Genomic DNA, 41,143 nt, shown 5'->3' on the forward strand with positions numbered 1-41,143 from the left:
GCTGGCCGCCCTGCACGGCAGCTCGCCCGACGTGGGCATCGCCGGCTACAGCCTCGGCGGCGGCATCGGCTGGTACGCCCGGCAGCTCGGCCTCGCGGCCAACAGCCTGACGGCCGTCGAGCTCGTCACCGCCGACGGCGAGCACGTGCGCGCCGACGCGACCGAGAACGTCGAGCTCTTCTGGGCGCTGCGCGGCGGTGGCGGCAGCTTCGGCGTCGTCACGGCGCTCGAGTTCCGGCTCTACCCGATCGAGACGGCGTATGCCGGCATGCTCGTCTGGGACCGCTGCGAGGCCGAGCGCGTGCTGCGTCGCTGGGCCGACTGGGCGCCCGAGGCGCCGGATGTCGTCACGACGGCGTTCCGGTTCCTCGACGTGCCCCCGCTGCCGGCTGTCCCCGAGCCGCTGCGCGGCCGGTCGCTCGTCGTCATCGACGGCGCCGTCCTCGGCTCGGACGACGAGGCGCGCTCGATCCTCGGGCTGCTGCGCGGCCTGCGCCCGGAGATCGACACGTTCGGCCGCGTGCCCGCCCGGTCGTTGACCCGGCTCCACCTGGACCCGGAGGGCCCGACGCCCGCCGTCTCGGACGGCACGCTGCTCGGCGAGCTCGGCGACGTCACCATCGACACGCTCCTCGAGCAGGTCGGTCCCGGGTCGAGCTCGTCGCTCCTGTCGACCGAGCTGCGCCAGCTCGGTGGTGCCCTCGGCCGGGCCCCCGAGGGCCACGGTGCCCTCGCGACGATCGACGCGGCATACGCCGTCTTCGCCGTTGCCATCGCGGCGACGCCGGAGCTGGCGGTGCGGGGGCAGCACGACGCCCACCGGCTCACCGGCTCGCTCGAGCCGTGGTCGACCGGCCGCAGCTACCTCAACTTCGCCGAGAACGCCGTCGACCCGCGCACGGGCTACGACGAGCTGACCTGGGTGCAGCTGAAGGGCATCCGGTCGGCGTACGACCCGGACGACCGGTTCCTGGCCAACCACCGCGTGCCGCGCCTCTTCGAGGACGGCAAGGTCACGGACTGAGCCACGGACTTACCACCACGGGCCGCGCGCCCGCCCGGACAGGGGGCTGTCGGGCGGGCGCGCTCGTGCGTCAGCGCTCGTCCCTCAGGTCGCGGACGTGTGGTCCGGAAGCGACACGAGGACGAAGGCCTCGACGGGCTCGTCCTTGCCCTTGAGCTCCAGCGGGCCGAGCGGCTCCGTGACCGCCCCCGGCAGGCCCTCGAGCGTGCTGGCGGTGACGGCCACGCGCCCGACGGGCGCCTGGCCCTCGATGCGGGAGGCGACGTTGACGGCGTCACCGATGACCGTGGCCGTGCGTCCGCCCTCGCTGCCGAGCACGCTGACCACCACCTCACCGGTGTTGACGCCCACCCGGAACCGCGGCCAACCGGGGTGCGCGTCGGCGATCCGGGACGTCTCGACCTGCAGGTCCAGGCCGGCCAGCGCGGCGCGGCGCGCATGGTCCGGCTGGTCACCCAACCGGTTGAAGGTCGCCATGATGGCGTCGCCGATGAGCCGGTCGACGGTCCCCCCGTGGCTCTTGACCACCGCCGGGATCGCCACGGTGAAGTACGCGTTGAGCATCTCGGTCACGACGGCCGCGTCGTGCGTCTCCGAGAAGGTGGTGAAGCCCTTGAGGTCGGCGAAGAGGATCGACATCTCGCGACGACCGGCGAGGGTGTCGGCGGTGTAGAGGCCGGCCCACCGCTCCTCGTGCCACGACTGCTGGGCGCCCCAGGCCACGAGGGCGAAGGCAGCGAGCAGGAGCAGGTGCCACTCCCACCACGACAGGTGCCAGTTCGGGGCGACCGCGACGGCCACCATCGCCTCGGCCAGCAGCGCCATGGCGGAGGCCATCGCCGCCGGCAGCAGGCCACCGCGCCGCCACCAGAGCCGCGCGTACGTCACCGTCGTCACCGCGTAGAGGACGACGGCGACCACCGCCGCGGCGACCAGCGGTCCGGAGCCCCGCTCCGGACCCACACCGACGTCGAACGGCGGCAGGCGGAGCAGCGAGGCGACGCCCCAGGCGGCCATGACGACGAGGAGCGCCGACCGCAGCCGGCGCGCCCGGCGCATCTCGGCCGCCGCCTCGTCCGCGGCGACCTCACGGACCGACGCGACGGCGAACAGCGAGCCGAGCGCGATGCCAGTCGGAGTCGACACGTTGAACCCGACGGACGGGCTGTCGAGGAGCACGTGCGGCGTGGCGAGGGCATGCAGGCCCAGGAAACCCGCGGCCGAGAGGAAGGCGAGCGAGACGTACATGACGCGGACGTCCCCGCGCCGGACCGCCGCTGCCCCCGTGCCGTATGCCGTCACCGCGCTGAGCAGCGCGGCGCCGAAGACGATCCAGAAGTGGGTCGTGTCGTGCTGCCACTGCCGGTCGAGGCCGCTCGAGGCCCGGAGCACCACGAGACCGGCGAGCGGCAGCACGAGCACGGCGGCTCCCACCGCGAGGCGCCCCCTGGCCCCCGACCGGGCGTGGCTGACCGGCGGCGCCGGGGTGCGCTCGGCTGGTTCGGCGGGAGGTTGCTCAGCCACGGCGACCGGCGGCTCCCGTGCTCGACGTGCTCGACGCGCTCGGCGCGTTCTCCGCTCCCGCGCCGTCCGGGGGCTCCGGAGGGCGCGACGGTTCCGAGCGGCCCGACGGTTCCGAGCGGCGTCCGGCGTCGAGGAGGGCGAGGTACTGGTGGACCTCGGACAGCACGACCGACCCCTCACCGACGGCCGAGGCGACCCGCTTGACCGACCCGGCCCGCACGTCGCCGACCGCGAACAGGCCGGGCACCGACGTCTCGTGGGCGCCCGGGGGCCGCTCGAGGGCCCAGGAGCCGGTCTCGCGAAGGTCGGCGCCGGTGACGAGGAACCCCCACCGGTCGCGGACGACGGCCGCCGGGAGCCACGAGGTGTGCGGCTCGGCCCCGATCATGACGAAGAGGCCGTCGGCCGGCAGCGCGCGCCGCTCGCCCGTCGTCCGGTCGGCGATGACCACCTCGGACAGCCACCCGTCGCCACCCCCGCCGACCACGTCGGCGTTGCCGACGACGGAGATGGTGTCGGAGGCCTCGATCTCGTCGATGAGGTAGCGCGACATCGTCGCGGACAGGTCGGGGGTGCGGATGACGATGGTCACGTCCGCGGCATACCGCCGCAGGTGCAGGGCCGCCTGCCCGGCCGAGTTGCCGCCGCCGACGATGACGGTGTGCGCGCCGGTCAGGCCGTGCGCGACCGAGACGTTCGCCCCGTAGTAGACGCCGGAGCCGGTCAGGGCCTCCAGCGAGGGAACGCCGAGCCGGCGGTAGGCCACGCCGGTGGCGAGCAGCACGGCGCGGGCGCGTACCTGCCCGACGTCGGAGACCGTCACGACGAAGCCGTCGCCCTGCCCGAGCGGCTCGATCGCGGTGACCCGACGGGTCAGGACGAACCTCGCCCCGAAGACCCACGCCTGCTGGAAGCCCCGCTGGGCCAGTTCGGCGCCGGAGAGCCCCCGCGAGAAGCCGAGGTAGTTGCGGATGAGCGAGCTCGTGCCGGCCTGCCCACCGAGCGCCAGCTCCTCGACGCAGAGCACCGACAGGCCCTCGGAGGAGCCGTAGACGGCGGCCGCCAGGCCGGCGGGTCCGGCGCCGACGACGACCAGGTCGACCTCGCGCACCTCGGCCCCGTCCGGTCCGGTGAGGTCGGTGCCGATGCCCCACGCCTGGCAGATCTCGACGTCGGTCGGGTCGAGCAGCACCCGTCCGCCGAGCGCGGCGAGCCAGATGACGAGGGGCCCGTCCCGGTCGGTGGGTGCCGGCGCCGCCACCGACTCGAGGACCGCCACCGCCTCCGGCGTCCCGCGGTCGAGGTAGGCGTGCGGTATGCCGTTGCGCGTCAGCAGGGTGCGGACGGCGTGCCCGCGGGGGTCGCGGGCCGCGCCGACGACCACGACCTCGCGCCGCCGGTTCTCGACCGTGCGCGACCAGGCCTGGACGAACTCCGAGACCGTGCGGCAGAACAGCTCGTCCGGGGAGGTCCACGGCTCCAGCACGTAGTAGTCGATGTCGCCCATCGACATGCCGCGCAGGATGGCCTCCGCGGTGCGGCCGTCGGCCCACGCGCCCCAGGGCACGAGGAAGGCCCGGGCGGCGTCCGGGTGCAGGGTGCGCACCGAGCGGAGCAGCTCGGCACCGGTGAGCCCCGGCAGCCACGGGTCGGCAAGGACCAGCGCGACGGGGTCGCGGCGGGTCGCGGCGAGCTCGAGCTGCTGCAGGGCGACGGTGCTGTCGGACTCACCGCGGACCCGGAAGTCGGCGCCGAACCGACGCGCCAGCTCCGCCTCCGTACGGGCGAGGGCGTCCAGGTCGGGATCGACGACGAGCAGGAGAGGGCGGGTCATGGTCACTCCTCGCAGTGGGGTGCGGAAGCACATCGGTACGACCACCCCTCCCGTCGACGGTAGGCCGGTCGACCGCTCGCCGGGTGCCGAACGGTCGAACCGGCCGCCCCTCGGTCAAGATGGAGCCATGGCACACCTCGGCTCCTCCTCCTACGACGTCGACCGCATCCGCTGGCACTTCCCGGCACTGCGGGAGGGCGCGGCGCACTTCGACGGCCCCGGCGGGTCCCAGGTCCCCGACACGGTCGCGACGGCCGTCGTCGAGACGCTGACCTCGGCAATCTCCAACCGCGGCGCCGTGACCCCGGCCGAGCGCCGGGCCGACCGCGTCGTCGTCGAGGCGCGCGCGGCCATGGCCGACCTGCTGAACGTCGACCCTGCCGGGATCGTCTTCGGGCGCTCGGCCACCGAGCTCACCTTCCACCTCGCCCGCACGCTCGCCAAGGACTGGGCGCCCGGCGACGAGGTCGTCGTCAGCCGCCTCGACCACGACGCCAACGTCCGACCCTGGGTGCTGGCCGCCGAGGCGACCGGCGCCATGGTCCGCTGGGTCGACTTCGACCCGGCGACCGGTGAGCTCCCACCGGACGCCGTAGAGGCGGTCGTTGGCGAGCGCACCCGGCTCGTGGCCGTCACCGCCGCGTCCAACCTCATCGGCACCCGCCCGGACATCCCGGCCATCGCCGACGTCGTTCACGCCGCCGGGGCGCTGCTGTGGGTCGACGGCGTGCACGCGACCGCGCACGTGCTCACCGACGTGCCGGCGAGCGGCGCCGACTTCTGGGTCTGCTCGCCCTACAAGTTCCTCGGACCGCACCACGGCGTGCTCGCAGCCTCACCGTCGCTCCTCGAGACGCTGCACCCGGACAAGCTGCTGCCCTCCTCCGACGCGGTCCCCGAGCGGTTCGAGCTGGGCACCCTGCCCTACGAGCTGCTCGCCGGCACGACCGCCGCGGTCGACTTCCTCGCCGACCTGGCCCTCACCGACCCGACCCATCCCCGGCGCGAGCGCCTCGTCACCTCCTTCGCGGCGCTCGAGGAGCACGAGGACGCCCTGCTGGCCACGCTGGAGGAGCGGCTGCGCGCGATCCCCGGCCTGACGGCATACTCCAACGCGAAGCGGCGCACCCCGACGCTGCTCGTGACCGTGGAGGGCCACGACCCGCAGGAGCTGCGGGCGGGACTGGCCGAGCGGGGCGTCAACGCGCCCGCCGGCCACTTCTACGCGTGGGAGTGCAGCCACCACCTCGGCCTCGGCGCCACCGGTGGCCTGCGGATGGGGCTCGCGCCCTACACGAACGCCGACGACATCGAGCGTCTGGCGAGCGGGCTCGAGGAGATCTGCGGGGTGCGCCGGTGAGCCGCCCGGTGCCGCTCCCGGCGGGGCCGGGGCAGGAGTCCGTGTGGGACTACCCCCGCCCGCCGGCCGTCGACCCCAGTGACGAGCTCGTCGAGGTCCACCTCGGCGGCGAGGTCGTGGCGCGCACCCGGTCCTCGCTGCGCGTCCTCGAGACCAGCCACCCACCGACCTACTACCTGCCGCTCGACGCCTTCGTCGACGGGGCGCTCGTGCCCGTCGAGGGCAGCACGGTGTGCGAGTGGAAGGGACGCGCCGCGTACTTCGACGTCGTCGGCGGTGGGCGGCGCGCCACCCGGGCGGCGTGGACCTACCCCGACCCGGTGCCGACGTATGCCGTCCTGGCCGGTCACGTCGCCGTCATGCCGGGGCTCGTGGACGCGTGCTTCGTCGACGGTGAGCGGGTGCGGCCGCAGGACGGCGGCTTCTACGGCGGGTGGATCACCGATCGGGTCGTCGGGCCCTTCAAGGGCGGCCCCGGCTCCTGGGGCTGGTGAGCGGCTCCGCAAACCTCACCCCGCGAGGGGGACGATCAGCGGGTTCGTCCGGAGCAGGGTGAAGGCGTGGGCACACGGCCGACCGGCCGGTGGCGAGCGCAGAGGAGCATGACATGGCCGCCTTCACAGTGTGGAAGTTCGACGACCCGGACGGAGCCGCCCAGGCCGAGCACGTGCTCAAGCAGTGCGAGGCCGAGGGGATCATCAAGATCATCGACCACGCGGTCGTGACGTGGCCCGAGGGCCAGGACCGGCCCAAGACCACCCACGGCAACGAGGAGAAGTGGCGGGGCACCGGCTGGGGGGCCCTGTGGGGAGTGCTGGCCGGTGCGCTCTTCCTCGTCCCCGTCGTCGGCGGCGTCGTCGGCGCCTCGATCGGCGCGATCAGCAAGATGACCCAGGACGCCGGGATCAGCAAGGAGCAGCTGACGACGATCCGCAAGGAGGTCACGCCGGGCACCTCGGCCCTCTTCGTGGTCACCGAGCAGGGCGACCTCGACCGGGTCGGCGAGCGCTTCCACTGGATGCACAGCAAGCTCATCGCGACCAACCTCACGGAGGGCGAGCGCGAGATCCTCATGGAGACCTTCGGCGGTCGGTGACCGCCGTCAGGTGGGCAGCTGCTGGATGCGCGCGTCGGCGAGCCTGCCGTCGTGCAGGTCGAGCACGGCATACGTGCCGGCCGGCTGGCGGCGGCGGTCCGTGGGTGAGCCGGGGTTGAGGATGCGCACGCCGTCGCCCGTCTCGTCGAGCGGGATGTGCGAGTGACCGAAGACGACGAGGTCGGCGGTCGGGAAGCGGCGCCGAAGCCGTGCCGTGCGCCCTTCGCGCTGCCCGCTGTCGTGGATCATGCCGACGCGGACGCCCTCGAGGGTCAGCTCGAGCGTCTCGGGCGCGCCCCACTCGGCGACCTCGGGCACGTCGTTGTTGCCCATGACCGCGTGCACCGGCGCGAAGGTCGCGAGGAGCTCGAGCACGTCGGGCGTGCAGACGTCTCCGGCGTGCAGGACGACGTCCGCGGCCTCGAGCTGCGGCAGCAGCGCCGGCGGGCAGCCCTTCCAGCGCCGCGGGCTGTGGGTGTCCGACAGCACGAGCACCCTCATGGGCGGCCCTCGTCGACCGCGTCGCCCTGCGGCGGCCCGGGCCACGGCGGCAGCAGCGGGCGCAGGTCGTCCAGCTCCGCGCGACTGACGAACGACGGGTTGGCCATGAACGGCTGGCGCTGCACCTCCAAGGCGTCGATCCCGGCCGCGCGCAGCTCGTCGTCGGTCACCGGCTCGTCGAGCAGCCGCACGTCCACCTCGACGCGGGCGCGGACGGCGTGCGAGGCCGACGCGCTGCGCCACCGCCCCTGCTCCGTCTCTGCCCACGGCTCCACCTCGGACGTCGCGTGCCCGAGCCCCCAGATGCCGCGCTGCAGGCCCTGCCTGCTGCCGCCCGACACCCAGAAGAGCACCGGGTCTCCGGCCGCGACGAGCCGCGCGCGGTAGCCGGGCTGCACGGCCCACGACGTGAGCCGGTCCTGCCCAGAGGCGAGAAGGCCGGGCAGGTCCCACAGGGCGGGGTTGCACTTGAGCAGCCAGGCGCCGAGACGTCCCCGCTCGACGGCTCGCTGCTTGGCCACGCCGGTCCTCCTGCTCGCTGGTGTCGTTCGCGCTCGTACGTCTCCCTACCCGTATGCGTCCACAAGGCTCAGCCGGAGCGGCGCCGAGTGGGTTCGGGCGACGCCACCCGAAGGCCGCTCGCCGGCGCGATGATGGGGTGAACAGGCCTCGCGCTGGGGTGGCTGTGGTCGGCGGCCGTCGCACCACCGGCGTCAGGGCAGGAGCGACGAGGAGGCACGCCATGCGCATCGCAGTGCTCGGCACGGGAGGGATCGGCGGCTACTTCGGCGGGCGGCTCGCGGCGTCCGGGCACGACGTCACGTTCCTGGCGCGCGGCCCCCACCTGGAGGCCATCCGCGACCATGGGCTGGTCGTCACCAGCGTGGCCGGCGACTTCACGGTCCGGCCCGCGCAGGTCACCGACGACCTCGCCTCGATCGGCCAGGTCGACGCGGTGCTGCTGGCGGTCAAGACGTGGCAGCTGCCGCCGGTGCTCGAGAAGCTGCCCGCCCTCGTCGGGCCGCACACGGGCGTCATCACGGTGCAGAACGGGGTCGAGGCACCCGACCAGACGGCGGCCGCAGTGGGACGCTCGGCCGTGCTCCCCGGCATCGCCAAGATCTTCGCCTACATCGAGGCACCCGGCCGGGTGACCCACGCCGGTGGGCCCGCCTCACTCGTCTTCGACGAGTGGGCGCCGGCGTCCGGTGCCAGCGCGGGCGTCCCGTCCGAGCGGGTGGCACGGCTCCGGGAGGCGGTGACGGCGTCGGGGGCGGCGTCTCCCGGCCCGGACGACATCTGGGCCGAGCTCTGGTCGAAGATGCTCTTCGTCGTCCCCTTCGGCAGCCTCGGCGCCGCGCTCGACGCGACGATCGGGCAGCTGCGTTCCAAGCCGTCGAGCCGGATCCTGCTCGAGGACGCGATGCGCGAGGTCGAGGCGCTGGCCCGGGCACGCGGCATACGGCTGCCTCCGCGGGTGGTCGAGGGCACGATGGCCTTCGTCGACGACCAGCCGGCCGACGCGACCACCTCGCTCCAGCGCGACCTCCTCGAGGGCCGGCCGTCCGAGCTCGACGCGTGGACGGGCGCGGTCGTCCGGCTCGCCGGCGAGGTCGGCGTCGACGTGCCGCTGCACCGGCTGCTGCTCGAGGTGCTGACCTCCCGCCACCCCGTCCCACCGCCTGGCTGAGGCCTCCACGGGGGACGCGCGCGGCACAGGCGGGTCGGCTAGGTTCTGCGTCCGTGCAGTGGTTCGAGGCGGTCCGCGACCGCGTGGTCCCGGCAGCCGGCGACGTCGCGCTCACGTCGCCGCGGCTGGTGCTGGTCCTCGCCGTCGCGCTGGTGCTCGTGGCCGTCCGGCCGTTGTGGCGGGTCGTGCGCCTCACGGTCACCCTCGTGCACGAGCTCGGCCACGCCGTCGTCGGCATCCTCGTCGGGCGGCAGTTCACCGGCTTCGCGCTGCGCGGGGACATGTCCGGGCACGCCGTGACGCGCGGTCGTCCGCGTGGCCCCGGCCGCATCGCGTCGACGTGGTCCGGCTACCCGATGCCGGCGCTGCTCGGCGCCCTCATGGTCTGGGCTGCCGGACGCGGCTGGGCCGCCCCCGTGCTGACCGTCGGTCTCGGCGTCCTGCTGTTCGCCTTCGTGCGCGTGCGCTCGGTGCTCACGGCCCTGGTCATGGTCGCGGCGATCGCCGGGTCGGCGGCGCTGTGGTGGTGGCGCGACGACGCCCTGCAGACGCAGGTGCTCGTCGGCCTCGGCGTGGTCCTCGTCGTGGGGGCGTGGCGCCACCTCGGGGCGGTGCTCCGCGACCACAGCCGCAGCAGCGACCCCGCAGTCCTCGCCGCGCTCACGCCCGTGCCGCGGGCGCTGTGGAACCTCTCCTACGTCGTGGTCTGCGCGCTCGCCACGTGGGTCGTCACCGCCGAGGTCGTCGCCACCCTGCGCTGACCCCGCCGCGGGACGGATGACGGGACCTCGCGGTCGGGGACACCCCGACTCGTGCTCAGCTCGAGGCCCCGACGCGCCGACGTCCCGTCAACCGTCCCGACCCGAGGCCGTATGCCGCCCGGCTCAGTTGAGGTTGAAGGGTGGCGCCGAGGGCGGGGCGACGGCACCGAGCGCCGACGCGAACTCGCGCTCACGCTTCACGAGCGAGAGGGCCAGGCGCAGGCGCGACTCGGTGTCGCGGCTCGAGAGGAGGCGCTGGCGGTCGGCCACGTCGAGGCTCACGGTGTCCGGCACGGCATACGCCAGGGCGCGGTCGTCGTCGGGCAGCTCCGGCTCCTCGTCGGTCACCGCCGCGAACGCCACCAGCTCGGCACGCAGACGGGCGGCGAGCTCGCGGACAGTCACCGGGTCGCCGTCGGGCTCGGTGAGCCAGGTGATGTTCGCGGTCGTGTAGGGAGTACCGGCCGACTCGTCGATCGAGTCGACCCGGAAGCGGTCGATCCCCTCGGAGACGACGAGGAAGCGCTCACCCTCGAGGGCCGCGGCCTGCGTGACCAGGGCTCCGCAGCCGATCGAGTGCAGGGCAAGGACGCCGTCCTCGCCGACCTCGAAGCCCTCGCGGATCGCCACGACGCCGAAGACCGGCGAGCGCTCGTCCTGCCCTTCGATGAGGTCGTGGAGCAGCTGTACGTAGCGCGGCTCGAAGATCTGCAGCGGCAGCCGCGCACCGGGCATGAGCACGGTGCCGAGCGGGAAGAGTGGCAGGGTCGCCATCCACCTAGCGTAGGCGGCGGTGGCGACGTACGTCAGCGCTGCGACGCGCGGGGCGCGTCCGGGCCGGCGGGGACCCGGAGAGAGCGGCTCAGTCGACCAGGCTGGACGGCATGGCCTGGGTGGCTCCGAGCTCGTCGTCGTGCACCTGGTGCCGCTCGGCCACCTCACCCTCGAGCTCGTCGACCTCGTCGAGCATCTCGGCCGGCGACCCGTTGATCGCGGTCGCGAGTCCGAGCGCCAGGCCCCGCAGCTCCTGGTCGCCGAGGCCGAGCCGGACGGCGACGGCCGCGGCGTTGGCCGGGCGCTTCTCGGGGTCCTTCTCGAGGCACTCGTTGATGAGGTCGCGCAGGTCGGCCGGCACGTCGTCGGGCAGCGGCGGCGTGGGCTCGTTGACGTGGCTGAGCGCCGTCGCGATGGGGGTGCCCCGGTCGAAGGGGCGCTTGCCCGAGAGCATCTCGTGGCCGACGACGCCGAGCGCGTAGAGGTCGCTCGCGCCGGTCGCGGCGTGCCCGAGGGCCTGCTCCGGGCTGATGTAGTTCGGGGTGCCGAGCATCTCGCCGTGCTGCGTGTGGCCGGACGCGTCGAGCGCACGAGCGATGCCGAAGTCGGTGAGCTTCACGAGCCCGTCGTCGCGGACCATGATGTTGGCCGGCTTGATGTCCCGGTGGACAACGCGGGCCTCGTGCGCCACACCGAGCGCGAGCGCCGCCTGGCCGAGGATCGAGCGGACCTCGCCCGGCGGCAGGGCCCCGCGCTCGTTGAGGATCGCCGACAGCGGCTCGCCCGTGACGAGCTCCATGACGAGGTAGGCCAGGCCGTCGTCCTCGCCGTAGTCGAAGACGGTCGCGATGTTGGTGTGGAGCAGCGCGGCCGAGTGCACGGCCTCGTCGCGGAAGCGAAGGGCGAAGAGACGCTCGTGGTCGACGTCGGGACGCATGATCTTGACCGCGACCTCGCGCTGGAGCACCGAGTCGGTGCCCGCCCAGACGTCAGCCATGCCACCGGAGGCGATCCGGTGGTCGAGGCGGTAGCGGTCGCCGAGCACGAACCCTTCCTGCAGGCGGTTCATCTCAGCGGCACCTCTGTCTTCCAGGACTGAAGGTGCACGTCAGTTGACATCTCAGGAGCCTTCGTCAGCGGTATGTTACGGGACGCGAGGGCCGGATCAGCACTCACGGGTGTCTCTGCTGAACCGCTCCCCGGCTGCGCGGCTTCGCTTCACATACCCCCCGCCTCACGGCCCGCAACGGTGCCGTCCGCGCCGATTTTCCGACGGTTCGGCCCGGGTTTGCCGGCAGCAGGCCCGGGTACCCGTGAACCATGAAGATCGGAAGACTGGCCGCCCGCGCGGTCATCGGAGGCCTGTTCGTCGGGCACGGCACCCAGAAGCTGTTCGGCTGGTTCGGCGGCCCCGGCCTCGAGGGCACGGAGCAGATGATGGGCGCCCTGAAGATGAAGCCCGCCCGACCCAACGCCATCGCGGCCGGGGTCTCCGAGGCTGCGGGCGGCGCGCTGCTCCTGGCCGGGGCTGCCACCCCACTGGCCGCCTCGAGCCTCATCGGCACGATGCTGACCGCCATCTGGAAGGTCCACAGGCCCAAGGGGGTGTGGGTCACCGAAGGCGGGTGGGAGTACAACGCGGTCCTGATCGCGGCGCTGGTGGCGCTCATCGACGCCGGTCCCGGCGAGGTGTCCGTCGATGCGGCCCTGGGCCGTGAGGAGTGGGGTCCCGGGTGGGCCCTGGGCGGTTTGGCCCTCGGCGCCGCGGCCTCGTCCGCGGCCATCGCCCTCGGCCGGCGCGGCTCGTCCCCCGCCGAGGCGGCGCAGGAGGCCGCTGCCGGGGAGAGCGAGGTCGGCAGGGCCGCCACCGGCGACACGGCGGGTGACCCCGTCACGGCGGTCAGCGACGACTGAGCCGGCGTACGCGTCCGGGCCCGCCGGCGCGCCCGGCGCCACCGGACGGGCGCCGTCCTGCTCGGCAGCGCGACAGCGTCCGCTGGGCGGTTCGACCCGTCACGAGTGCAGGGCCACGAGTACGCACGTGGTCGCCATCGCTGACACGAGCAGCACGGCGGCCGGCAGCAGCGTCATGCGGAGCACGTCCCCAGCGCGTCGGGCAGCCCCCACGGCCGTGAGTCCGAGGACGATGACGACCGGAGCCAGCGAGTTGCCGATGTTGCCGCCCGCGAGCTGACCCGCCAGCAGGTCCGCCGGCCGGTCGCCGACCAGGTGGGCGATGTCCGCCTGCAGGGACGAGAAGAGCGCGTTGGAGCTGGTCGTCGAGCCGGTGATGAAGGAACCCAGGGCACCGACCAGGGGCGCGATGGCGGGATAGGCGGACCCGGTCGCAGCGGCTGCGCCCTGGGCGACGACGCGCACCATCCCGCTGTCGACGAGGACCCCCGCGACCGATGCGAGCAGCACCACGGACGGCGAGGACTTCCACGCCTGCCTCACCGTGCCTCGCCAGACCGGCGCCCAGGCGCGCGGCGACCAGGCCCCGCTGCGCCACCAGACGGCGACGCTGCCCGCGCACGCGATGAGCAGGATGGTCCCCGGGTGCCCCAGCAGCGCGAGCGGGTTGTAGAGCTCCACTGCCGGGTTCGTGGTCCCGAGCGAGGTCGTCGTGGCCGGGAAGGACGGTCCCACGAGCAGGTGCGACTTGGCCCACGACCGCAGGGCCGGCGGCAGGAAGATGGCCAGGGCCACGAGCGCGAGAAGGGCGTACGGGACGGCAGCCGCGCGAGCCCGCTCGACGGTGTGATCCTGCTCGGGCGTGGCCACCCCTTCGTCGGAGGGCGCCGGCGAGGGGCCCGCGGCCGGGCCGAGCTGGGCCTGCCCCTCCGGGGCGCGTGAGGCAGCGCGCTGGCCGACCGGCACCTCGTCCGACCGGCGGACGTCCACCGAGGCGGCCGATGCTGCGCCGCGGCCGACGGTGGAGCGCCCGGGCCAGCGTCGCAGCAGCATGACCATGGCGACTCCGGAGGCTCCGGCGCACAGGGCGCCGATCCCGGGCTCCAGCCCGGCGACCCCCGCCTGGACCAGCGCCATCACGGGCCCCACGACGAGCAGCATCCGCCGGCCCTCGACCAGCCCCCGCCAGCCACCGTCCATCACGGCCACGAGCGCCCCGGCCAGCACGGCGTTGATGCCGAGGGCGATCGCCGAGGCCGCGGCATACTCGCCCTGCTCGAGCGGGTGCAGGTGTGCCGTCAGCGCCCCCATGTAGAAGGAGGAGCCCATCGAGCCGAATCCGACGGCCCAGTGGTAGCCGATGAGCGGCAGGGCCACGGCTCGCGCCTTGCTGATGCCGAGAGCGACCAGCAGCGGTGCGGCCACGGCGATGGGCGTGCCGAACCCCGAGACGCCCTGGATGAACGAGGGCAGCACCCACGCGAGCAGGAGCACGTTCTCCGTGCGGCGCGGCAGGAGCGTCGACAACGCACGACCGAGCGAGGCCATCCCCACGTGCGAGGCGAGGTGGTGCATGAGCAGCGCCGGCCAGATGACGTAGAGGATCCAGATCCCCACCCAGGCGCCCTTGCCGAGGCCGACCCCGACCGTCAGGGGGTCGGCACCGAAGACCAGCAGCGCCAGTACCGCGCTGTAGAGCACCGTGACGACGGCGTTGACGACGGTCGAGAAGCGACCCCACAGCACGAGCGCGAGGAGCAGCACGACGGGGCTGACGGCGAGAGCCCAGGTCCCGACCGGGACTGTCGCCAGACCGCCGACCGTGCCGGTGGCATTGTCGAAAAGCAATGGCATGAAGTGTCTTTCGTATACGGTGTACATGGTCGAATCAGGCGACACATCGGGGTGCTCGGCGGCCATCTGGAGAGGGAGCGGCCATGAGCGTCAGCCAGACCCGGACGATCGGGAGCCAGCACCAGGCGCTGCGCGATCAGGTGCTCGACGAGCTGCGCCGGCGCATCGTCAACGGCGACTACCCGCCCGGCGAGCGGCTGACGGAGGAGCGCCTTGCCGCCGACTTCGGGGTCTCGCGCAACCCGGTGCGCGAGGCGCTGCGCATCGTCGAGGCGGACGGGCTGGTCACGATGATGCCGCGGCGCGGTGCCGTGGTCGCCACCCCCGAGGCATCCGCCGTCGCCGACCTCTTCGCGGTGCGCTCCGCCCTCGAGACCATCGCCGCCCGGCTGGCGGCCGAGCGGGCGACGCCGGCGCAGGTGGCCGAGCTGCGTGGGCTGCTCGAGGAGGCCCGTGACGCCACCGACAGGGACGACCTGTCACGCGTCGCCGAGCTCAACAGCGCCCTGCACCTCGCCGTGATCGGGATCAGCGGCAACCGGTGGCTGACCTCGATCGCGAGCTCGATGTACCTCCACGTGCACTGGGTGTTCCGCGTCGGCGCGGCCGACCGCGCCCCGCACTCCTGGAAGGAGCACATCCGCCTCATCGACGCCATCGCCGCCGGTGACGCCGACGAGGCGGAGGCAGCCGCCCGCGCCCACGTCGACGCCGCCGCCCACGCGGCGCGCGAGAACGTCACCCGCGAGTGACTGCGGCGTCGGTCACCGACCCACCGCATAGCCCTGCATCCCCCGGGGGTTGGCGCCGGCCCGGACCACCCCGGACTCGGCGTCCCGGGTCACGGCACAGAGCCTCCCGAGGCTCCACGGGTCCGACACGCGGACCGTGTGGCCGCGCGCCTCGAGCTCGGCCACGCCCTGCGGCCCGACCCGCTCCTCGATGACCAGCACCCCCGGCTCGGCCTCCCTCGGGTAGAAGGACGCCGGCAGGCTCGTGGTGTGGAAGGAGGGCGCGTCGATCGCCTCCTGCAGGCTCTTGCCCTGCACGAGGTGGCTGAGCAGGAAGACCAGCTGCCACTGCTCCTGCTGGTCGCCGCCGGGGGAGCCGCAGGCCATCACCGGCCGGCCCTCCTGCAGCACCAGGGTGGGCGTGAGGGTCGTGCGCGGCCGCCGGCCGGGCGCGAGCGAGGAGGGCAGGCCCTCCTCGAGCCAGAACATCTGCATCCGGCTGCCGAGGCAGAACCCGAGCTCCGGGATCGTCGGCGAGCTCTGCAGCCAGCCACCGCTCGGCGTCGCCGACACCATGTTGCCCCACCGGTCGACGACGTCGACGTGGCACGTGTCGCCGCGCGTCACCCCCGTCGGGGCGACCGTGGGCTCGCCCGTCGTGGCGTCGACCGACGCGACCGGGCGCTCGTCGCCGAACCTGGCGTATGCCGCGAGCACCGGCTCGCGGCCGTCCGGGCTCCCGGGACGGAGCGAGGTGGACGCGCGGTCACCGATCAGCGCGACGCGCTCGGCGGCATACTCCCTCGACAGCAGCGTCCCGATCGGGACGTCGACGTCGCCGTACCACGCCTCCCGGTCGGCGAAGGAGAGCTTGAGGGCCTCGGTGACGCAGTGGATGCCGTGCGGGGTCGAGGGGTCGAGCGCCGCGGGGTCGTCGAGCGCCTCGAGCAGGCGCAGGCTCTGCAGCAGGACCGGGCCCTGGCCCCACGGTCCCGTCTTGGCGAGGGTGTAGCCCTGGAAGTCCACCGTGGCCGGCGCCTCCCACGTCGCCGAGAACGCCGCCATGTCGGCCCCGGTGACCAGACCCCCGTGCGCCTCCCCGCTCGAGTCGCGGAACGCCTTGCGCGAGAAGGTGTCCACGGCATCGGCCACGAAACCCTGGCTCCACGCCCGGCGGGCTGCGTCGATCTGCTCCTCGCGTCCGCCACCGGCCGCGCGACCCTCGGCGACCAGGCGCTCCAGGGTGCCGGCATACGCCGGGTTGACGAAGAGGGCGCCCGGGCGGGGGGCCTCACCGCCGCGCAGCCACAGGTCGGCGGAAGTCGACCAGTCGCTCTCGAACAGCTCGCGCACCGTCTCGATCGTGGCGGAGACCCGCTCGAGGAGCGGGTGGCCGTGCCGGGCGTAGCCGATGGCCGGCTCGAGCACCTCCGCGAGGCTCATGGTGCCCTCGTCGCGGAGCAGGAGCAGCCAGGCGTCGACCGCGCCGGGAACCGCTGCCGCGAGCGGCCCCGACCCGGGGATGAGGTCGAGCCCCTCGGACCGGTAGTGCTCGATGGTGGCACCTGCGGGCGCCGGCCCCTGGCCGCACAGCACCCGGGGGGCGGGGTCCTCGGCGGTGGCGATGACCGCCGGGACCTCGCCTCCAGGACCGTTGAGGTGCGGTTCGACGACGTGGAGGACGAAGCCGGCGGCGACCGCCGCGTCGAACGCGTTGCCCCCGAGCTCGAGGACGCGCATGGCCGACTGCGAGGCGAGCCAGTGCGTGGAGGAGACCATGCCGAAGGTGCCCTCGAGGGTGGGTCGGGTAGTGAAAGTCATGTGAGGCTTTCCGTGGTCGAGGTCGTCGAGGTCGTCGAGGTCGTCGAGGTCGCCGAGGCGGCTGGTGTCGTCGGGCTGGTCGCCGACGCTGCTGCGTCGCTGCGGATGTCGGGTCCGGTCCCGTCCTGCGCCACGAGGTGGCAGGCCACCGTGCCGCCGTCGCCGACCGTGCGCAGCGCCGGGACCTCCTCGGCGCACCGCGGCACCGCCACGGGGCAGCGGGTGTGGAAGCGGCAGCCCGACGGCGGGTCCATGGCCGAGGGGAGGTCGTCACCGAGCAGCACGGGCGTGCGCGCCCGCTGCCGCGCTGGGTCGGCGACGGGCGCGGCGGACAGCAGCGCCTGGGTGTACGGGTGCCGGGGGTGGGCGAAGATCTCCTCGCGGGTGCCCACCTCGACGAGCTGGCCCAGGTACATCACGGCGATCTCGTCGGCGAGGTACTCGACGGCCGACAGGTCGTGCGTGATGAAGAGGCACGCGAACCCGATGTCGCGCTGCAGGTCGGCCAGCAGGTTGAGCACGGCGGCCTGGACCGACACGTCGAGGGCACTCGTCGGCTCGTCCGCCACGAGCAGGCTCGGCTCGGACATCAGCGCCCGGGCCAGGCTCACCCGCTGGCGCTGCCCTCCGGACAGCTCGTGCGGGTAGCGCTCGGCCACCTCGGGACGCAGCCCGACCCGGCGCAGGCTCTCCTTGACCCGCTCGGCCCGCTCGCGCCGGTTCGAGCGCGTGGCCTGAAGGCGGAGCGGTTCGCCGACCACCTCGCCGACGAGCATGCGCGGGTCGAGGGAGCCTGCCGGGTCCTGGAAGACGATCGAGACGTCGCGGCGGTGCTCGCGCAGCTCCTTGCGGGACAGGTGGGTGATGTCCGTGCCTCCCAGCCTCACCGTGCCGGCGCTCGGCTCCACGAGGCGCACGATGCAGCGGCCCACCGTCGACTTGCCCGAGCCACTCTCGCCGACGAGGGCGGTCACCTGGCCCTTCCTGATGCGCAGGGACACGCCGTCGACGGCGCGGACGGGACCGAAGTGCATGACGAGCTCGTCGAGCTCGAGCACCGGCTCACCCGGGCCGGTGGTGGTGGACTGGGACCCGCTCGGGGCGGTCTCCACGGATGCGGGCTTCATCGAGACTCCTGGCGTGTCGGTCGGGCGGCCTCGCCGCGGGGGTGCCAGCACGCGACCCGGTGCTCGGTCGTGCACGGGCCCGCGCCGGAGCCCTCCGACGGTGCGTCGGGCAGCGCGTCGGGCAGCGCGTCGGGCAGCGCGGCGAAGGGCGGGGCCGAGGTGCTGCACCGCTCCGAGGCGGCGGGGCAGCGATCGGCGAAGGTGCAGGCATCAGGCTGCACCTCGAGGACCGGCACGAGACCGGGGATCTCCTGCAGCCGGTGCGTCCCCGCGTGGTGGCCGGGGCGCGGCGAGGCCGCGAGCAGGCCCGCCGTGTAGTGGTGCTGGGGGCGCGCGAAGAGCTCGTGGACGGTGGCGCTCTCGACGACGCGACCGGCATACATCACCATGACGCGGTCGGCCACGTCGGCGATGACGCCGAGGTCGTGGGTGATGACGAGGATGCTTGTGCCGAACCGGTCGCGCAGGCCGCGCAGCACGTCGAGGATGCCCGCCTGAACCGTGACGTCGAGCGCGGTCGTGGGCTCGTCGGCCACGAGGACCTTCGGCCGGCAGGCGACCGCCATCGCGATCATGACGCGCTGGCGCATGCCGCCCGAGAGCTGGTGGGGGTAGTGCTTGATGCGCTCGCGGGGGGACGGGATCCCCACCACGGTCAGCAGCTCGACCGCCTGCTCCAGCGCCTCGCGACGGCTCAGCCGCTCGTGCGCCTGCAGCACCTCGACGACCTGCCGGCCCACCGTCAGGACGGGGTTCAGCGAGCTCATCGGCTCCTGGAAGATGTAGGCGATGTCGCGGCCGCGGACCCCGCGCAGGGCGCTGGGCTTGGCCCCGACGAGCTCGACACCGTCGAGCCGCACCGACCCCTCGACGCGGGTGCTGCGTGGCAGCAGCCCGGCCAGGCTCATCGCCGTGACGCTCTTGCCACACCCCGACTCGCCGACGATGCCGACGATCTCGCCGGGGGCCACCCGCAGGTCGACGTGGTCCACGGCGGAGACCGAGCCCACCTCGGTGCGGAAGGTCACCGTGAGCCCGTTGACGTCCAGGACCGGACGGCTCTCGAGCTGAGCGGTGGCGTCAACGGCGTCTGTGGTCGCGGTCATCGGCGACTCGCTTTCGGGTCGAGGGCGTCGCGCAGGCTGTCGCCGAACACGTTGAACGCCAGTGCGAGCACCATGATCGCCACGCCGGGCAGGACCGCGGCCCACGGTGCCCGGGCTGCGAACTGCTGCGCGTTGGCCAGCATCGTGCCGAGGCTCGGTGACGGCGGCTGGATGCCGAGGCCGAGGAACGACAGCACGGCCTCGCCGAGGATGGCGGCGGGGATCGCGACGGTGGCCTGCACCAGCACCACGGACGTGGCGTTCGGGAGGATGTGCCGGGCCAGGACCCAGAGGTCGCTCGCCCCGTGCACGACCGCCGCGGCGACGAAGTCGAGCGACTTGAGCCGCAGCGCGTCCGAGCGCACGACGCGGATGACGCCCGGGATCTGGGCGATGCCGATGGCCAGCGCCGCGTTGGCGAGGCTGGCACCGCGGATGGCCGCGAGGCCGACGGCCAGGATGAGGAACGGGAAGGCGAGGAGCAGGTCGGTGACCCGGGAGATCACCGAGTCGGCCCCTCGGAAGTAGCCCGCCACGAGCCCGAGCGGCACCCCGACCAGCAGGGCGGTCAGCACCGCCAGCAGGGCGACCTCCAGCGAGGCCCTGGCTCCCAGCATGATCCGCGACAGGACGTCACGGCCCAGGTCGTCGGTGCCGAGCAGGTGGCCCGGGGTCCCCGGTGGCGCCAGCGTGTTGGAGAAGTCGGTGTGCTCGGGGGCGTAGGGGGCGACCCACGGCGCCACCACCGCCACCACGACGGCGACGGCGAGCACCGTGAAGCTCGCGACGGCCAGTGGGTTGCGGCGCAGCCGGCGCAGCACGCGTGAGCGCTGGCCGCGTTCGACGCGTGGGGCCGACCCGACGGTCAGGGCGGTGTCGACGCTCATGAGGTCTCTCCGGTGATGCGAACCCTGGGGTCGATGAGCGAGTAGAGCAGGTCGACCACGAAGTTGATGACGATGTACGAGGTCGCCGTGACGAGGACGACGGCCTGGATCACGGGGTAGTCGCGCTGGAAGACGGCGTCGATCGTCATCTTGCCGAAGCCGGGCAGCCCGAAGATCTGCTCGGTCACCACCGCCCCGGAGATGAGTCCGCCGAGTTGCAGGCCGACGATGGTGACGACGACGATCAGGCTGTTGCGCAGTGCGTGCCGTCCGATGACGGCCCTCGGGCTCAGGCCCTTGGCCTCCGCCGTGCGGACGTAGTCGGTCGAGAGCGCGTCGAGCATGGAGGACCGCGTCTGGCGCATGATGACCGCCGACAGCCCCGTCCCGAGGATGACGGCCGGGAGGATCACGTGGTGGAGGTTGTCCGTGACGCTCTCCCCGAGCGGCACGAAGCCCGACGCGGGGAACAGGCCCGTCGCCACCGACAGGTAGAGGATGGCGATGAGTCCCAGCCAGAAGTGCGGGACGGACAGGCCGAGGAGCGCGAACGCGTTGGCGACCCACTCGGACGGGCGGCCGCGACGCACCGCGGCGACGACGCCCGCCCCGACGCCGAGCACCACGGCGATGCCGATGGCGAGCAGCGACAGCTCCACCGTGACGGGGATGGCCGTGGCGAGCATCGACCTGACCGACTCACCGGTCCGGACCGAGATGCCCAGGTCCCCCTGCAGGGCATGGGTGACGAAGCGCCAGAACTGCACGGGCAGGGACTGGTCGAGGCCGTACTCGGCGCGGATCGCGGCGAGCGCCTGCGGGGTCCGGTCCTCGCCCGCGAGGGCGAGGGCCGGATCCCCGGGCAGGGCCCGGACACCGAGGAAGACGACCACGGTGGCGAGCAGCAACGTCACCAGCGACTGCCAGGCCCGGTGGAACAGGTAGCGACGCACGACGACTACTTGGCCATCCCGGCGAGGGCGACCCGGACGACACCGTCGGGGAACACCTGAACGCCCTTGAGCGAGTTGGACACGCCGGTCAGGTTGCGCTGGCGGTAGAGGTAGATCAGCGGGTCGGTCTGGTGCAGCCGGTCGATCACCTGGGCGTAGAGGTCGCGTCGCTGGCTCACGTCCTGGGTCTGCCTCGCCTTGGCGAGCAGGTCGTCGACCTGCTGGTCGCTGAAGCCGGAGACGTTCTGGCTGCCCCCGGTGCCGACGAAGTTGGTGATGTTGGCGTCCGGGTCGATCCGGCCCGACCAGCCGAGCTGCAGCAGGCTGAACTGACCCTGGTCCTCCTGGTCGAGGAGCGAGGCGTACTCCACCGGCTTGATCTTCAAGTCGAAGCCGCCCTCCTTCACCATCGACTGGATCGCCTGGGCGAGCCGCAGGCTGTCGGGGTTGTTGGAGGTGATCATCTCGATCGGGAAGGGCGTCTGGACGCCCGCCTCCTTGAGCAGCGCCTTGGACTTCTCCGGGTCGTGCGCCGTGCACTTCTGGGCGGCGTCGCTGGAGAACTCGCTGGCCGGCGAGATGGGCGAGCAGGCGACGGTGTTGAGGTCGTTGAAGATGACCTTCACCAGGCCGGCGCGGTCGATCGCGTACTCGAAGGCCTGGCGGACCCGGGGGTCCTTGGCCTCGGGGGTGTCCCTCATCCTCGGGGGAGCGTCGACGCCGTCGGAGTTGCCGATGTTGAACGTGACGCCCTGGTAGCCGAGGGACTGCGACTGCAGGACCTGCAGGGACTTCTCCTGCTTGAGCCCGGGGACGTCCTGCGCCGACAGGGAGTCGGCCACCATGACGTCACCGGAACGCAGGTTGGCGGCACGGATGCTGGCGTCGGTGATGATCCGGTAGCTGATCTTGTCGAGGTGGACCTTGTCGGCCGCGTAGTAGTTCGGGTCCTTGACCAGGTCGATGGAGTTCTGCGGTACGCGCTTGGCGAACTTGAACGGGCCGACGCACACGGGCGCCGACGCGAAGTTCGACCCCAGCTGCTTGGCAGCCGTGGGACTGACGATCATGCCGGCGCGGTCGGTGAGGGCCGCGGTCAGGGGCGCGAAGGGCTTGGACAGGGAGATGACCACCGTCTGGGGGTCCTTGGCGGCCACGGCCGTGATGGGGCCGAGCTCGCTCTTGCGGCCCGATCCCTTGAGGGTGAGGTCGCGCTCGAGGGACGCCTTGACCGCCGCGGCGTCGAACGGCGTGCCGTCGGCGAACTTCACGCCGGTCCTCACGGAGATCGTCACGGTCTTGCCGTCACCGCTGACCGTCGGCAGGGCGGTGGCCAGCTGCGGCACGATCTTGGCGGACTGGTCGACGTCGTAGAGCTTCTCGCACATGGCGTTGAAGACGTAGCGCGAGTAGAGGCTGCGCGAGAGGGCGGGATCGAGCTTGTCCGGCTCCGCCGAGAGAGCCATGACCAGGGAGCCACCCTGCTTGACCGCGCCCGGGTCGGCCGGCGAGCCGAAGCTGTCGGCACCGGACGCGCCCGATCCTGCGGCCGTTCCGCCCGTGCTGCCGTGGTTCGCGCTCGGCCCGACGGCGGAGCACCCTGCGGCTCCGAGGGAGGTGGCCGCAAGCACGACGGCCAGTGCGCGCGCTCGCGCCCAGGCCGGCGAGGAGGTCGAGACGTTCCGAACTGTCATGACACGCTCCGATGGTGGGGGTAAGCGAAGTTCGGCGATCGTATCCTGTATACAAGGCTCAATGGCAGGTCCGGAGTCGGGTTTTTTCGGCGGATTCCGTGACGCTGAGCGGCACACCGGTCGTCGGGACGCGCGCCGCCGGCTCGGGACCGACCCGTGGCCCTGACGACCGGCCTGAGCGTCCGGCGCACCACGTGTCGGGGCCGGTCGCCAGTGGGATGCGTCGCACCCGCCGGGCCCTAGATCACTCGTTCAGGATGATGCCCCGCGCATCCGGAGCGGCGAGCGTGGAGTTGGCAGAACGTCTCGTCTAACTGGAGGAACATCATGAGCGACGTGCGCCAGCAGACTCCGGCGACCGGAGCCAACCGGATACCGCAGGGGTCGGGATCAGGGGTTCCCGCGGAGGACAGATGGAGTGGCTGGGTCCTGTTCGGCTCGATGATGCTGATCATGCTCGGCTGCTTCCAAGGCATCGCCGGGCTCGTGGCCCTCTTCAACAAGGGCTACTACCTCGTCGGTAAGAACGGACTGGTCGTCCACGTCGACTACACCTGGTGGGGCTGGGCACACCTGATCGTCGGTGTGGCCGCCCTCGTGGCCGGCTTCGGCCTCTTCACCGGCCGCATGTGGGCCCGCATCACCGGCATCGCGGTGGCCGGCATCAGCGCGCTCGTGAACTTCGCCTTCATCCCGGCCTTCCCGCTGTGGGCGCTGACGATGATCGTGGTCGACTTCCTCGTCATCTACGGCATCGCCGCGCACGGCAAGGAAGTCGGGACCAGCGTCTGAGGCCCGGAAGGAGCTCGGGGGTGCGGGCACCCCAGGACATCGACGAGACGTCCTGGGGTGCCCGCGTATGCCGGCCGGCGAGCTCCGGGGAGCGGGCCGGCACGCGCTGCCGATGGTCGCGTCGGAGTCACCCCGGGAGGGTGACGTGGAAACGACGTCCGGGCAGGACGCTGAGCATGCCGCGGTGCGCGAGGAGGGCAACGCCCCTCGCCATCGGGGTGCCGCCGCATGCGACGCGGCCGAAGCCCTGTGCCTGAACCAGCTGAGGACGAGAGGGAGATGACGTGATGGGGAAGACAGTGACCGACGTGCTGGTGGCGGGCTACCGGGACAGCGCGGACGCGAGGGCGGACTTCGACGCGCTCGTGGCCGACGTGCGCCAGAAGAAGGCGGCGATCGAGGGCGTCATCCTGGTCACTCACGCCGAGGACGGGCAGGTCACGGTCGAGCTGACCGGGGACCACCTCGGCCGCACCGGCGCCCGGTGGGGCGGCGGGGTCGGCCTGGCCGTGGGCCTCATCGCGCCGGCGCTGCTGGCCACCACCGTGGCGACCGGAGGCGTCGTCGGCTGGCTGGCCGGTCGCTTCACCCGGAACCGGGTCCAGCAGCAGATCCAGGAACGGGTCGGCGAGAACCTGCCGCCGGGCTCGGCCGGCGTCATCGCCGTCTTCGAGGACGAGCAGCGGCTCGCCGTCGAACGCGCCTTGACCCGCACCCAGGCCCGCTCCCTCGTCCAGGGCGACCACGAGGGCATGAGCGCGCTGAAGGACTCCCTCGCCGAGGCCATGGGCAAGTTCAGCCCGGACCGCACGGTCCTTCCGATCCCCGACCGGAACTTCGGTGGCATGGTCGGGCGCACCCTGGGTGACTCGATCGCGGACTGGACCATCGTGGCACCGGTCAGGCCGCCCGAGGGGGCTCCCAACGTGCTCATCGCCCTGATCGACGACGCGGGGTTCGGCGGCCCGACCACGTTCGGCGGCGCCATCGAGACGCCCAACCTGACCCGGGTGCAACGAATGGGCCTGACCTACAACCGCTTCCACGTCACCGCCGTGTGCTCCCCGACCCGCGCGGCGCTGCTGACCGGCCGGAACAACCACCGGGTCGGCTTCGGGTCGATCGCGGAGTACCCGGGACCCTTCCCCGGCTACACGGCGGCCGTGCCGAAGAGCTGCGCGGCCCTGCCGCGGATCCTCCGTGACAACGGCTACGTCACCGGCGGGTTCGGCAAGTGGCACCTGACCCCGGACAACGTCCAGGGCGCCGCAGGCCCCTTCGACCGCTGGCCGCTGTCCTGGGGCTTCGACCACTTCTGGGGCTTCCTGTCCGGGGCGGCCGGCCAGTACGACCCGATCATCACCCAGGACAACTCCGTCCTCGGCGTTCCGGAGGGCAAGGACGGGGAGCAGTACTACTTCCCCGACGACCTCACCGACAAGGCGGTCGAGTGGCTGCACGCGGTGCGGGCCCAGGACACCGAGAAGCCGTGGTTCATGTACTACTCGACCGGCTGCAGCCATGCGCCCCACCACGTGGCCACCGAGTGGGCCGACAAGTACAAGGGCCAGTTCGACGAGGGCTGGGACGCCTACCGCGAGCACACGCTGGAGCGGCAGAAGCAGCTGGGCCTGGTCCCGCCGGACACCGGGCTCACCGAGCGCCCCGACCTCTTCCCGGCGTGGGACTCGCTGACGCCGGCACAGAAGAAGCTCTACGTCCGGCAGATGGAGGTCTTCGCGGGCTACTCGGAGAACGCCGACTGGAACGTCGGTCGGCTCCTCGACGCCATCGAGCAGGCCGGCGACCTCGACAACACCCTGGTCTTCTACGTCTGGGGCGACAACGGCGCCAGCATGGAGGGGACGCTCACCGGTTCGTTCAACGAGACGACCTTCCTCAACGGGGTGGACCTCGACGCGGACCAGCAGCTCGCGCTGATCGACCGCTACGGCGGGTCCGAGGCCCTGGGCGGCGACCACACGGCACCGCACTTCGCGGCCGCGTGGGGGCACGCCAACAACACCCCGTTCCAGTGGGGCAAGCAGACCGGCAGCCACCTCGGAGGGACCCGCGACCCGATGGTGGTCGCCTGGCCGCGCCGGATCAGCCCGGACCAGGCCGTGCGCAGCCAGTTCACCCACTGCATCGACATCGCCCCCACGGTGCTGGAGGCCGCCGGCATCCCCGAGCCGACCCGGGTCGACGGGATCGACCAGGAGGCCATGGACGGCACCAGCTTCCTCTACACCTTCGACGACCGCGACGCGGACGAGCGCCACACCGTGCAGTACTCCGAGGCCTTCGCCAACCGGAGCATCTACAAGGACGGCTGGTGGGCGTGCGCGCGGATCGACCGGGTTCCGTGGGGCTTCTCGCCCGAGACGCTGGCCCGGTTCGCGCCCGGCGTCTACGACCCGGAGCAGGACGTGTGGGAGCTGTACTACCTGCCCGAGGACTTCTCCCAGGCCCACGACCTCGCCGAGAAGCACCCGGAGAAGCTCGAGGAGCTGAAGGCCCTGTTCTGGGAGGAGGCCGAACGCAACCGCGTCCTGCCGCTGCTCGGCGGACTGTGCGTGATGTACGGCATCCTGCCGCCGCTGCCGCCCCTCACCCGTCGCGCGTTCGCCGGGGACGTGCAGAACGTGCAGCGAGGCATGATCCCCTTCGTCTACGGGCGCTCCTACGCGATCGAGGCCGACCTGCACGTGCCCGACGACGGTGCCGAGGGCGTCATCGTGGCGAACGCCGACTTCATCGGCGGCTTCGCCCTCTGGGTCGACGGCGAGCACCGCCTCAACCACACCTACTCGTTCCTCGGGGTGGAGTCCAGCCGGCAGGTGTCGACGTCACCGCTGCCCACGGGCGACGTCACCGTGAAGATGCTCTTCGAGGCCGACCAGAACAAGCCCGGCACCGGCGGCATGGTCACGCTGTGGGTGGGCGGCGAGCAGGTGGGCGGGGGCAGGATCCCGCGAACGGTCCCCGTCGCGTTCTCGACGTATGCCGGCATGGACATCGGCCGCGACAACGGCCTCGTCGTGGACAGGGACTACGAGGACAAGGCGCCGTACGCGTTCACCGGCACCGTCAGGGAGGTCGTCTTCGACCTCAAGCCGGGCTCCCCGGAGGAGGAGGCGGAGCTGCACCGGCACGGCGCGGCCCACGCGGTCGCGCACGGCATCCACGCCTGACCACCGAGCTCGGCATCACGCCGTCACGGATCGCACGACAGATCTCACGAAGGAGAGAAATGACAAGCACAGACACCACCCCGGTCGTCGCCGACGTCTCCGGCCCGATCGACTTCGTCCTGTTGGAGTTCCCGCAGGACCGGCTGACCGGGGCGGCCGGCAACGCCCTGATGGACCTCGTCGAGCGTGGCCTGATCCGGCTCTTCGACCTGATGGTCATCAGCAAGGACGCCGACGGCGGCGTGGACGTCCTCGAGGTCACCGACCCGACCTCGCCCGCCGGCGGGTTCGCCTACTTCCACGGGGCCCGGTCCGGCCTGCTCGGCGACGACGACGTCGCCGAGGCTGCCGCCGCCATGTCCCCGGGGACGGTCGCCGCCCTCATCGTCTACGAGAACACCTGGGCCGCGCCGTTCGTCGCAGCGGCCCGCGACAGCGGCGGTGAGCTCATCGCCAGCGCCCGCATCCCGGCGACCGAGGTCATGGCCGCCCTCGAGAACCTCGACCCGAACAGCTGAAGGAGCACCCCATGCCAGGACTTCTGCGAGGAGTCGCACGCACCGCCGTCGTCGCCGGGACCGCATCGGCGGTCGCCGGGCGCGTCCAGCGCCACCAGGCCGAGAAGTTCGCCACGCGCGACGCCGGCATCGCCGCCAAGGAGCAGGCGGCCTACGAGGAGCAGACCAACCCGGGGCCGGCCGCACCGCCACCGCCTCCGCCGGCGGCCCCGGCTCCCGCACCGGCCGCGCCGGTCGACGTCGTCGGGCAGCTCAAGGGTCTGGCCGAGCTCAAGGACCAGGGCATCCTCACCGAGGAGGAGTTCGCCGCGCAGAAGGCGAAGATTCTCGGCGCCTGAGGGGCGGGCCACTCGGCTCCCAGGCGCCGCCGGCCTGACCGCATCGGCCGGGCCGGCGGTGCCCGGGAGCTCCCACGTCGCATACGGCATACGGCCGCTCGCTTCAGCGGCCGCAGGATCCCGTGGGTGTCACTCGGTGACGACGGTCGCGCGTACGCGGTCGAGCATGTCCTGCTCGCGCTCACTGACCAGCTCGGCGCCGAACCCCATGAACCCACCCTCCTTGGCGGCGTTGGCCGCTGCCTGCGCAGCAGCCACCAGCCACTGCCCGAAGGCCGCGGTCTCCTCGGGGGTGGCCTTGGCGGCGACGGCTGCGTGGACGGCGCCCAGCTCCTCGAGCACCTGGTCGCCGGGCGGCGACCCCTTCGTGGGCTTGAAGCCGGTGAGCGGGTTGTGGTGCGCCTGCACCTGACCCTGGATCTCCAGGGCCACCTCGGCCAGCAGCTGCTCCCGGCTCGGGGGGTTGGTGGCGCTCTTGAGGGTCGCCATCGACTCCTTGGCGGCCTCGATGGGGCCGCCCGGGTCCGCCAGCGAGATCGCCATCCCGGCCACCAGCGGTGAGCGCACGATGCGCGTCCACTCCTCCTCGGTGAAGTCGCTCTTCGAGGTCACGGTGTTCCTTCCTTCCCGATGAGGGCGTCCGGTCCCGGGCGCCGTCTGACGCCACGATTCAGCGCCGGCCCGGGAGGTCGCATCATCCACGCAGGATGATGTGTGCGCACTCGCACGGCTGACACCCTCGGAGCAGCCCTGGACCCGGCTCGGTGGCCGGCTCCGACCGAAAGCGGGTGCCCCATGTCCGAGATGACCGCAACTGGCCGAACGTCGAACGCCCTGAGGAGGGTGCTCGTCCCACTCGCCCTCGCGCAGTTCATCTGCAGCTTCGCCGGCTCGAACATGAACGTGATGATCAACGACATCAGCCACGACCTCGACACCACCGTCCAGGGCGTCCAGGTCGCCATCACGCTCTTCCTCCTCGTCATGGCCGCACTGATGATCCCCGGGGGCAAGCTCAGCGACCGCTACGGCCGGAAACGGTGCTTCACCATCGGCCTGGTCGTCTACGGGGTGGGCGCGCTGCTCAGTGCCGTCGCTCCCGGGCTGGGCGTCCTCATCCTCGGGAACTCGCTGCTCGAAGGCGTCGGCACGGCCCTGCTCATCCCCCCGGTCTACATCCTCACGACCCTGCTCTTCACGCAGACGGCCTCCCGGGCCCGCGCCTTCGGGGCGATCAGCGCGATGGGCGGGGTCGGCGCGGCGGCCGGACCCCTGATCGGTGGCCTGATCACCTCCGCGATCAGCTGGCGCGCCGCGTTCGTCTTCCAGGCCCTCGTGATCGCCGTGATCGTCCTGCTCAGTCGCCGCATCACGGACCCGCTGCCCCCGGACCGGACCATGGTCTTCGACACGGGCGGGGCGATCCTGTCGGCCGTCGGCCTCGTGCTCGTCGTCCTCGGCATCCTCGCCGCCGACAACAACGGCTGGCTCATGGTGGCCCTGGTGGTGGCCGGGGCCCTGGTGCTGCTGTGGTTCTTCCTCTGGATCCGCGCCAAGGAGCGCAGGGGCGAGACGCCGCTGCTGTCGACCGCCCTCTTCCGCAACCGCACGTCCAACCTCGGTCTCGTGACCCAGAACATCCAGTGGCTGATGCTCCTCGGCGTCTCGTTCACCGTCGCGGCGTACCTGCAGACCGTCCGCGGCTACGACGCGATCCAGACCGGCGTGATCTTCACGGCAGCCACCGTCGGCCTGCTGCTCTCGTCCCTGGGTGCCGAACGCTTCGCGAAGCGACGCGCGCAGCGGACCCTCATCATGCTGGGCTTCGTCATCACGATCGTGGGCGTCGGTGTCCTGATCGCCATGGTCGGCGGGTCCTCGACCCCGTGGGCGTTCGCGCCCGGCCTCTTCCTGATCGGGTTCGGCCTCGGCGGGATGCTGACACCCTCGGTGAACGTGGTGCAGTCCAGCTTCGGCGAGGCCCAACAGGGCGAGATCTCCGGGCTGTCTCGCAGCGTCTCCAACCTGGGCTCGTCCCTCGGCACGGCCATCGCCGGGACCATCCTCGTCGCGGGCCTCACCAGCAGCGCCGAGGCCGCGGCCCTGATCGTGCTGGCCGCCATCGGGCTGATCGGGCTCGTGGCCGCAGCACTGCTGCCGCGCCGGCCGGCGACGTCGGAACCGCCGGCCGGCGACGTCCCTGCGTCATGAGCCGCAGACCGCAGGTGTGAGGAAGGGCCCGGTCCCCTGAACCGGGCCCTTCCTCATGACCGAGCCTCCCCCGGGCACCCGGCCACTACTTGCCGATGCCGTCCGTCAGTCCTCGCAGGAACTGCCGCTGGCCGATGAGGAACAGGACGATCATCGGGAGCGCCGCCATCGTCAGGCCGGCGAACTGGACCGGCCAGTCGGTGAGGAGCCGGCTCTGCATGTCCATGAGACCGACGGGCAGGGTCTTGAGGTCCCCGCTGCTGATGAACACCAGGGCGAAGACGAACTCGTTCCAGGCGAAGAGGGCCTGGAGCAGCGCCGCCGACACGAGGATCGGGCGGCACATGGGTAGCACGACCTGCCAGAAGGCCTGGGTCGGCGTGCAGCCATCGAGCTTCGCGGCCTCGTCGACCTCCGAGGGGATGTCGATCATGTAGGCGCGGATCAGGAACGTGGTGAACGGGATCCGGAAGGCGGTGTAGAGGACGATCAGGGCCCAGTAGGTGTCGTAGATGTGCAGCTGCTGCAGCAGGCCGAACAGCGGGATGAGGGCGACCGTCGGGGCGAGCATGAGGCCACCGAGGAGCAGGCCGAGGATCGTGCCCTCGAAGGGCACCCGCAGCCGGACGAGAGCGTAGGCCGCCCAGGCGCTCAGCAGCACCGTGGTGAGGATCGAGGCGCCCGTCACCAGGACGCTGTTGACGAAGTACCGCACGACCCCGGAGGAGCCGGCGCGGGCGAAGTTCTCCCACCGGAGCTCGCCGGGCAGGCCCCACGGACTGGCGAAGACCTCCTGGTTGTCCTTGAAGCTGCTGAACACCATCCACAGCAGCGGGTAGAGGACGGCGACGACCAGCGCCGCGAGTCCGACCCACACCGCGACCCGCACGGCGAGGCGGCCGGCGTGGCGGCCGCCGGCGGCTCGCCGGACGGAGGCGGCAGTGGTGGCAGAGGCCGTGGTGGCCCGGGGGCCGGGGGTCGTGCGGGTCGCGCTCGAGGTAGCCATCACCATTCGATCCTCCGTCGGCGGCTGACCTGGATCTGGACGGCACCGACCGCGAGCGTGATCACGAAGATCACCGTCGCGATCGCCGACGCGTAGCCCATGTCGTCGTTGAGGAACGCGTTGCGGTAGAGCCACGTGCCGAGCACCTGGCTCGAGTTCGAGGGCCCGCCCCCGGTCATGACCATGACCTCGTTGAACACGAGGAAGGCACCCGAGATCGTCAGGATGGTGATGAGCGTCGTCATCTCCCGGACCATCGGGACCGTCACGGAGAAGAAGCGGCGGACCGGACCGGCGCCGTCGACCTTGGCCGCCTCGTGGAACTCGCGGGGGATCCGCTGGATCGCCACGACGAAGAGGATGGCCGTGTAGCCGATGGACTGCCACTGGCTCATCGCGATGATGCTCCCCATCGCGGTCCCCGGCTCCCCGAGCCAGGAGTGCTGCCAGGCACCGAGCCCGACGGCCTCGAGCAGCCGGTTCACCAGGCCGATGCGGGGGTTGTAGAGGAAGGAGAAGAGGATCCCGGCGACCGTGATCGAGATGACGGCCGGGATGAAGTAGATGGTCCGGAGGATGCCGCGCAGTCGCTGGTGCACGAACTCCTCGAGCACTGCGGCCAGGACGAGCGAGAAGCCGACCTGGCAGACCAGCGAGACGACCGCGAAGACGACGTTGTTGCGCAGGGCCTGCCAGAAGACCGGGTCGCCGAAGGCCGTCCGGTAGTTGTCCACGCCCACGAAGGTCGGACGCACGGAGAAGGCGTTCCAGGAGAAGAGGCTCAACCTGAGGTTGTCGACGATGGGGTAGTAGACGAAGACGAGCAGCAGGACCAGCGCGGGCAGGACCCAGGCCAGGGACCGCCATCGTGTCCGGATGGTGTTCATGAGAACCTCCGCGGGGTTGGCCGTGGCTGGTCGGTGTCGACCGGCCGTGTCGGGGTCGGACCGTGTGGTCCTGGAGGGAGGGGTGGGCGGCGGCGTGGACCGCCCACCCCTCCGCGGGAGGCGGGTCAGCCGGCCTGCTGCTTCGCCTTCGCGGCGGCCTGCTGGACCGCCGTCATGACGTCCTGGCTCGTCTTGGAGCCGTCGATGATGCCCTCCACGCCTGACAGGTAGGCGTTGGCCACCTCCGCGTTGGTGACCGTGTCCAGCCAGATGGCGAACTGGCTGGCCTTGCTGATGTCGGCGAGCGCGGCCTCCAGCTGGGGGAAGGCGTTCGCCGACGTGGCCGAGCCCATGACGGGGCTGAGCCAGCCGATGTCCGTGGTCAGCTTCGAGGCGTTCTGCTGGCTGGTCATGAACTTGAGCACGTCGACGGCCAGCGCAGCGTTCTTGCTCTGGGCGTTGACCATGAACCCGTCGGGAGCACCGGTCAGGGCACCGGGGTCGCCGCCCGCACCCTGCGGCGCCGGCAGGCGCATGAAGCTCCAGTTGTCGGCCACGGCCTTCGGCGCCCCGCCCTTGGCGGTGAGCACCGAGAACTCGACCGACTCGAGGTAGTGCATCGCGGCCTGCCCGTTGATGAAGGTGGCCTGGCCGGCCTCGTGGGAGACGCCGTTGGCGTCCTTGCTCGAGCACCGGCTGATGATGCTGCCGAACTGGTCGAGGGCCTTGACGTACCCGGGGTCGGTGAAGGCGCCGGTGGCCGGGTTGTAGTCCTTGGCCAGGGTGGCCGGGGCGACGTTGTACGCGTTGAGCTGGGTCATGTAGTGGATGGCGGGCCAGCCGTACTGGTTGCCGAAGGCGATGGGGATGTAGCCGGCGGACTTGAGCTTGTCGCAGTCGCCGAGCAGCTCCTCGAGGGTGGTGGGCGCTGCATTGATGCCGGCCTTGGTGAAGGCGTTCTTGTTGTACGCCAGGTACTTCGCGTCGAGGTCGATGGGCACGCCGTAGTTCTTGCCGTTGGTGGCGAACGCCTTGAGCGCGGCGGGGGAGAACGTCTTGCCCCAGGCGGTGTCGGGCCCGATCACGGAGGTGAGGTCGGCGGCGAGGCCGGCCCGGACGAACTTGTTGGCGAAGTCGCCGGCCCACGAGAAGTAGATGTCCGGTAGCTGCTTGGAGGCCGACAGGACCCTGATCTTGTCCTTGTAGGGCTGGTCACCGACCTGCTCCAGGTTGATCGTGACCTTGGGGTTGGCCTGCTCGTAGGCCTTGACGACGCTCTGGAAGTAGGGCGCGTACTTGGGGTCGGCGAACTTGGTGACCATGGTGATGGTGCCGGACTTCTCGGCGGGCGCGGCGAGGTTCTGGACGCCGCTCCCGGCCTCCACCTTCGCCGTCCCGGGGGCGCCGCAGGCAGCCAGGGCGGCCGCGACGACGGCGCTCAGCACGGCAGCGGTCGCGTTGCGTGTGGTGTGCTTCATGACAGGTCCACTCCTTTGTGGATGCGGTTGAGCGATGTGGCGAGTCCCCCGAGCGGGGTCTCGTAGCCGAAGGCGCCGAACGTGGTGCAGGCGGCGGACGCGTAGGCGGTGGCCTCTCCGAGGAGCTCGGACACGGGTGCGCCGGCGATGAGCCCGGCCAGGAACCGGGCGATGAAGGCGTCGCCGGCGCCGAGGCTGTCCACGACGGCGGTCGGCGGAGCCGGGGCGTGCAGCACCTCGTCCCCGGAGACGGCGACCGCGCCGCCGGCGCCCATGGTCACCGCGACGAGGCCAGGCCCGAGAGCGTGGATGCGCCGCGCCTCCTCGACGGCCGCCTCGACGCCGGCTCCGGGCAGCGAGCGGACCGCGATGTCGACCAGGGGCGCGTGGGCGGCGATGTAGTCGAACGGACGTTCCGAGAAGTCGAAGCACAGCCGTGACGCCGCCGCGGAGAGGTCGGCCAGCTGGTCCTCGACCATGGAGCACTCGCCGGTGTGGACGACGGCCGCCGCGGCGGCGGCTGCGAAGTCGGCCGACGTCAGCGAGAACCGCGAGACGCCGGGATCGCCGTGCTCGAAGACCCGGTTGCCCTCGACGATCCGCACCGTCGCGTACGCGTTGGCGCCGTCGACGATGCGGAGCAGGGAGGTGTCGACGCCCTCCGCCACGAGAGCGTCGAGCACGGTGCGCCCGGCGACATCCGTGCCGACAGCGCCGATGTATGCCGTGCCGGCTCCGCACCGGCGGCCGTGCACCGCGACGTTCACCGCGTTCCCGCCCGGGTAGAACACCCCGAGGTCGGGGTAGCGGTCGACCACGTTGTCGCCCACGGTGAGCAGCGTGACGTTCATGGGGACGTCCTTCAGTAGGCCATGCGGCGGTAGTAGCGACGGGTGGTGAGCGGGTGGTCGCGCAGCACCTCGAGATGGGCGCTCACCCGTTCGAGCAGGGCGCTCAGGACCGCCGGAGACACGAGCCCGCGGGTGGCGGGAGAGATGCCCGGCAGCTCCACCGAAGCCGTGTCGAGCACGTGCAGCGACTCGGTGAGGGCGGAGACGAACCGCTCGACCCGGTCGGCCAGGGGTCGGGCCGCGTCCTCACCCTTGAGCAGCAGCACGCTGACGCCCGGCTCGACGAGCTCGAGCGTGCCGTGGAAGAAGTCCGAGGCGTGCACCGGCCGGGTGCGGATCCACTGCATCTCCTCGAGAATGCACATGCCGTAGTACCAGGCCTCCGGCCAGGCGTTGCCCGCGCCGGTGACGATGTGCCAGGGCTCGGCCGCGAGCCCCACGGCGAGCTCGTGGGCCTGGGCCTCGAACGCCGCCTTGGCGGCCAGGAGCAGCCGGGGAAGCCGTTGCAGCTCGGCGACGACGCCCGCCCGGTCCTCGATGGTCCCCGTCCGTGCCATGACCGACAGGGCCAGGAGCAGCGACTGGAGGTAGAACGACTCGCAGGAGGTGTCGTCCTCGGCGAAGTTGACGAGGGCGACGTCGGCCTTGGTGGCCAGCGGGGTCTCCGCGTGGCCGGTGAGGACGAGTACCTGCGCGCCGGCCGCCTTGACGTGGTCGAGGGCGGCGAGGCTCTCGGCCGTGGTCCCGGACAGGGAGGGGATGACCACGAGCGTCCGGCGACCCACCACGGCGGAGCCGGACTCGACGAGCTCGGCCGGGAGGAGGACGTCCGCGCGGACGTCGGACCGGTCGCGGAGCAACGCCGCAGCCGGGTGCATGAGGATCCCCGCGCCCCCGGCGCCGGCGAAGACCACGTGGGTCACGCCGGAGTCGAGGGCGTCTGCCACGACGGCGTCGATGCGCTCGGCGAGGCCGACCGCTCCTGACTGGATGCGCAGGTAGCGCTCCGCGTCGAAGTTGAGCATCTCGGTCATCGTCAGTACTCGACCTTGAACATGTAGCGACGGGTCTCGAGGTCGTGCCCGCGCACCGACTCGTAGTGCTGGGCCAGACGGTTCGCGAGGGCGCCGACGACGATCGGGGAGACCTGGCCGCGGACCGACTCCGGGATGCCGGGCAGCTCCAGATCGCCGACGTCGACGTGCCGCGCCTTCTTGCAGTACTGGTCCAGGAACGACTTGGCGCGCTCACCCATGGGGCGCGAGGCATCCTCACCCAGCCAGAGCAGCACCGCGGTGTCGTGGTCGACCATCTCGAAGGCGCCCTGGAAGAACTCGCCGGAGTTGAACGCCGCGGCGTGCTTCCACTGCATCTCCTGCAGGAAGCACATGGCCAACCCGTATGCCCAGCCGTAGCTCGGACCCGAGCCGAGGACGTAGGTGATCGGCTCGTCCTTGAACGCCTCGGCGATGTCGGCCAGCTGCGGCTCGGCCTGCTCGATGGCGTGGCGGACCGCCTCCGGCAGGGCGTTCAGGGCCTGGTCGACGGCGGCGATGTCGAGGTCCGCACCCGTCGCGGCCAGCACCTCGTAGGCGACGAGGAGCTCGAACAGGTCGCTCTTGCCGCTGAAGGCGGTGTCGGAGGCGTCGGCGAGGGGGCTGCCCGCCTTGGCCGCGGCGATCACCGTGGCGCCGGTGGCCTTGGCTGTCTTGGCCGCGGCGACTGTCTCCTTCGTCGTGCCGGTGTAGGAGGCGAGGACGACGAGTGAACCGGGACCCATCAGGGCGGGCACCGACGTGTTGAGCTCGTCGCTCTGGACCTGGAAGGCCGGCACGGTTCCCTTCTGCTGGAGCAGGTAGTGGGCCGGGTAGCTGCAGATGATGGAGCCGCCGGCACCGACGAAGTAGACGTTGCGCAGGCCCTTGTCGACGGCATCGCGGACGGCGCTGCGGATGGCTTCGCGCTCGGCGATGGTCGCGCTGAGCTTCTCGACGGTGTCGGCGTCGATGGGCTTGAGAGGAAGGGTGTCGGGCATCGGTGCGACTCCTGGGTCCGTGACATGGTGAGTATTGAGAACGTTCTCAATTTGTGTTTGAGAACGTTCTCAACTTGAATGGGCGCTGTCAAGGGGTGTCCCGAAAATCGTTGGAGACGCCGTGTCTGCCGGCCGGACGGACAAGCGGCTAGGGTCAGCCCGTCGAGCACTTGTCCTGATGCGGTCGAGGGCGCGAGAGGTCTTCGGACGTCCGGCGCCCAGGCATCCAGCAGCGCGCGCCCCGGTGCACCGAGCCCGCGGCCGCGCGAAGTCGTCCCGAGGAGCAGCGTGAGCAGGAGCCAGGAGCCGCGTGCCATCGCGACGGTCCCGGACGTCGCGCGCGAGGCCGGCGTGTCCACAGCGACGGCGGCCCGTGCGCTCGGCGGTTACGGGTCCGTGCGCAAGAGCACGCGCGACCGGGTCCTGGCCGCTGCCGAGCAGCTGGGCTACCGGGCCAACAGCCTCGCCCGGAGCATGATCACGGGTTCGACGCGAACGCTCGGCGTCGTGGTCTCGGACATCGAGAACCCCTTCTTCCGGCGTTCCCTCCGGGGGATCGCCGACACCGCCCGGGGTGAGGGCTTCGAGGTCCTGCTCGCCAACACGGATGAAGAGCTCGACAAGGAGGAGGCCGCGGTCCGGATGATGACCGAGCGCCGGGTCGACGGCCTGGTCGTGTGCCCCGCAGACGGCGGAGACCGTGCACACCTCGCCGACGTCATCGCCGCCGGCATCCCTGTGGTCCTGCTCGACCGGCGAGTGGCCGGCCTGAAGGCCGACACGGTCGGTATCGACAACCGCAAGGCGGCCCGGCTGGCGACGGAGTACCTGCTCGCCAACGGGCACCGGGACATCGCCATCGTCACCGGTGGGACGCGCGGCATGCTCGAGCGGATGCTGCGTCCCGACATGCGCGGCGTGGAGCGGCTGACGGCGACGACGGTGGGTGCGCGTGCCGCCGGCTTCCGGGACGCCATGACGGCGGCCGGGGTGGACATCCGCCCCGACCTCATCTCGTCCGGCGGCTACCGGAGGCAGGACGCCGAGCGGGAGACGGCCGGACTGCTCGCCCTGCCCCGACGACCCACGGCCATCCTCGCCTTCGACGCCATGCAGTCGCTGGGGGCCTTCCACGCCCTTTCACGCGCGGGCGTGCGGTGTCCCGAGGAGGTGTCCCTGCTGGGCTTCGACGACACCGAGTGGGCCGACGTCGTGAGCCCGGGGCTCACGGTGATGGCCCAGCCGGCATACGAGATCGGGGTGGCGGCAAGCCGCCTCCTGCTGTCGCGGATCGAGGGATCGGGCGGGGCGGTGGCGCACCGACGACTGCCGACCACCCTGATCCGGCGTGCCTCCGTGGGCACTCCACCCTCGGGCTGACGGTCGCCGAGCCGGCGCGCGTTGCGGCCCGGACTCGCGGTGGACCAAACGGTTCGGAGGGTTCTCCAAGGCTGTGCAGGGCACAGGCTTACCTGTTGTTCACCTCCCGTTCGCTTTCGCCGAGAAACGTCGCCGGGTCCGCCTGATCCCTCCCTCCCCCGAGGAGAACCGTGACCTCAGCATCCCCACGCGTCGAGACGAGCTCGACCACCGCACCTGTCCGCGCCCCCGGCCGCCGCCTCTTCGGCATCCTGACGGGCCTCACCGCCCTGCTGGTCCTGCTGCAAGGCCTCTGGGCCGGGATCTTCCTCGAGCACGACGGCCAACGCGACGCGGCCGAGTCGTGGATCGAGGTCCACGCCCGAGGCGGCGAGATCGCGCTCTTCCTGGCCGTCGCGGCTCTCGTCGTTGCCTGGGTCAAGCTCCGGGGTCGCCGCGACCTCCTGCTCGGCAGCACGGCACTGGTCCTGCTCCTGGTCCTCGAGTCCTACATCGGCGGCCTGATCGCCGACGACAGCAAGGACTCGCTGACGGCCGTGCACGTGCCGCTGGCCATGGCCACGATGGCCGTCGCGGTCTGGCTCCCGCTCCGGGCACGTCACGCGCAGGCCGTGGCCGCTGGTACCGACACCCAGGGGACCGCGCGCCGGGAGGACTGACCCACCGCGCCGGACCCACGCGCGGCCTCCGCACGCCCAGTGCGGAGGCCGTCGCCTCGCTCGCCGGCGCTCGGGCGAGTGGTCACCCACCACAGATGTGTGCGTCCTCGACACCCGGTCAGGGCGACGGCTGACCGGTCAACCCGATGGGATGAGTCCGGTCACTTGCCTGGTTGCGTGATGGCGAAGCCGGCACCGGGAGCGAACGTCGTCACGGTCGGTGGGATCGCCTTGAGCGTGTCGATCGTGGCACACGCCGGGCACTTGCTGTAGCCGTCCTGGCGGGACTCGTTCGCACGTGCGTCGGCCTGGGCCTGGGCGACCTTCGCCTGGGACTTGGACACGGCCGCGAACTCTGCCTGGGCGTCGTCGATCGATGCCTGCACCTTCGCCGGGAGCGTCACGTGGGCCAGGCTGAACCGGACCCCGGTGATGAACGGCCCGCCGAGGGTGGTGTTCAGGTCCTGCTCGAGGCTGGTGTTGATCGCGTTCTGGATCTTCTGGATGTTGACGTTGTTCTGCGCGCCGGCCTTGCCGTTGAAGAGGGCCGCAGCGGCCGGGGTGGCCGTCGCCGACGCGGTCGCGCCGGACTGGACGAGCGCACACGCGGCCTGCAGCTCCTGGCAGCGGAAGTCACCGATCTGCTGGCGCAGGTCGTTGCTGATGACCGGCCGCACGATCTGGTCGAGGAACGCGTTCCAGCCGTCGTCCCCTTCCCATGCGGCGTGGGCACCATGGTCCACGCCGAGGTAGGTGCGGGTCCCGTACTTGTCGTCGAACCTGGCCAGCGCGTCGTGGTCGTTGGTGAGGGTGAAGTAGATGGTGCCTTCGATGCCCACCTCGACGCCGTCGCTGGTCGGGTCGTGCTCGACGTCGACGCCGCCGCGGTCCCCGCCGCCGGTGGCGGTGATCGTGTAGAACCGCTGCTGCGCGGGGTACTTGTGCACCTGGCTGAAGAGGCCGGTGTAGGTCAGCGAGGAGGCCGGGTCGACGACCTGGCGCACCTGGTTGTTGTCCAACGGGCCGCCGTTGCGCACGACGGCTATCTCGCCACCGGCGGTCTTGTCCAGAGCGGAAACCAGCATGATCCCGATGACGACGGCCACGATCGTCGCGAGGACGCCGATCAGCGTGCGGGGGCCGCGGCTGGGGGTTGGGGACTTGGGCATGGGTGGTGCTACTCCTTGGAGCTGGCCGGCGCACGTGGGCGCGTGGGACCTGGGGTGTGGACCGCCGTATGCCGGTGGGTCCCTGGCGATGTTCGCCGCCGCTCGGCCCGCGGGCGCGGGGTCGGGCGGCGCTCGACTCGATGCGTGGGCCCACGCTGTGCGGAGCAGAGAACTGCGGGCCGTGGGGCCGTCTCCGGGCGTCGGGGGCGTGTGCCGTGCACGCTCATGTTCCGGCATCGAGCAGGCTCGCGTGCGGCAGGCTCGCGCGACACGCGGAAGCGCTTGCTGCCGTCGTTCCGGATCGCCCGGTTATCGGGGCCGGGCGTGACCGGTGGCTCAGCCGGTCTTGAGGGCGGTGAGGGTGGCCATCCACTGGCCGCCGCTGGTGCCGGTCGCGGTGTAGGCCCCGGCGGTGGGGGCGGCGCGGTAGGCGGTGGCCAGGTAGTCGGTCGAGATGCCCAGGTTGGGCAGCGCGGTCCAGCCGGTCGCCCAGGTGGGAGCCGCGGAGGCCGACTCGATGCCGGTGGCCCCGACCAGGATCTCGTTGGCGCTGCCGGTGCTCGCCGCGCCCGAGCTGAAGGTCGAACCGGTGCCGGTGGCACCGGCGGTGGTGTCCACGCCGGTGACCCCGGCGAACTCGTCCACCGCGAGGTGGGTCTCGGCGGCCGAGGAGTAGCTCAGCGTGATCGTGGCCCCGGCCGGAAGGGCCTTGACGGCCACGGCCACCAGGACCACGGTGCGGTCACCGGCCGACCCGTCGCTGACGTTCCGGGCCACGGCGTAGCCGTTGCCCGCGCTGTCGGTGGCGCTCACGCTGCCGGTGGTGCTGGTCGAGGACAGCAGCGCCGAGACCACCAGGGTGTGCCCGGCCACGACCCCACTGGCGCCGACGGTGATGGTGGTGCTCGTGCGGGCCGTCGCGGCGGTGGCGGTGCCGACCCGCCTGACGTAACCGGCGCCCGTCCCGGCGGCCTGCGGCGTCGCCGAGGCCTCGTTCGACTGCGGAGACGTGCCGACCGCATTGATCGCCGCGACCTTGTAGTAGTACGTCGTACCGTTGCTCAAGCCAGTGTCGGTGAAGCTCGTCCCGGTCACGTTCGAGGCAACCGGGCTCGCGGCCTCACCCCCCGCGGACGTGCCGCGATACACGGCATACCCCGTCACCGGGGACCCACCATTGGACGCCGGCGCGGTCCACGTCAAGGACACCGATGCGTTGCCGGGACCGGCGGACAGCCCCGTCGGCGCGGACGGCGCGGTGGCGGCGGTCTGCGGGGTCGCCGAGGCCTCGTTCGACTGCGGAGACGTGCCGACCGCATTGATCGCCGCGACCTTGTAGTAGTACGTCGTACCGTTGGTCAGGCCCGTGTCGGTGAAGCTCGTCCCGGTCACGTTCGAGGCAACCGGTCTCGCGCCCTCACCGCCTGCGCTCGTGCCGCGGTACACGGCATACCCCGTCACCGGGGACCCACCATTGGACGCCGGCGCGGTCCACGTCAAGGACACCGACGCGTTGCCGGGACCGGCGGACAGCCCGGTCGGCGCCGATGGCGCGGTCGCGGCGGCCTGCGGGGTGGTCGAGGCCTCGTTCGACTGCGGTGACGTGCCAACGGCGTTGATGGCGGCGACCGTGTAGTAGTACGTCGTGCCGTTGGTCAAGCCCGTGTCGGTGAAGCTCGTCCCGGTCACGTTCGAGGCAACCGGCGTCGCCGCCTCACCCCCTGCGCTCGTGCCGCGGTACACGGCATACCCCGTCACCGGGGACCCACCGTTGGACGCCGGCGCGGTCCACGTCAAGGACACCGACGCGTTGCCGGGACCGGCGGACAGCCCGGTCGGCGCGGACGGCGCGGTCGCGGAGTTGGCCGTGCCGGTCTTGAGGGCGGTGAGGGTGGCCATCCACTGGCCGCCGCCGGTGCCGGTCGCGGTGTAGGCCCCGGTGGTGGGGGCGGCGCGGTAGGCGGTGGCCAGGTA

Annotated in this window: 37 protein-coding genes (1 of these 37 running past the window's edge); 15 read left to right on the top strand and 22 right to left on the bottom strand. The window is 72.0% G+C overall.

Features of this window, described 5'->3' with window-relative positions; all coding sequences use genetic code 11:
• Nucleotides 1-1,024, top strand: the 3' portion of a protein-coding gene (locus ABD241_RS09205; RefSeq protein WP_344060947.1) for an FAD-binding oxidoreductase. It extends 392 nt beyond the left edge of the window; only the last 1,024 of its 1,416 coding nucleotides appear in the window; its start codon lies off the left edge, out of view; the stop codon is at nt 1,022-1,024.
• 84 nt (nt 1,025-1,108) lie between these two features.
• Here ABD241_RS09205 and ABD241_RS09210 read toward each other — a convergent pair whose 3' ends face one another.
• Nucleotides 1,109-2,548, bottom strand: coding sequence for an adenylate/guanylate cyclase domain-containing protein (locus ABD241_RS09210; RefSeq protein WP_344060950.1), 1,440 nt, complete (start codon nt 2,546-2,548; stop codon nt 1,109-1,111).
• Nucleotides 2,541-4,382: an NAD(P)/FAD-dependent oxidoreductase gene (locus ABD241_RS09215; protein ID WP_344060953.1), complete on the bottom strand. Its 1,842-nt coding sequence runs from the start codon at nt 4,380-4,382 to the stop codon at nt 2,541-2,543. Before ABD241_RS09215 ends, ABD241_RS09210 begins: the two co-directional genes overlap by 8 nt.
• Before the next feature lie 127 nt (nt 4,383-4,509).
• Between ABD241_RS09215 and ABD241_RS09220 the strand changes: the two genes are divergently transcribed.
• The 3 genes from ABD241_RS09220 (at nt 4,510) to ABD241_RS09230 (ending at nt 6,838) form a co-directional block, all read left to right on the top strand.
• Nucleotides 4,510-5,742, top strand: coding sequence for a cysteine desulfurase-like protein (locus tag ABD241_RS09220; RefSeq protein ID WP_344060956.1), 1,233 nt, complete (start codon nt 4,510-4,512; stop codon nt 5,740-5,742).
• Complete coding sequence (locus ABD241_RS09225; RefSeq protein ID WP_344060959.1) at nt 5,739-6,236, top strand: DUF427 domain-containing protein; 498 nt, start codon at nt 5,739-5,741, stop codon at nt 6,234-6,236. The genes ABD241_RS09220 and ABD241_RS09225 overlap by 4 nt, the downstream gene beginning before the upstream one ends.
• 113 nt (nt 6,237-6,349) lie before the next feature.
• A complete protein-coding gene (locus ABD241_RS09230; RefSeq protein ID WP_344060962.1) occupies nt 6,350-6,838 on the top strand; it encodes a DUF1269 domain-containing protein in 489 nt (162 codons plus the stop codon).
• A 6-nt stretch (nt 6,839-6,844) separates the two neighbouring features.
• On the opposite strand, the gene ABD241_RS09235 is transcribed toward ABD241_RS09230, so the two are convergent.
• Together ABD241_RS09235 and ABD241_RS09240 are read right to left on the bottom strand one after the other, a co-directional pair.
• Nucleotides 6,845-7,339 carry a metallophosphoesterase family protein gene (locus tag ABD241_RS09235; RefSeq protein WP_344060965.1) on the bottom strand — a complete coding sequence of 165 codons (495 nt, stop codon included), beginning with the start codon at nt 7,337-7,339 and terminating at the stop codon, nt 6,845-6,847.
• Nucleotides 7,336-7,860 carry an EVE domain-containing protein gene (locus ABD241_RS09240; RefSeq protein ID WP_344060968.1) on the bottom strand — a complete coding sequence of 175 codons (525 nt, stop codon included), beginning with the start codon at nt 7,858-7,860 and terminating at the stop codon, nt 7,336-7,338. Before ABD241_RS09240 ends, ABD241_RS09235 begins: the two co-directional genes overlap by 4 nt.
• A gap of 221 nt (nt 7,861-8,081) precedes the next feature.
• On the opposite strand from ABD241_RS09240, the gene ABD241_RS09245 reads away from it, so the two are divergent.
• The gene (locus ABD241_RS09245; RefSeq protein ID WP_344060971.1) at nt 8,082-9,029 is read left to right on the top strand and encodes a 2-dehydropantoate 2-reductase; all 948 of its coding nucleotides are present in this window, start codon (nt 8,082-8,084) and stop codon (nt 9,027-9,029) included.
• 53 nt (nt 9,030-9,082) lie between these two features.
• Nucleotides 9,083-9,790, top strand: a complete 708-nt coding sequence (locus tag ABD241_RS09250; protein WP_344060974.1) for a M50 family metallopeptidase — start codon at nt 9,083-9,085, stop codon at nt 9,788-9,790.
• Nucleotides 9,791-9,913: 123 nt separating this feature from the next.
• On the opposite strand, the gene ABD241_RS09255 is transcribed toward ABD241_RS09250, so the two are convergent.
• Both ABD241_RS09255 and ABD241_RS09260 read right to left on the bottom strand, forming a co-directional pair.
• Nucleotides 9,914-10,564 (bottom strand): LON peptidase substrate-binding domain-containing protein, encoded by a 651-nt coding sequence (locus ABD241_RS09255; RefSeq protein WP_344060977.1) that lies wholly within the window; start codon nt 10,562-10,564, stop codon nt 9,914-9,916.
• 88 nt (nt 10,565-10,652) lie between these two features.
• Nucleotides 10,653-11,633: a serine/threonine-protein kinase gene (locus tag ABD241_RS09260; RefSeq protein WP_344060980.1), complete on the bottom strand. Its 981-nt coding sequence runs from the start codon at nt 11,631-11,633 to the stop codon at nt 10,653-10,655.
• A 251-nt stretch (nt 11,634-11,884) separates the two neighbouring features.
• Between ABD241_RS09260 and ABD241_RS09265 the strand changes: the two genes are divergently transcribed.
• Nucleotides 11,885-12,478 (top strand): DoxX family protein, encoded by a 594-nt coding sequence (locus tag ABD241_RS09265; protein WP_344060983.1) that lies wholly within the window; start codon nt 11,885-11,887, stop codon nt 12,476-12,478.
• Nucleotides 12,479-12,577: 99 nt separating this feature from the next.
• Here ABD241_RS09265 and ABD241_RS09270 read toward each other — a convergent pair whose 3' ends face one another.
• Nucleotides 12,578-14,332: an L-lactate permease gene (locus tag ABD241_RS09270; RefSeq protein ID WP_344060986.1), complete on the bottom strand. Its 1,755-nt coding sequence runs from the start codon at nt 14,330-14,332 to the stop codon at nt 12,578-12,580.
• A gap of 83 nt (nt 14,333-14,415) precedes the next feature.
• Between ABD241_RS09270 and ABD241_RS09275 the strand changes: the two genes are divergently transcribed.
• Nucleotides 14,416-15,084 (top strand): GntR family transcriptional regulator, encoded by a 669-nt coding sequence (locus ABD241_RS09275; protein WP_344060989.1) that lies wholly within the window; start codon nt 14,416-14,418, stop codon nt 15,082-15,084.
• A gap of 12 nt (nt 15,085-15,096) precedes the next feature.
• Here ABD241_RS09275 and ABD241_RS09280 read toward each other — a convergent pair whose 3' ends face one another.
• Genes ABD241_RS09280 through ABD241_RS09305 form a run of 6 tightly spaced genes read right to left on the bottom strand, consistent with a single transcriptional unit; the run spans nt 15,097 to nt 22,651 of the window.
• Nucleotides 15,097-16,884 (bottom strand): gamma-glutamyltransferase family protein, encoded by a 1,788-nt coding sequence (locus ABD241_RS09280; protein WP_344060992.1) that lies wholly within the window; start codon nt 16,882-16,884, stop codon nt 15,097-15,099.
• Nucleotides 16,881-18,011, bottom strand: coding sequence for an ABC transporter ATP-binding protein (locus tag ABD241_RS09285; protein ID WP_344060995.1), 1,131 nt, complete (start codon nt 18,009-18,011; stop codon nt 16,881-16,883). The genes ABD241_RS09280 and ABD241_RS09285 overlap by 4 nt, the downstream gene beginning before the upstream one ends.
• Nucleotides 18,008-19,117 carry an ABC transporter ATP-binding protein gene (locus tag ABD241_RS09290; protein ID WP_344060998.1) on the bottom strand — a complete coding sequence of 370 codons (1,110 nt, stop codon included), beginning with the start codon at nt 19,115-19,117 and terminating at the stop codon, nt 18,008-18,010. Before ABD241_RS09290 ends, ABD241_RS09285 begins: the two co-directional genes overlap by 4 nt.
• A complete protein-coding gene (locus ABD241_RS09295; RefSeq protein WP_344061001.1) occupies nt 19,114-20,004 on the bottom strand; it encodes an ABC transporter permease in 891 nt (296 codons plus the stop codon). The genes ABD241_RS09290 and ABD241_RS09295 overlap by 4 nt, the downstream gene beginning before the upstream one ends.
• Complete coding sequence (locus ABD241_RS09300; protein ID WP_344061004.1) at nt 20,001-20,957, bottom strand: ABC transporter permease; 957 nt, start codon at nt 20,955-20,957, stop codon at nt 20,001-20,003. The genes ABD241_RS09295 and ABD241_RS09300 overlap by 4 nt, the downstream gene beginning before the upstream one ends.
• Before the next feature lie 5 nt (nt 20,958-20,962).
• Nucleotides 20,963-22,651: an ABC transporter substrate-binding protein gene (locus tag ABD241_RS09305; RefSeq protein ID WP_344061007.1), complete on the bottom strand. Its 1,689-nt coding sequence runs from the start codon at nt 22,649-22,651 to the stop codon at nt 20,963-20,965.
• Nucleotides 22,652-22,978: 327 nt separating this feature from the next.
• Here ABD241_RS09305 and ABD241_RS09310 point away from each other — a divergent pair, with 327 nt between their 5' ends.
• The 4 genes from ABD241_RS09310 to ABD241_RS09325 all read left to right on the top strand — a co-directional run bounded on the left by ABD241_RS09310 (nt 22,979) and on the right by ABD241_RS09325 (nt 27,493).
• Entirely contained in the window at nt 22,979-23,443 is a 465-nt protein-coding gene (locus ABD241_RS09310; protein ID WP_344061010.1) for a DUF7144 family membrane protein, read from the top strand.
• A 287-nt stretch (nt 23,444-23,730) separates the two neighbouring features.
• Nucleotides 23,731-26,637, top strand: a complete 2,907-nt coding sequence (locus ABD241_RS09315; RefSeq protein WP_344061013.1) for an arylsulfatase — start codon at nt 23,731-23,733, stop codon at nt 26,635-26,637.
• Nucleotides 26,638-26,696: 59 nt separating this feature from the next.
• Entirely contained in the window at nt 26,697-27,155 is a 459-nt protein-coding gene (locus ABD241_RS09320) for a DUF6325 family protein (protein WP_344061016.1), read from the top strand.
• Nucleotides 27,156-27,166: 11 nt separating this feature from the next.
• A complete protein-coding gene (locus tag ABD241_RS09325; protein ID WP_344061019.1) occupies nt 27,167-27,493 on the top strand; it encodes an SHOCT domain-containing protein in 327 nt (108 codons plus the stop codon).
• Between the two features lie 129 nt (nt 27,494-27,622).
• Here ABD241_RS09325 and ABD241_RS09330 read toward each other — a convergent pair whose 3' ends face one another.
• Complete coding sequence (locus ABD241_RS09330; RefSeq protein WP_344061022.1) at nt 27,623-28,105, bottom strand: hypothetical protein; 483 nt, start codon at nt 28,103-28,105, stop codon at nt 27,623-27,625.
• Between the two features lie 231 nt (nt 28,106-28,336).
• Between ABD241_RS09330 and ABD241_RS09335 the strand changes: the two genes are divergently transcribed.
• Complete coding sequence (locus ABD241_RS09335) at nt 28,337-29,704, top strand: MFS transporter (protein WP_344061025.1); 1,368 nt, start codon at nt 28,337-28,339, stop codon at nt 29,702-29,704.
• An 85-nt stretch (nt 29,705-29,789) separates the two neighbouring features.
• Here the strand turns inward: ABD241_RS09335 and ABD241_RS09340 are convergent, their stop codons facing one another.
• The 6 genes from ABD241_RS09340 to ABD241_RS09365 form a co-directional block, all read right to left on the bottom strand.
• Nucleotides 29,790-30,710 carry a carbohydrate ABC transporter permease gene (locus ABD241_RS09340; protein WP_344061028.1) on the bottom strand — a complete coding sequence of 307 codons (921 nt, stop codon included), beginning with the start codon at nt 30,708-30,710 and terminating at the stop codon, nt 29,790-29,792.
• A complete protein-coding gene (locus ABD241_RS09345; protein WP_344061031.1) occupies nt 30,710-31,597 on the bottom strand; it encodes a carbohydrate ABC transporter permease in 888 nt (295 codons plus the stop codon). The genes ABD241_RS09340 and ABD241_RS09345 overlap by 1 nt, the downstream gene beginning before the upstream one ends.
• A gap of 125 nt (nt 31,598-31,722) precedes the next feature.
• Nucleotides 31,723-33,075 carry an ABC transporter substrate-binding protein gene (locus tag ABD241_RS09350; RefSeq protein ID WP_344061034.1) on the bottom strand — a complete coding sequence of 451 codons (1,353 nt, stop codon included), beginning with the start codon at nt 33,073-33,075 and terminating at the stop codon, nt 31,723-31,725.
• The gene (locus ABD241_RS09355; RefSeq protein ID WP_344061037.1) at nt 33,072-33,926 is read right to left on the bottom strand and encodes a PfkB family carbohydrate kinase; all 855 of its coding nucleotides are present in this window, start codon (nt 33,924-33,926) and stop codon (nt 33,072-33,074) included. The genes ABD241_RS09350 and ABD241_RS09355 overlap by 4 nt, the downstream gene beginning before the upstream one ends.
• 11 nt (nt 33,927-33,937) lie before the next feature.
• Nucleotides 33,938-34,960 (bottom strand): SIS domain-containing protein, encoded by a 1,023-nt coding sequence (locus ABD241_RS09360; protein WP_344061040.1) that lies wholly within the window; start codon nt 34,958-34,960, stop codon nt 33,938-33,940.
• Nucleotides 34,961-34,962: 2 nt separating this feature from the next.
• Nucleotides 34,963-35,961 (bottom strand): SIS domain-containing protein, encoded by a 999-nt coding sequence (locus ABD241_RS09365; protein ID WP_344061043.1) that lies wholly within the window; start codon nt 35,959-35,961, stop codon nt 34,963-34,965.
• 288 nt (nt 35,962-36,249) lie between these two features.
• Here ABD241_RS09365 and ABD241_RS09370 point away from each other — a divergent pair, with 288 nt between their 5' ends.
• Both ABD241_RS09370 and ABD241_RS09375 read left to right on the top strand, forming a co-directional pair.
• A complete protein-coding gene (locus tag ABD241_RS09370) occupies nt 36,250-37,341 on the top strand; it encodes a LacI family DNA-binding transcriptional regulator (RefSeq protein ID WP_344061045.1) in 1,092 nt (363 codons plus the stop codon).
• 170 nt (nt 37,342-37,511) lie between these two features.
• Complete coding sequence (locus ABD241_RS09375; RefSeq protein WP_344061048.1) at nt 37,512-38,000, top strand: hypothetical protein; 489 nt, start codon at nt 37,512-37,514, stop codon at nt 37,998-38,000.
• Between the two features lie 161 nt (nt 38,001-38,161).
• On the opposite strand, the gene ABD241_RS09380 is transcribed toward ABD241_RS09375, so the two are convergent.
• The gene (locus tag ABD241_RS09380; protein ID WP_344061051.1) at nt 38,162-39,169 is read right to left on the bottom strand and encodes an SPFH domain-containing protein; all 1,008 of its coding nucleotides are present in this window, start codon (nt 39,167-39,169) and stop codon (nt 38,162-38,164) included.
• Between the two features lie 336 nt (nt 39,170-39,505).
• A partial coding sequence (locus ABD241_RS09385) for a fibronectin type III domain-containing protein (RefSeq protein ID WP_344061054.1) occupies nt 39,506-41,143 on the bottom strand: 1,638 nt, incomplete at its 5' end.

The organism is Terrabacter lapilli (assembly GCF_039531305.1).
GTDB classification, from domain to species: domain Bacteria; phylum Actinomycetota; class Actinomycetes; order Actinomycetales; family Dermatophilaceae; genus Terrabacter; species Terrabacter lapilli.

Excerpts from the sequence above, each read along its gene's own strand:
- ABD241_RS09380 (WP_344061051.1), bottom strand. The coding sequence starts at position 39,169 with ATGCCCAAGTCCCCAACCCCCAGCCGCGGCCCCCGCACGCTGATCGGC.
- ABD241_RS09255 (WP_344060977.1), bottom strand. The coding sequence starts at position 10,564 with ATGGCGACCCTGCCACTCTTCCCGCTCGGCACCGTGCTCATGCCCGGT.
- ABD241_RS09290 (WP_344060998.1), bottom strand. The coding sequence starts at position 19,117 with ATGACCGCGACCACAGACGCCGTTGACGCCACCGCTCAGCTCGAGAGC.
- ABD241_RS09215 (WP_344060953.1), bottom strand. The coding sequence starts at position 4,382 with ATGACCCGCCCTCTCCTGCTCGTCGTCGATCCCGACCTGGACGCCCTC.
- ABD241_RS09315 (WP_344061013.1), top strand. The coding sequence starts at position 23,731 with ATGGGGAAGACAGTGACCGACGTGCTGGTGGCGGGCTACCGGGACAGC.
- ABD241_RS09285 (WP_344060995.1), bottom strand. The coding sequence starts at position 18,011 with ATGAAGCCCGCATCCGTGGAGACCGCCCCGAGCGGGTCCCAGTCCACC.
- ABD241_RS09325 (WP_344061019.1), top strand. The coding sequence starts at position 27,167 with ATGCCAGGACTTCTGCGAGGAGTCGCACGCACCGCCGTCGTCGCCGGG.
- ABD241_RS09295 (WP_344061001.1), bottom strand. The coding sequence starts at position 20,004 with ATGAGCGTCGACACCGCCCTGACCGTCGGGTCGGCCCCACGCGTCGAA.
- ABD241_RS09280 (WP_344060992.1), bottom strand. The coding sequence starts at position 16,884 with ATGACTTTCACTACCCGACCCACCCTCGAGGGCACCTTCGGCATGGTC.
- ABD241_RS09265 (WP_344060983.1), top strand. The coding sequence starts at position 11,885 with ATGAAGATCGGAAGACTGGCCGCCCGCGCGGTCATCGGAGGCCTGTTC.
- ABD241_RS09350 (WP_344061034.1), bottom strand. The coding sequence starts at position 33,075 with ATGAAGCACACCACACGCAACGCGACCGCTGCCGTGCTGAGCGCCGTC.
- ABD241_RS09320 (WP_344061016.1), top strand. The coding sequence starts at position 26,697 with ATGACAAGCACAGACACCACCCCGGTCGTCGCCGACGTCTCCGGCCCG.
- ABD241_RS09270 (WP_344060986.1), bottom strand. The coding sequence starts at position 14,332 with ATGCCATTGCTTTTCGACAATGCCACCGGCACGGTCGGCGGTCTGGCG.
- ABD241_RS09360 (WP_344061040.1), bottom strand. The coding sequence starts at position 34,960 with ATGACCGAGATGCTCAACTTCGACGCGGAGCGCTACCTGCGCATCCAG.
- ABD241_RS09345 (WP_344061031.1), bottom strand. The coding sequence starts at position 31,597 with ATGAACACCATCCGGACACGATGGCGGTCCCTGGCCTGGGTCCTGCCC.
- ABD241_RS09235 (WP_344060965.1), bottom strand. The coding sequence starts at position 7,339 with ATGAGGGTGCTCGTGCTGTCGGACACCCACAGCCCGCGGCGCTGGAAG.
- ABD241_RS09275 (WP_344060989.1), top strand. The coding sequence starts at position 14,416 with ATGAGCGTCAGCCAGACCCGGACGATCGGGAGCCAGCACCAGGCGCTG.
- ABD241_RS09245 (WP_344060971.1), top strand. The coding sequence starts at position 8,082 with ATGCGCATCGCAGTGCTCGGCACGGGAGGGATCGGCGGCTACTTCGGC.
- ABD241_RS09230 (WP_344060962.1), top strand. The coding sequence starts at position 6,350 with ATGGCCGCCTTCACAGTGTGGAAGTTCGACGACCCGGACGGAGCCGCC.
- ABD241_RS09365 (WP_344061043.1), bottom strand. The coding sequence starts at position 35,961 with ATGCCCGACACCCTTCCTCTCAAGCCCATCGACGCCGACACCGTCGAG.
- ABD241_RS09340 (WP_344061028.1), bottom strand. The coding sequence starts at position 30,710 with ATGGCTACCTCGAGCGCGACCCGCACGACCCCCGGCCCCCGGGCCACC.
- ABD241_RS09305 (WP_344061007.1), bottom strand. The coding sequence starts at position 22,651 with ATGACAGTTCGGAACGTCTCGACCTCCTCGCCGGCCTGGGCGCGAGCG.
- ABD241_RS09220 (WP_344060956.1), top strand. The coding sequence starts at position 4,510 with ATGGCACACCTCGGCTCCTCCTCCTACGACGTCGACCGCATCCGCTGG.
- ABD241_RS09355 (WP_344061037.1), bottom strand. The coding sequence starts at position 33,926 with ATGAACGTCACGCTGCTCACCGTGGGCGACAACGTGGTCGACCGCTAC.
- ABD241_RS09260 (WP_344060980.1), bottom strand. The coding sequence starts at position 11,633 with ATGAACCGCCTGCAGGAAGGGTTCGTGCTCGGCGACCGCTACCGCCTC.
- ABD241_RS09310 (WP_344061010.1), top strand. The coding sequence starts at position 22,979 with ATGAGCGACGTGCGCCAGCAGACTCCGGCGACCGGAGCCAACCGGATA.